The sequence below is a fragment of the Mesorhizobium sp. B2-2-4 genome, from assembly GCF_006442375.1.
Lineage (GTDB): Bacteria > Pseudomonadota > Alphaproteobacteria > Rhizobiales > Rhizobiaceae > Mesorhizobium.
This window is the reverse complement of sequence record NZ_VFWB01000006.1, coordinates 57,672-113,340: the sequence shown is the minus strand read 5'-3', so window position 1 is coordinate 113,340 and position 55,669 is coordinate 57,672. Positions and strand designations below refer to the sequence as shown.

General features: G+C 63.7%; 52 protein-coding genes and 1 other RNA gene (1 of these 53 running past the window's edge). 15 read left to right on the top strand and 38 right to left on the bottom strand.

Translation table 11 applies throughout. The features are described from left to right. Positions 1–112: 112 nt before the first annotated feature. A complete protein-coding gene (locus tag FJ959_RS16570) occupies positions 113–979 on the top strand; it encodes an SDR family NAD(P)-dependent oxidoreductase (RefSeq protein ID WP_140557548.1) in 867 nt (288 codons plus the stop codon). 79 nt (positions 980–1,058) lie between these two features. On the opposite strand, the gene FJ959_RS16565 is transcribed toward FJ959_RS16570, so the two are convergent. The 3 genes from FJ959_RS16565 to FJ959_RS16555 all read right to left on the bottom strand — a co-directional run bounded on the left by FJ959_RS16565 (position 1,059) and on the right by FJ959_RS16555 (position 3,063). Continuing rightward, the gene (locus FJ959_RS16565) at positions 1,059–1,499 is read right to left on the bottom strand and encodes a low affinity iron permease family protein (RefSeq protein ID WP_181165307.1); all 441 of its coding nucleotides are present in this window, start codon (positions 1,497–1,499) and stop codon (positions 1,059–1,061) included. Positions 1,500–1,831: 332 nt separating this feature from the next. Further along, on the bottom strand, positions 1,832–2,473 hold the full coding sequence (locus FJ959_RS16560) for a DapH/DapD/GlmU-related protein (RefSeq protein WP_140630938.1): 642 nt from the start codon (positions 2,471–2,473) through the stop codon (positions 1,832–1,834). A gap of 86 nt (positions 2,474–2,559) precedes the next feature. Further along, positions 2,560–3,063, bottom strand: coding sequence for a CreA family protein (locus FJ959_RS16555; RefSeq protein ID WP_140630936.1), 504 nt, complete (start codon positions 3,061–3,063; stop codon positions 2,560–2,562). Between the two features lie 210 nt (positions 3,064–3,273). Between FJ959_RS16555 and FJ959_RS16550 the strand changes: the two genes are divergently transcribed. The 3 genes from FJ959_RS16550 (at position 3,274) to FJ959_RS16540 (ending at position 6,687) form a co-directional block, all read left to right on the top strand. After that, complete coding sequence (locus tag FJ959_RS16550) at positions 3,274–3,873, top strand: SCO family protein (protein WP_140630933.1); 600 nt, start codon at positions 3,274–3,276, stop codon at positions 3,871–3,873. Positions 3,874–3,883: 10 nt separating this feature from the next. Further along, positions 3,884–4,756 carry a 50S ribosomal protein L11 methyltransferase gene (locus tag FJ959_RS16545; RefSeq protein WP_140630930.1) on the top strand — a complete coding sequence of 291 codons (873 nt, stop codon included), beginning with the start codon at positions 3,884–3,886 and terminating at the stop codon, positions 4,754–4,756. 86 nt (positions 4,757–4,842) lie between these two features. Continuing rightward, positions 4,843–6,687 carry an aminopeptidase P family protein gene (locus FJ959_RS16540; protein WP_140630927.1) on the top strand — a complete coding sequence of 615 codons (1,845 nt, stop codon included), beginning with the start codon at positions 4,843–4,845 and terminating at the stop codon, positions 6,685–6,687. 46 nt (positions 6,688–6,733) lie between these two features. Here FJ959_RS16540 and FJ959_RS16535 read toward each other — a convergent pair whose 3' ends face one another. The 23 genes from FJ959_RS16535 to mraZ form a co-directional block, all read right to left on the bottom strand. Next, positions 6,734–7,030 carry an AzlD family protein gene (locus FJ959_RS16535; protein WP_140521204.1) on the bottom strand — a complete coding sequence of 99 codons (297 nt, stop codon included), beginning with the start codon at positions 7,028–7,030 and terminating at the stop codon, positions 6,734–6,736. After that, on the bottom strand, positions 7,027–7,755 hold the full coding sequence (locus FJ959_RS16530) for an AzlC family ABC transporter permease (RefSeq protein ID WP_140630924.1): 729 nt from the start codon (positions 7,753–7,755) through the stop codon (positions 7,027–7,029). The genes FJ959_RS16535 and FJ959_RS16530 overlap by 4 nt, the downstream gene beginning before the upstream one ends. A 104-nt stretch (positions 7,756–7,859) precedes the next feature. Then, positions 7,860–8,552 (bottom strand): TIGR02453 family protein, encoded by a 693-nt coding sequence (locus FJ959_RS16525; RefSeq protein WP_140631354.1) that lies wholly within the window; start codon positions 8,550–8,552, stop codon positions 7,860–7,862. Further along, a complete protein-coding gene (ligA, locus tag FJ959_RS16520; RefSeq protein WP_140630921.1) occupies positions 8,552–10,756 on the bottom strand; it encodes an NAD-dependent DNA ligase LigA in 2,205 nt (734 codons plus the stop codon). Before ligA ends, FJ959_RS16525 begins: the two co-directional genes overlap by 1 nt. 211 nt (positions 10,757–10,967) lie before the next feature. Next, positions 10,968–12,641 carry a DNA repair protein RecN gene (gene recN / locus FJ959_RS16515; RefSeq protein ID WP_140630918.1) on the bottom strand — a complete coding sequence of 558 codons (1,674 nt, stop codon included), beginning with the start codon at positions 12,639–12,641 and terminating at the stop codon, positions 10,968–10,970. A gap of 13 nt (positions 12,642–12,654) precedes the next feature. Further along, positions 12,655–13,524: an outer membrane protein assembly factor BamD gene (locus FJ959_RS16510; RefSeq protein ID WP_140495233.1), complete on the bottom strand. Its 870-nt coding sequence runs from the start codon at positions 13,522–13,524 to the stop codon at positions 12,655–12,657. Positions 13,525–13,786: 262 nt separating this feature from the next. Next, the gene (lpxC, locus tag FJ959_RS16505; protein WP_140495231.1) at positions 13,787–14,737 is read right to left on the bottom strand and encodes a UDP-3-O-acyl-N-acetylglucosamine deacetylase; all 951 of its coding nucleotides are present in this window, start codon (positions 14,735–14,737) and stop codon (positions 13,787–13,789) included. Positions 14,738–15,019: 282 nt separating this feature from the next. Next, positions 15,020–16,702, bottom strand: a complete 1,683-nt coding sequence (ftsZ, locus tag FJ959_RS16500) for a cell division protein FtsZ (protein ID WP_140495229.1) — start codon at positions 16,700–16,702, stop codon at positions 15,020–15,022. Between the two features lie 66 nt (positions 16,703–16,768). After that, the gene (ftsA, locus tag FJ959_RS16495; protein ID WP_140516589.1) at positions 16,769–18,076 is read right to left on the bottom strand and encodes a cell division protein FtsA; all 1,308 of its coding nucleotides are present in this window, start codon (positions 18,074–18,076) and stop codon (positions 16,769–16,771) included. After that, positions 18,073–19,014 carry a cell division protein FtsQ/DivIB gene (locus FJ959_RS16490; protein WP_140516591.1) on the bottom strand — a complete coding sequence of 314 codons (942 nt, stop codon included), beginning with the start codon at positions 19,012–19,014 and terminating at the stop codon, positions 18,073–18,075. Before FJ959_RS16490 ends, ftsA begins: the two co-directional genes overlap by 4 nt. Then, positions 19,002–19,928, bottom strand: coding sequence for a D-alanine--D-alanine ligase (locus FJ959_RS16485; RefSeq protein ID WP_140495223.1), 927 nt, complete (start codon positions 19,926–19,928; stop codon positions 19,002–19,004). Before FJ959_RS16485 ends, FJ959_RS16490 begins: the two co-directional genes overlap by 13 nt. A gap of 301 nt (positions 19,929–20,229) precedes the next feature. Beyond that, positions 20,230–21,195, bottom strand: coding sequence for a UDP-N-acetylmuramate dehydrogenase (gene murB / locus FJ959_RS16480; RefSeq protein WP_140630915.1), 966 nt, complete (start codon positions 21,193–21,195; stop codon positions 20,230–20,232). Beyond that, on the bottom strand, positions 21,192–22,592 hold the full coding sequence (murC, locus tag FJ959_RS16475) for a UDP-N-acetylmuramate--L-alanine ligase (RefSeq protein ID WP_140495219.1): 1,401 nt from the start codon (positions 22,590–22,592) through the stop codon (positions 21,192–21,194). The genes murB and murC overlap by 4 nt, the downstream gene beginning before the upstream one ends. Next, a complete protein-coding gene (murG, locus tag FJ959_RS16470) occupies positions 22,589–23,716 on the bottom strand; it encodes an undecaprenyldiphospho-muramoylpentapeptide beta-N-acetylglucosaminyltransferase (protein WP_140630913.1) in 1,128 nt (375 codons plus the stop codon). Before murG ends, murC begins: the two co-directional genes overlap by 4 nt. Before the next feature lies 1 nt (position 23,717). Continuing rightward, positions 23,718–24,869 carry a putative lipid II flippase FtsW gene (gene ftsW / locus FJ959_RS16465; protein ID WP_140516599.1) on the bottom strand — a complete coding sequence of 384 codons (1,152 nt, stop codon included), beginning with the start codon at positions 24,867–24,869 and terminating at the stop codon, positions 23,718–23,720. Continuing rightward, entirely contained in the window at positions 24,869–26,269 is a 1,401-nt protein-coding gene (gene murD, locus FJ959_RS16460) for a UDP-N-acetylmuramoyl-L-alanine--D-glutamate ligase (protein WP_140495213.1), read from the bottom strand. Before murD ends, ftsW begins: the two co-directional genes overlap by 1 nt. A gap of 9 nt (positions 26,270–26,278) precedes the next feature. Continuing rightward, entirely contained in the window at positions 26,279–27,361 is a 1,083-nt protein-coding gene (gene mraY, locus FJ959_RS16455) for a phospho-N-acetylmuramoyl-pentapeptide-transferase (protein ID WP_140495211.1), read from the bottom strand. A gap of 24 nt (positions 27,362–27,385) precedes the next feature. Further along, positions 27,386–28,867: a UDP-N-acetylmuramoylalanyl-D-glutamyl-2,6-diaminopimelate--D-alanyl-D-alanine ligase gene (locus tag FJ959_RS16450; RefSeq protein ID WP_140495209.1), complete on the bottom strand. Its 1,482-nt coding sequence runs from the start codon at positions 28,865–28,867 to the stop codon at positions 27,386–27,388. Further along, complete coding sequence (locus tag FJ959_RS16445; RefSeq protein ID WP_140630911.1) at positions 28,864–30,318, bottom strand: UDP-N-acetylmuramoyl-L-alanyl-D-glutamate--2,6-diaminopimelate ligase; 1,455 nt, start codon at positions 30,316–30,318, stop codon at positions 28,864–28,866. Before FJ959_RS16445 ends, FJ959_RS16450 begins: the two co-directional genes overlap by 4 nt. 54 nt (positions 30,319–30,372) lie before the next feature. Continuing rightward, entirely contained in the window at positions 30,373–32,082 is a 1,710-nt protein-coding gene (locus tag FJ959_RS16440) for a penicillin-binding protein 2 (RefSeq protein ID WP_140630908.1), read from the bottom strand. After that, on the bottom strand, positions 32,079–32,474 hold the full coding sequence (locus FJ959_RS16435; RefSeq protein ID WP_140495202.1) for a hypothetical protein: 396 nt from the start codon (positions 32,472–32,474) through the stop codon (positions 32,079–32,081). The genes FJ959_RS16440 and FJ959_RS16435 overlap by 4 nt, the downstream gene beginning before the upstream one ends. Positions 32,475–32,478: 4 nt before the next feature. Next, complete coding sequence (gene rsmH / locus FJ959_RS16430) at positions 32,479–33,510, bottom strand: 16S rRNA (cytosine(1402)-N(4))-methyltransferase RsmH (RefSeq protein ID WP_140567380.1); 1,032 nt, start codon at positions 33,508–33,510, stop codon at positions 32,479–32,481. Beyond that, on the bottom strand, positions 33,507–33,965 hold the full coding sequence (gene mraZ, locus FJ959_RS16425; protein ID WP_140495198.1) for a division/cell wall cluster transcriptional repressor MraZ: 459 nt from the start codon (positions 33,963–33,965) through the stop codon (positions 33,507–33,509). The genes rsmH and mraZ overlap by 4 nt, the downstream gene beginning before the upstream one ends. A gap of 408 nt (positions 33,966–34,373) precedes the next feature. Here mraZ and FJ959_RS16420 point away from each other — a divergent pair, with 408 nt between their 5' ends. Next, entirely contained in the window at positions 34,374–35,489 is a 1,116-nt protein-coding gene (locus FJ959_RS16420) for a cystathionine gamma-lyase (protein ID WP_140557586.1), read from the top strand. Between the two features lie 168 nt (positions 35,490–35,657). Here FJ959_RS16420 and rnpB read toward each other — a convergent pair. From rnpB to FJ959_RS16395, 5 genes are all read right to left on the bottom strand, one after another. After that, an RNA gene (gene rnpB, locus FJ959_RS16415) (RNase P RNA component class A) lies at positions 35,658–36,067 on the bottom strand. 65 nt (positions 36,068–36,132) lie between these two features. Then, the gene (locus tag FJ959_RS16410; RefSeq protein WP_140630905.1) at positions 36,133–36,849 is read right to left on the bottom strand and encodes a lytic transglycosylase domain-containing protein; all 717 of its coding nucleotides are present in this window, start codon (positions 36,847–36,849) and stop codon (positions 36,133–36,135) included. Between the two features lie 210 nt (positions 36,850–37,059). Further along, positions 37,060–37,815 carry an N-acetylmuramoyl-L-alanine amidase gene (locus tag FJ959_RS16405; protein ID WP_140630903.1) on the bottom strand — a complete coding sequence of 252 codons (756 nt, stop codon included), beginning with the start codon at positions 37,813–37,815 and terminating at the stop codon, positions 37,060–37,062. Then, on the bottom strand, positions 37,812–38,531 hold the full coding sequence (locus tag FJ959_RS16400; RefSeq protein WP_140495186.1) for a DnaJ family molecular chaperone: 720 nt from the start codon (positions 38,529–38,531) through the stop codon (positions 37,812–37,814). The genes FJ959_RS16405 and FJ959_RS16400 overlap by 4 nt, the downstream gene beginning before the upstream one ends. A gap of 153 nt (positions 38,532–38,684) precedes the next feature. Further along, positions 38,685–38,894, bottom strand: coding sequence for a hypothetical protein (locus tag FJ959_RS16395; RefSeq protein WP_140495184.1), 210 nt, complete (start codon positions 38,892–38,894; stop codon positions 38,685–38,687). A gap of 235 nt (positions 38,895–39,129) precedes the next feature. Between FJ959_RS16395 and FJ959_RS16390 the strand changes: the two genes are divergently transcribed. After that, entirely contained in the window at positions 39,130–40,377 is a 1,248-nt protein-coding gene (locus FJ959_RS16390; RefSeq protein ID WP_224680971.1) for a DUF3419 family protein, read from the top strand. Next, a complete protein-coding gene (locus tag FJ959_RS16385; protein WP_140630900.1) occupies positions 40,374–41,039 on the top strand; it encodes a class I SAM-dependent methyltransferase in 666 nt (221 codons plus the stop codon). Before FJ959_RS16390 ends, FJ959_RS16385 begins: the two co-directional genes overlap by 4 nt. Before the next feature lie 4 nt (positions 41,040–41,043). Here the strand turns inward: FJ959_RS16385 and FJ959_RS16380 are convergent, their stop codons facing one another. Then, the gene (locus FJ959_RS16380) at positions 41,044–42,423 is read right to left on the bottom strand and encodes a serine hydrolase (RefSeq protein WP_140630897.1); all 1,380 of its coding nucleotides are present in this window, start codon (positions 42,421–42,423) and stop codon (positions 41,044–41,046) included. 316 nt (positions 42,424–42,739) lie between these two features. On the opposite strand from FJ959_RS16380, the gene FJ959_RS16375 reads away from it, so the two are divergent. Further along, on the top strand, positions 42,740–43,534 hold the full coding sequence (locus tag FJ959_RS16375) for a GH25 family lysozyme (RefSeq protein WP_140516622.1): 795 nt from the start codon (positions 42,740–42,742) through the stop codon (positions 43,532–43,534). Positions 43,535–43,719: 185 nt separating this feature from the next. Next, on the top strand, positions 43,720–44,898 hold the full coding sequence (locus tag FJ959_RS16370; protein WP_140516624.1) for a lytic murein transglycosylase: 1,179 nt from the start codon (positions 43,720–43,722) through the stop codon (positions 44,896–44,898). 45 nt (positions 44,899–44,943) lie between these two features. Here the strand turns inward: FJ959_RS16370 and FJ959_RS16365 are convergent, their stop codons facing one another. Then, on the bottom strand, positions 44,944–46,164 hold the full coding sequence (locus tag FJ959_RS16365) for an alanine racemase (protein WP_140630895.1): 1,221 nt from the start codon (positions 46,162–46,164) through the stop codon (positions 44,944–44,946). Positions 46,165–46,371: 207 nt separating this feature from the next. Here FJ959_RS16365 and FJ959_RS16360 point away from each other — a divergent pair, with 207 nt between their 5' ends. Beyond that, on the top strand, positions 46,372–47,301 hold the full coding sequence (locus tag FJ959_RS16360) for a DMT family transporter (RefSeq protein WP_140567395.1): 930 nt from the start codon (positions 46,372–46,374) through the stop codon (positions 47,299–47,301). Between the two features lie 372 nt (positions 47,302–47,673). Here the strand turns inward: FJ959_RS16360 and metF are convergent, their stop codons facing one another. Both metF and FJ959_RS16350 read right to left on the bottom strand, forming a co-directional pair. Continuing rightward, a complete protein-coding gene (gene metF / locus FJ959_RS16355) occupies positions 47,674–48,591 on the bottom strand; it encodes a methylenetetrahydrofolate reductase [NAD(P)H] (RefSeq protein WP_140521221.1) in 918 nt (305 codons plus the stop codon). Then, positions 48,591–49,613, bottom strand: coding sequence for a metalloregulator ArsR/SmtB family transcription factor (locus FJ959_RS16350; RefSeq protein ID WP_140567399.1), 1,023 nt, complete (start codon positions 49,611–49,613; stop codon positions 48,591–48,593). Before FJ959_RS16350 ends, metF begins: the two co-directional genes overlap by 1 nt. Before the next feature lie 179 nt (positions 49,614–49,792). Between FJ959_RS16350 and tsaA the strand changes: the two genes are divergently transcribed. The 4 genes from tsaA (at position 49,793) to FJ959_RS16330 (ending at position 52,691) form a co-directional block, all read left to right on the top strand. Next, positions 49,793–50,314, top strand: a complete 522-nt coding sequence (tsaA, locus tag FJ959_RS16345) for a tRNA (N6-threonylcarbamoyladenosine(37)-N6)-methyltransferase TrmO (protein ID WP_140516630.1) — start codon at positions 49,793–49,795, stop codon at positions 50,312–50,314. Then, positions 50,314–50,628, top strand: a complete 315-nt coding sequence (locus FJ959_RS16340) for a DUF2293 domain-containing protein (RefSeq protein WP_140495859.1) — start codon at positions 50,314–50,316, stop codon at positions 50,626–50,628. Before tsaA ends, FJ959_RS16340 begins: the two co-directional genes overlap by 1 nt. Before the next feature lie 131 nt (positions 50,629–50,759). Further along, complete coding sequence (locus FJ959_RS16335) at positions 50,760–51,716, top strand: aminotransferase class IV (protein ID WP_140559513.1); 957 nt, start codon at positions 50,760–50,762, stop codon at positions 51,714–51,716. A gap of 135 nt (positions 51,717–51,851) precedes the next feature. Continuing rightward, complete coding sequence (locus tag FJ959_RS16330) at positions 51,852–52,691, top strand: SDR family oxidoreductase (protein WP_140559512.1); 840 nt, start codon at positions 51,852–51,854, stop codon at positions 52,689–52,691. 48 nt (positions 52,692–52,739) lie between these two features. Here the strand turns inward: FJ959_RS16330 and FJ959_RS16325 are convergent, their stop codons facing one another. Beyond that, the gene (locus FJ959_RS16325; RefSeq protein WP_140630892.1) at positions 52,740–53,366 is read right to left on the bottom strand and encodes an MOSC domain-containing protein; all 627 of its coding nucleotides are present in this window, start codon (positions 53,364–53,366) and stop codon (positions 52,740–52,742) included. Positions 53,367–53,546: 180 nt separating this feature from the next. On the opposite strand from FJ959_RS16325, the gene FJ959_RS16320 reads away from it, so the two are divergent. Continuing rightward, positions 53,547–54,113: an isoprenylcysteine carboxylmethyltransferase family protein gene (locus tag FJ959_RS16320; protein ID WP_140557515.1), complete on the top strand. Its 567-nt coding sequence runs from the start codon at positions 53,547–53,549 to the stop codon at positions 54,111–54,113. A gap of 15 nt (positions 54,114–54,128) precedes the next feature. Here FJ959_RS16320 and FJ959_RS16315 read toward each other — a convergent pair whose 3' ends face one another. Together FJ959_RS16315 and tam are read right to left on the bottom strand one after the other, a co-directional pair. After that, positions 54,129–55,250, bottom strand: a complete 1,122-nt coding sequence (locus tag FJ959_RS16315; RefSeq protein ID WP_140559509.1) for a beta-ketoacyl-ACP synthase III — start codon at positions 55,248–55,250, stop codon at positions 54,129–54,131. A 221-nt stretch (positions 55,251–55,471) separates the two neighbouring features. Then, positions 55,472–55,669, bottom strand: partial view of a trans-aconitate 2-methyltransferase gene (gene tam, locus FJ959_RS16310; protein WP_246678942.1) — the final stretch only. Its footprint extends 585 nt past the window's final position; 198 of the gene's 783 nt are visible here — the last part of the coding sequence; the start codon falls outside the window, past its right edge; the stop codon is at positions 55,472–55,474.

The following is a 55,669-nucleotide window of genomic DNA, read 5'->3' as shown; positions in this document are numbered from 1 at the left end:
ACCGGTCAACCCGGCCCAGCAGGCTGCTGAAGCGCAGCCAGGCGCGTGGAGGCTTGCGCCAGCCCGCTCCGGCGCTAAGTTCGGCGCCATCGCAAGAAGGAATCCGCCGCCCATGCTGACCGACGCAGAACTCCAGACCGCTTTGCCCGCGCTTGGTTCGGGCAATGCCGCAGTCATTACCGGCGCTGCCAGCGGCATTGGTCTTGCCGCCGCGAAGCGGCTGGCTCTCATGGGCATGAAGATCGTGCTTGCCGATGTCGCCGGCCCGCGTCTTGAGGATGCGGCCCGTATTGTGTCCGCGATCGCCGGCGACGATGCCGTGCTGGCCGTCGCCGCCGATGTTTCGAAGGCACAAGACGTGGATCGTCTCGCCGAAAGAGCCTTTGGCGCCTTCGGCAATGTGTCGCTGCTGATGAACAATGCTGGTGTCGGCAACAACCCGGGTAAGCCGTGGGAGAACCGCGACGCTTGGAAGCAGCTGCTGGACATCAATTTCTGGGGTGTCGTGCATGGCGTCGAAGCCTTCGTGCCCCGCATGCTGGCGGCCCGCCAGCCGGGCCTGATCGTCAACACCGGCTCCAAGCAAGGCATCACCACGCCGCCTGGAAACCTTGCCTACAACGTCTCCAAGGCCGGCGTGAAGACCTTTACCGAGGGACTGGCGCATGCCCTGCGCAACGAACCGGGTGCCCATCTGTCGGCGCATCTGCTGATCCCGGGCTTCACCTATACCGGCCTGACCGAGGGTGCGACCGAGAAGCCGGCCGACGCCTGGACCGGCGAACAGGTCATTGATTTCATGCTGGAATCCCTGACAAAGCGCGACTTCTACATCCTGTGCCCTGACAACGAGGTGACGCGTCCGCTGGATGAGAAACGCATGGCCTGGGCGATCGGCGACATCATCGAAAACCGCCCTGCTCTGTCGCGCTGGCACCCCGACCACAAGGATGCCTTCGCGGCATTCATGAAGCAATGAGCATGTCCGAAAAATGAGAGCCGGTGTTCGGATCGGGTCGCATTCGAGCAACGACGGAACCCTTGGGGGTTAACCGGTTTCAGCCGGTGCTTCGAGCCACCTGCTTTTTCGGTTTGCTCTTTGACGCCACGGCTTTCTTGGCAGCTACGGCCGCGATTTTCTCGTCATGCCGCTTCGCTGCCCGCTCGCATTTGGCACGGATCTCCTGGACCTCGGCTTCGGTCAGATGCTCGATACCGATGAAGGTGTTCTTGGCTTCGCTGACCCGGATCAACTCGTCCAGTTTGGCCTGGATTGCCGCGCCGTCTCGATTCTGGGTGTTTTGGATGAGAAACACCATCAGGAAGGTGATGATCGTCGTCCCGGTGTTGATCACCAGTTGCCAAGTGTCCGAGAAGGCGAAGAGTGGGCCGCTTACTGCCCAGATGATGACGATCAGGCAGCAGAGTGCGAATGTCGGCGACAGCCCCGCAAGGTGGGCTACCCGGTTGGCGATTTTGGTGAAGAGCTTCTCGATCATGGGGTCCCTCAAACAGCACCGCGCCGTGCGGTACGCCGGAAGGAACAACCGGCGGCCATATCGGGTTCCCATCGGAAAGAAATACAACCGCCGCAATCGAATGCACGCATCAAGGGAATCGGAAGGACAACACACTTTATCGGTTTGGTGTCACAGTAACGGTGCAGGCAAAACAGCCTGTTCCTTCCGCTTCACAGCGGTTTACCTCCAGCCCCTTCCGTTGCGCCACCCCCGCATGACGGAAGGGGTTCAGTCCGGAGCGCTCACACAGTGGTTCCCTGAAGCGCGCCTTTGGCGCAAATGCGCGTGCTCTTCAGCCGCGCCGGCGTCACTCACGCGGCGTGATTTTCCCAGCGATCCAGGAAGGTCTCGATGGTCATGGCCTGCATGTCGGGAACGGCGCTGGCGAGCTTTTCGACCGGCCAGTCCCACCAGGCGAGAGCCTCGATCCGCGCCGCGATATCGGCTGTGAAGCGCGGCCGAAGCGGCTTGGCCGGCACACCGGCGACGATCGTATAGGGCGGCACGTCATGCGTGACGACGGCATTGGCGCCGACGACGGCGCCATTGCCGATGGTGAGGCCGGGCATGATCACGGCCCCGTGGCCGATCCACACGTCATGGCCGATGCTCACCGCCTTCGCCTGGCGCCGTTCGCGGAAGACGGCATCGACGCCCAGCCAGCGGAAATATTCGTTGGGCCGGTAGCTGACCTTGTGCTGGGTCAGTCGCTCGATCGGATGATCCAGCGCATTGATGCGGCTGTTGGCGGCAATCGAGCAGAATTTGCCGATGTTCGTGTAGATCGCCTCGGCGTGCCGCTCGAAATAGGAAAAATCGCCGACGCTCACTTCGCGCAGCACCACCCGCTCGCCGATCGAGGCGTAGCGACCGAGCTTGCATGCTTTCAACTCCGCCGTCGGATGGATACGCGGCTCAGGATCTTTCAGCACGAGATTTTCGGAACGGTCCATGCGGGCGGCTTTACGTCAGGGCAATAGCTCCCGCAAGTCGGGAGCAATTGTCGGCCACGTCAATTGCACGAAAGAACCGGATCCATCTATTTCGGTTTGCCCTTGGTCCACACCACGTTCTGGCCATAGAGCGGCACGGTGGTGACCGACATTTTGGCCGAGCCGTTCTGCACCTGGCGCGAATGCGAGAGGTAGATCAGCGTCTCGTTGGCCTTGTCGTAGATGCGGTTCACCACCTGCTTCTTCCAGATCAGGCTGATGCCTTGCTTGAACACCTCCTCGCCGCCTTCGCTCATGTCGATGTCGCCGATGGTAATCGGACCGGTCTGGCGGCACGAAATCGAGGAATCGGAAGGATCCTCGAACCAGTTGCCCTTGTGCAGACGGTCGATGATGCCGCGGTCGAAATAGGACACGTGGCAGGTGACGCCGTCCACCTTTGGGTCCTTGATCGCTTCGACGATGATGTCGTTGCCGAGCCAGTCGACGCCGACCTTGCCGACTTCATCGGCGACTGCGGCACCGGCGCCAAGGACAAGGCACGCGGCCAGAGCGCCGCCGATCAGATTTCGCCCAATCAGTCGTTGCAAGACAGCCTCCTGCGCTTCGAGTTGCCGGTCACAGGTGGGGCGAGCAGTCCGGCTTTGCAAGCAGGTACGTTGACAGGATATACGGTTGCGGCAACGCGGCACTTTGCGCGGGTTTGACCAAGGCACTATGATCATGCTTGGTGAATCTGAAACATCCTGGGTTTGAGCCCGACGTTACAGAGCCCCCAATTTCGTAACTAGCAGGCCAAAATGTATAAAGACGCTTCACCATTAATGCGCTTCATCCTCATTGGCATCCTCGTGCTGATGGCGGTGGGGATAGGCGCGATGACGGTCAAGTCGTATTTGCCCCTCTATGGCGGCGAACCCTACGGTGCCGCCTTTACACTGGTCGACCAGAAAGGCGCGCCGATCACCGAGGCCGCCTTCCGGGGCCACCCCAGCGTCGTCTTCTTCGGCTTCACCCATTGCCCAGAGGTCTGCCCGACCACGCTGTTCGAACTGTCCGGCTGGCTGAAGACGCTTGGCGACGACGGCAAGAACCTGCATGCCTATTTCGTCTCGGTCGATCCGGAGCGCGACACCCCCGCGGTCATGAACGCCTATGTCAGCAATTTCTCTGACCGCATCACCGGCATATCGGGCGACCCGGACAAGGTCCACGCCATGGCGAAGTCCTTCGGCATCTACTGGAAGAAGGTCGACACCGGCGACGGCGACTACACGATGGACCATACCGCCTCGGTGCTGCTGCTCAACGGCAAGGGCGATTTCGCCGGCACGATCGCCTATGGCGAAAGCGCCGACACCGCCGTGGAAAAGCTCAAACGCCTCGCGGCCAAGGGCTGATGCGAAATTCATGACCCAGACGCGGCTCCATTTCACCGCCGGCAAGATCGAATCCACCAGAATTTTCGCCGCCCTCGATGCCGCCTTCGAGGACGAAGGCTTGCCAATCGCCGTGCTGGAGGTCGATGAGGACGCGGACATTCATGAAGTCTCTCTCTATGCCGACGGCGATGTCGATGCGGTCGAGGCGCGGGTGAAGGACGTTCTGGCAGGGCTAGCCCTGTCCAGGCCGGTCGAGCGCGAGACCTTGCCCGATATCGACTGGGTGGCGCGCTCGCTGGAAGGGCTGAAACCGGTGCGTGCCGGCCGTTTCTTCGTGCATGGCGCGCACGACCGCCGCAAACGCCACAGTGGCGAGCTTGCCATCGAGATCGAAGCGGGGCTGGCCTTCGGCACCGGCCATCACGGCACCACCGCCGGTTGCCTGGAAATGCTGGAAAAGGTGACGCGGCGCGAGCGGCCGCGCAACGCGCTCGACCTCGGCACCGGCAGCGCGGTGCTGGCCATCGCTGTGGCCAAGCTCTTCCATATTCCCGTGCTGGCGACCGACATCGATCCGGTGGCGGTAAGCGTTGCCGCCGCCAATGCGCGGCTCAACCACGTAAAGGCGCTGGTGGAGACGGTGACCGCGCCCGGATTCCACCATCCGATCTTTGCCAGGCGTGCGCCTTTCGACCTGATCGTCGCCAACATATTGGCGCGGCCGCTGATGCGGCTTGCGCCGGAAATGGCGCGACACATCAGCCTCGGCGGCTCGCTGGTGCTGTCAGGCATCCTCGACCGGCAGCGCGACGCGGTGATCTCCGCCTATGTCGGCCAGAGCTTTCGCCATGTCAGAACGCTGCACCGCGAAGGCTGGGTGACGATCCATCTCAAACGGTGACGCGGCCCCGTCTGGCCCTGCTGAAATCGATTCCGGTTTCCAGCTCCATGCGCTACGGTCGGGCACTATCCGAGGGAGACGCCACCATGTTCCAGACCTTTGATTCCGCTGGCAATCCGGCCGTCGGCAGACCGCGCGTGGCGCTGCTGCGCCAATGGCTGGCGGAAAACGGCCTGGATGGATTTGTCGTTCCCCGCGCCGACGAGCATCAGGGCGAATATGTCGCCGACCGCTCGGCGCGGCTAAAATGGCTGACCGGCTTCAGCGGCTCCGCCGGCGTTGCCATCATCCTGCGCGACCGCGCCTTCATCTTCGTCGACGGACGCTACACGCTGCAGGTGCGCGGCGAGGTTGATCTCGGTATCTTCTCGATCGAGAGCCTGGTCGACAATCCGCCTGCAAATTGGCTCAAGGATAACCTCGGCAAGGGCGCGCGGCTCGGCTTCGACCCCTGGCTGCACACGATCGGCGAGGTCAAGGCGCTGCGGGCCTCGGCCGAAAAGACCGGCGCCGTGCTGGTGCCGCTCGAGGCGAACCCGATCGACATAATCTGGAAGGATCAGCCGGATGCACCGGTCGCTCCTGTCGAACTCCATCCCATCGGTTTTGCCGGCGAGCTCGCCAAGGACAAGCTGGCGCGGCTGGCGGCGGCGATCGGCCAGGAGGGCGCCACCCATGCGGTGCTGACGGATCCCTCCTCGATTGCCTGGGCCTTCAACATCCGTGGCGGCGACGTACCGCACACGCCGCTGGCGCTCGGCTTCGCTGTCCTCGCTGCCGACGGACGGCACCGGCTATTCATGGACAGCCGAAAATTCTCGCGCCAGGTTGCGGCGTATGTCACCCAGCTTGCCGAGCCCCATGAGCCCGGTGAATTCGAGGCCGCGGTCGTGGCGCTGGCCAAGAGCGGCGCGAAAATCGCGCTAGACCCCGTTTTGGCCGCCTACAGGCTGCGCATGCTGGTCGAGGACAATGGCGGCGAGGTGATTGCCGCTCCCGACCCGGCCCGCATCCCGCGCGCCACCAAGAACCAGGCCGAGATCAACGGCTCGCGCGCCGCGCATCGGCGCGATGGCGCGGCGGTGGCGAAGCTTTTGTGCTGGCTCGACCGCCAGAAGCCCGGCTCGCTCGACGAGATCGCGGTCGTCACCCGGCTGGAAGAGACGCGCCGGCAGACCGGCGAGGAAACGCAAATGCCGCTGCGCGACGTCTCCTTCGACACCATTTCGGGCGCCGGCCCGAATGGCGCCATCATGCACTACCGCGTCTCACGCGCCACCAGCCGCAAGCTCCAGGCCGGCGAGCTGTTCCTGCTCGATTCCGGCGCCCAATATCAGGACGGCACCACCGACATCACCCGCACCATGCCGATCGGCCAGCCGACCGAGGAAATGCGCGAACGCTTCACGCTCGTGCTGAAAGGCATGATCGGCATTTCCACGCTGCGTTTCCCCGCCGGCACGCGCGGCTCGGAAATCGACGCCGTCGCCCGCATGGCGCTGTGGAAGCACGGCTGCGACTTCGCCCACGGCACCGGCCATGGCGTCGGCTCTTATCTGGCGGTGCACGAAGGCCCGCAACGCATCGCCCGCACGGGCACCGAAAAGCTGCTCGAAGGCATGATGCTGTCCAACGAGCCGGGCTATTACAAGGAAGGTTCTTACGGCATCCGCATCGAGAACCTCATCTTGGTGACGCCGGCCGAGCAGATCGACGGCGGCGACATCGCCATGCACGGTTTCGAGACGCTGACCCTGGCGCCGATCGATGTCAGGCTGGTGCGCTCGGATTTGTTGACCCGCGACGAGCTGCATTGGCTCGACACCTACCACGCCCGCGTGCTGGCCGAGATCGGCCCGATGCTCGACGGCGAGACGCTGGCCTGGCTGGAAAAGGCAACGGCGCCGTTACCGCATGGCGCTAAGATTTGAGTGCGTCTAAGGCGGCGCCAGCGTTCGAACGATCGCGCCCGGAACTCTACCCCACGAACTGCCGCGCCAGGATCAGCATCGCCGCACCAGCCAAAAACATCGCCATCAGCCCGCCGCGCAGCGAAACCATGGCGGTGACAACCAATGCCGCCCATTCCGCCGGTCCGGCATTCAACAGTTCCGGCGCCACCAATGTCGTCAGCACCGCCGCCGGCACCGCGTTGAGGCCGGCCTCGACGCGCGGATGGATATTGTCGAAGCGCGAGATGACCAGATGCCCGCCGATCCGCGTAAGATAAGTGGCGATCGCGCCGGCGATGATGATCCAGAACGTCGTGCTCATGGCCGTGCCTTCACGCCTGAGTGGTGGGGCGGCAGGATGACGGCCAGCAGCATGCCGGCGATGGCGCCGATCGAGACGTGCCAGGGCGAACCTACCGTCTTGTAGGCGACGATCGAGGCGCAAGCACTGGCGACGACCACCGGCAGCCACAACGGCCGCTTGCGGAAGCCCATCACCAGGCCAAGGAAATAGATCGGCAGCAGGAAATCGATGCCCAGCGCATGCGTGTCGGGGATGAGCTTGCCGAACACCGCGCCGAGCGCGCTTTCGATCACCCAGAATACATAGACCGGCAGGCCGAGCCCGAGATACCAGGCGAAGCCGACCGTCTCGCCGGATTGCGCCCTCGCCTCGGCGACGGCGAATTGCGGATCGGTGAGGATGAAGAAGCCGAGCGCTTGGCTGACCACGGGCCAGTGCGCTATGCGCCGGCCGATACCGGCCGAATAGAGCACGTGGCGAAAATTGACGGCGAAGATCGACAGCACGATCAGCCACGGCGCGACATGCTGGCCGAACAGCTCGATGCCGACCATCTGGCTGGCGCCGCCGAAGATCATCGCACTCATCAGGAAGGCTTCGAACACCGATAAGCCATTGTCGACGGCCAGCGCCCCGAACAGCACCCCGAACGGCGCCGACGCCACAACGACCGGCATGGAAAGCCGCACGCCTTGCCAGAAATCGCCCTTTGCGCCGTTCTCGGAAATTGCATCCGACACCATGGATAACTCCCAGGAGAATGGCCTGATCTAGGTAGCGTGGCCCGCCTTGTCACACGAATTCGGTTGAGCCCAACAATCAGCGGAAATGATTGCCAGGACCAATCCTAGCCCTGCGCCACCTTGCCCTCGATCGCCCTCCCCCAATCGAGCAGCGGCTTGGCGCGCATGGTGAAATCGACCAGCTCGTCGACCAGCGCCGCCGTGTGGATCCCCGTCGGATCGATGACATGCTGGACGTAGAAATGACGGTTGCGGATGGCCTCGGTCAGATCGGAATCGCCGACATGCTCGAAGCCTCGCGGCGTGCGCTTCATGCGGCCTTCCGTCTCGAATTCCAGACCGTTCTTCTTCAAGGCGCCCACCAGGGCGCGGAACCTGTCCGGCCTTGCCGCGATGGCCTTGCGCATGGCGAGCAACAGTTCCGGGGCGGGCTGCCACCAGGCAATGTCGGCGAAGCAGCGTTCCAGCCCGACATGGACATAGAACACGCCCTGCTCCATCTTGGTGCCGTCGGGCGACAGGATCGCCGACAGATGCCGGTTGTAAGGCCGCTTGTCCTTGGCGAAGCGCACGTCCCGGTTGATCCGGAACAGTGATTTCTTGCGGTCGCCCTTGAGGCCGAGCCCGGCCTCGCCGAAACGGCGTGTGAGCGTCTCCACCAGATCGCCCAGCGGATCGCGCAATTCCTGTTCGAACAGGTCGCGATTCTCTACGAACCACTCGCGGCTCTGGTGGAAATCAAGTGCCTTCAGGAACGGAATAGCCTTCTGGCCGAACCCCTTGAATTCGCCTGACATCATGCCTTGCCGATCCGCTGCAGCCACGCGTCCTCGTCTATGACCTCGATGCCGAGTTCACTGGCAAGCTTGAGTTTCGAGCCGGCGCCGGGCCCCGCCACCACCAGATCGGTCTTGGCCGAAACCGAGCCCGCCACCTTCGCGCCCAGCCGTTCGGCCATCGCCTTGGCTTCGGAGCGCGTCATCTTTTCCAGCGAGCCCGTGAACACGATGGTCTTGCCGGCGACCACGCTGTCGGCCGAGACGGTGACGACATACGGCTTCGGCCTGACCTGCTTAAGCAGCGCCTCAAGCACGTCGTCATTGCGCTCATTGCCGAAGAAATCGGCCAGCGCGTTGATCACCGTGTCGCCGATGCCGTTGATCGACGGGAAGACACTATGCGGATCGTCAGCCGCCGCGGTCTCCTTGCCGACGCGGATCAGTTCCTCGATTGTCGAAAACGTCCGGGCAAGCACGGCCGCCGTCGTTTCGCCGATATGGCGGATCCCAAGCGCAAAGATGAAGCGGTCGAGCTCGGGTTCGCGGCGCGAATCGATCGCCGCAAAGAGCTTGTCCAACCCTTCATAGTTGCGGTCCTCGACGCTGCGCACGTTCTTGCGCGTCTTGCCCGACGCCGCCTCGCGCTGCCTCGCCTGCTCCTCGCGCCGCTCGGCCAGCGCCTTGGTGACGGCGGGACGCCGATCCCTGAGCGTGAAGATGTCGGCGGCCGTCTTGACCAGGCCCGCATTGAAGAACAGGTCGATGTTTTCCGCGCCTAGTCCCTCGATATCCATGGCCCCGCGCGACACGAAGTGGCGCAGCCCTTCCACGGCTTGCGCGGGGCAGATCAGTTCGCCCGTGCAACGCCTGCGGGAATCCTCCTTGCCGGTCTTCTCGTTGATTTCGCGCGTCGCCGGCGAGCCGCAGATCGGGCAAGTATGTGGGAATTCGTAAGGCACGGCATCCGGCGGACGCTTGTCGACGACGACACTGACGATCTGCGGGATGACGTCCCCTGCCCGCTGGATCACCACGGTGTCGCCGATGCGCACGTCGATGCCGTCGCGGATCGGCTGGCCGTTGCTGTCGAAACCCTTGATATAGTCTTCGTTGTGCAGCGTGACGTTCTCGACCACGACGCCCCCGACTGTCACGGGCGCAAGCCTCGCCACCGGCGCCAGCGTGCCGGTGCGCCCGACCTGGATATCGATCTTCTGCACGGTCGTCATCGCCTGTTCGGCCGGAAATTTGTGCGCGATGGCCCAGCGCGGTTCGCCGGTGACGAAGCCCCACCGGCGCTGCAACTCCAGTTGGTCGACCTTGTAGACGACGCCGTCGATGTCGTAGCCCAAGGAAGAACGCTGTTCCTCGATGCGGTGATAATGCGCGATCAGCTCGCCGACCGACCTCGCCCGCACCATCAGCGGGCTGACTTTGAAGCCCCATTCCGCGAATTTCTGCACCGAATCGTATTGTGTCGGAGCGGGGTCGGCTGTCGTGTAGCCCCAGGCATAGGCAAAGAATTTGAGGTTCCGGCTGGCGGTGACCGATGGATCCTTCTGGCGCAGCGACCCAGCCGCCGTATTGCGCGGATTGACATAGTCCTGGCCGCCGGCGGCCGCTGAGCGCTGCTTCAGCGCCTCGAATTCGGCATAGGTCATGTAGACCTCGCCGCGTATCTCGATGATTTCGGGCCAGCCCGAGCCTTTCAGCCTGCCGGGAATATCGGCGATGGTCCTCAGATTGGCGGTGATGTCTTCGCCGACAGCGCCATCGCCGCGCGTTGCGCCCTGCACGAACACGCCGTTCTCGTAACGCAGCGAGGCCGACAGGCCGTCGATCTTCGGTTCGGCCGTGAAGGCGATGTCGAGATCCTTGTCGCGGTCGAAGAAGCGCCGGCCGCGTTCGATGAAATCGGCGACGTCCTCGTCGGTATAGGCCTTGGCGAGGCTGAGCATGGGCACGGCATGGCGCACCTTGGCAAAGCCTTCCGCCGGCGCGGCACCGACCCTGCGCGATGGCGAATCCTCGCGCACCAGGGCGGGAAAGCGCTGCTCGATGGCGAAGTTGCGCCGGGTCAGCGCATCATAGGCGGCGTCGGTGATAACAGGCGCGTCCTCGGTATGGTAGCGGCGGTCGTGCTCCGCGATCTCCTGCGCCAGGCGCTTCAGCTCCGCTTCGGCTTCGCTCTCACTGAGCGAATCGACTGGTCTTTCAGACATCGCACGGCTTCCCTGACCAATGCACGCCGCCCAAAATATGGTGCGATTTTGGGGCAACGACATGCGCAAAACAATAACCAAGGCGCGGCGCACTTTGGTTGGGCGCCACTATAAATCAGGATTTGGCAGGAGGGAGCCGGCCTGCGAAAAAATCATTCCTGAACAGCAGGATGCAGCCATATCCTGACTCGCCTTCACGGGAAACGAGCTTTCAGGCAGCCGCCGTATTCTCCCGCAGCAATCTCTCGGCGGCCGCGCGCGCTTCGTCGGTGATGGTGGCGCCGGCCAGCATGCGCGCGATCTCTTCCTGGCGCGCCGCCCGGTCCATTTCGGCGATGCCGGTCGCGACCTTGTCGGTGCTGCCGGATTTGGAGATCAGGAAGTGCGTCGCCGCGCGGGCCGCCACCTGCGGCGCATGGGTGACCGAGAGCACCTGCACGCGCCTGGACAATCTTGCCAGCCGCTGGCCGATGGCATCCGCGACGGCGCCGCCCACCCCTGTGTCGATTTCATCGAAGACCAGCGTTGGCGCCGAGCCCCGGTCGGCCAGCGCCACCTTCAGCGCCAGCAGGAAGCGCGAAAGCTCGCCGCCGGAAGCAACCTTCATCATCGGCCCGGGCCGGGTGCCGGGATTGGTGCGCACCCAGAACTCGATCTGGTCGATGCCCTCTTCCATGCGGCTCTCGGCCTCGCTCTTCATCTCGACGATGAAGGCGGCGCGTTCGAGCTTAAGCGCCGGCAGTTCGGCCATCACCGTCTTTGTCAGCCCGACCGCCGCGGCATGGCGAAGCGAGGACAACTGCGCGGCGGCGATATCATAGGCTTCGCGCGCTGCGGCCGCCTGCTTTTCCAGCCCATGAAGGCGCTCCTCGCCGGCATCGAGATCGGCAAGATCGGCAACCATCGTGTCGCGCAATTGCGCCAAATCATCGACGGCAACGCTGTGCTTGCGCGATGCCGCGCGCAGCGAAAACAATCGCTCTTCCGCCTTTTCCAGCCGCTGTGGATCATATTCGGTGGCGCGCAAAGCCGCCTCGACACCCGACTGCGCCGCGTCGAGCGACAGCATCGCCTCATCCAGCGACTTGACCACTTCGTCGAGCAGCCCGGGGGCCTCGCCGGCCTTGCGCTGCAACCGCCTGAGCAGGCTGGCCAGTTGCGGCAAGGGCGAGGATGGACCCGAAAGCACGTCCTGCGCGTCGTGGATTTCGGAGGCGATCTTCTCGGCCCGCATCATGTGGGCGCGCAAGTCGGCAAGCTCAGTCTCCTCACCCGGCTGCGGATCGAGCTTGGTCAGCTCCGTGACCGCTGCGCGCAGGTAGTCCGCTTCGCGCGCCGCCGCCGCCACCTTGGCACGATGGCGCGAGAGCTCCTGCTCGCAGGCGCGCCAGTGCCGCCAGGCCTCGGCCGTCGACCGGACGGCGCCGAGATGGCCGCCGAAGGCGTCGAGCACGTCGCGATGCGCGCCGGGATCGACAAGGGCGCGTTCGTCATGCTGGCCGTGGATCTCGACCAGCGCGCGGCCGACGTCGCGCATCAGCGTCACGCTGGACGGCTGATCGTTGACGAAGACGCGAGTGCGGCCGTCCGCCGTCTGCAAGCGGCGCAGGATGATGTCGCCGTCGTCCTCGATGGCATTCTCGGCAAGCAGCGCGCGCACCGGATGGTTGCGCGGCACGTCGAACACGGCAATCACCTGGCCCTGTGCCGCGCCGTGGCGCACCAGGGAAGCGTCACCGCGAGCCCCAAGCGCCAACGACAGGGCGTCGAGCAGGATGGATTTTCCGGCGCCGGTCTCGCCCGTCAGCACCGAGAGACCGGGCTGGAAGTCGATATCCAGCTTCTCGATCAGGACGATATCGCGGATCGACAGCCTGGAAAGCATCGTTACGCCTGCATCAGGCGCCGGTGATCAGTTTCCCGGCCTTGGATATCCACGAGCCGGCATTCTCGCGCGGCGCAAGCCCGTTGCTCTGCAGGAGCTTGTAGGAATCCTTGTACCATGGGCTGTCGGGATAATTGGTGCCGAGAACGGCGGCGGCGGTCTGCGCCTCCGAAGTCAGGCCCATCGCATAATAGCTCTCGGTCAGGCGCGCCAGCGCCTCCTCGACGTGGCGGGTGTTGGAATAATTCTCGACCACATTGCGGAAACGCTTGACCGCGGCGATGTATTCGCGGCGTTCGAGATAATAGCGGCCGATCTGCATCTCCTTGCCGGCGAGCTGGTCGTTGGCGAAGCGGATCTTTTCCTTGGCGTCATCGACATATTCTGAATTAGGCCAGCGCGTCACGAGATCCTGCATGGTCTGCACGGTCTGGCGCGCTTCCTTCTGATCCTGCGTCACGTCCTTGATCTGGCGGTAGTAGCTAAGGCCGATGATGTACTGCGCATAAGCCGCGTCATCCGTTGACGGATACAGCGTCAGATAACGCTTGGCCGACGAGATCGCTTCGTCGTAGCTGCCCTTGCGATAGTCGGCGAACGCGCCCATCACCATCGATTTGCGGGCCCACTCCGAATAAGGATGCTGGCGGTCGACCGCGTCGAACTTCTTGCTCGCCTCGTCGAGGCGTCCGGCATTCAGATTGGCGAGCCCTTGGTTGTAGAGAACGTCGGCCGGCTCGGTCTGGTCGACATAGGTCGACAGGTCGATATCTTTTTCCGACGACATGCAAGCAGACAGGAAGAGCGATGGAACAACCACCGAAAGCGCCAGGAAAACGGACCGCTGCGGCGCTTTCAATTGACCGACTCGCTTGAAGAACATGATTGGATTGCGCCCTTTCGGCGTTATTTCAGTGCCTGTTGCATATCGTTTCCCCAAAACTGGTCCCCACTTCCAGGCGACATGCACTATCGACGGCAGCAGCCATAAACCATAACCGCCTTGCCCGGCAACGCTATGTCTAGGCAATCGAACATTTTTGTGGCGGCCGGGCCGCGCCGGAGCATCCCTGCGATTTCGCCGGCAAATGATGCATTCATGCAACACGAGCGAGCTGCGATGGTATCCGGAAAGTGGCGGCGACTCAGATCATCCAGGGCGCATAGAGAGGCGCGTTGACGGCGCTCATCTCGGCCGCACGGCCGCGCTCGCGGCGGGTCGTTTCGACGATCTCGAACGCGGTACGGTCCGACAGCACGCGCCGCAAGGCGGCCGCATTCAGCCTATGGCCGCCACGATAGGAGCGGAAGCAGCCGATGAAGCGGGCCCCGGCCAGTGCCAGGTCGCCCATGGCGTCCAGCGTCTTATGGCGTACGAACTCGTTGGGGTAGCGCAAGCCGCCCATGTTGATGACGCGGTTGTCGTCACCGATGACCAGCGAATTCTCAAGCGAGGATCCCAGCGCATAGCCGGCGGCCCACAGCCGCTCGACGTCCTTCATGAAGCCGAAGGTGCGGGCGCGCGCGATGTCGCGGCGGAAAATGTCCGCATTGATGTCGGACGCGAACAGCTGCCGGCCGATCGCCGGGCTTTCGAAATCGATCTCGACCTCGAAGCGGGTGCCGTCATAGGGCCTGAACTCAGCCCAGGAGGCGCCGTTCTCGATGCGGACCGGCTTGACGATCCGGATGTAGCGCCGCTTGACCGACAGCGTTTCGATGCCGGCCTGGTCTATGGCCTCGACGAACGCCATGGCGCTGCCGTCGAGGATAGGGACCTCATGGCCGTCGATCTCGATGATGACATTGTCGATGCCGAGCCCGAACAGCGCCGCCATGATGTGCTCGACCGTGGCGATGTGCTCGCCAGAGGGGTCACCGAGCATGGTGCACAGATCGGTTGCGCCGATCTCGGAAAACAGGGCGCGGAACTCGCGACCTTGCCCGTTCTCACTAAAAAGCTGGAAAACGATGCCGGTGTCGGCATCCGCCGGGAGAAAGCTGATGGAAACTTCCTTGCCGCTGTGAACGCCGGTGCCCGTAAGCGACGCGCGCGTCTTCACTGTCGTCTGATAGTCGTGCAAGACAATCCCCATAAGCCCGAAATGCCTAGGTCCGCTTCTCCAGCCCGAGGGCGCGGCTCTCTTGTAAAAATCGGCAGGCCAGGTCACTTCCCCCGAAATCCCGGCAAACCGACGACGGTAGGCAATGAAGATAATGTCCCGTCAGGGATAGTCCAAATCACGGTTTCTTACTCTTTGTAACCGCAACCGACGTATGGATAGCCTCTTAAGTGCTTGAATTTCCATTCTTTTAAACGTTAACAGGCAAGCAATTCCTTGCTTGCCTGTTAACAATTGTTACAGCCCGTTAACCGCTCAGTTGGCCTGGCGACGCAGGAACGCCGGAATTTCCAGCTGGTCGTCCTCCTGAGTCGCCCTGGCCTGCGGCGTCAGGCGGCCTTGGTCGTCGAGCTGGCCGCGACGAGGCGCGTAGAGCTGCGCGTCCTGGCTTGCCAGACGGCGCACTTCCGGTGCGGCCTGACGCAGCTTGGGCTCGCGCGGCTGCGCCGGCTGCAGGCGTGCAGGCTCTTCCTCGCGGCGCGTCAGGCCGTTGGTCAGACGCTTCAAGAGCCCCATCGGTCCGCTGTTCTCATGGTCGGCCGGGCGGCTCTTGGCGTCGACCTCGGCCTTCACGACAGGCGGAAAGTCCTCGACGCGCGGCATGCGCTGGGGAGCCATCGCGACCGGCTGCTGGACTTCGCGCAGGATCTCGCGCGGCTGAGGCGCCGGCTGCATCTGCTGGACCACGGGCTGCACCATCGGTTGCGGCTGCGCCGGCGGAGCCTGGAAGATCTTGCTCTGCGGACGGAAATCATCCGCATGGGCAATTGGCGCCGGACGGGCTTGTGCCATCGCCGCGGCGTTTGCTTCGGCCAGTTGGATCGCTTCCGCGACCGGATCGGCGGCGCGCGGCTCGAACGCAGCCTGCTGGACCGGCGCGGGGCGGCTTTCCGCCGCGGCAACGGCCGGGCGGGCGGCCGGCTTCTGCGGCGCGGTGCGGATCGAGATCGGCGCGGCGGCGATTTCGGCCGCCGACTTGTCGATGCCGGTGGCGACAACCGAGACGCGGATGACGCCTTCGAGCTCCTCGTCGAAAGTGGCGCCCAGGATGATGTTGGCGTCCTGGTCGACCTCCTCGCGGATGCGGGTCGCCGCTTCGTCGACTTCGAACAGCGTCAGGTCGCGGCCGCCGGTGATCGAGATCAGCAGGCCCTTGGCGCCCTTCATCGAGGTCTCGTCGAGCAGCGGGTTGGCGATCGCGGCTTCCGCGGCCGCCATCGCGCGGCCCTCGCCCGATGCCTCGCCGGTGCCCATCATCGCCTTGCCCATCTCGCGCATCACCGAACGAACGTCGGCGAAGTCGAGATTGATCAGGCCTTCCTTGACCATCAGGTCGGTGATGCAGGCTACACCCGAATAGAGAACCTGGTCAGCCATGGCGAACGCGTCGGCGAAGGTGGTCTTGTCATTGGCCAGCCGGAACAGGTTCTGGTTAGGGATGACGATCAGCGTGTCGACGCATTTCTGCAGCTCCTCGATGCCGAAATCCGCCGTCTTCATGCGGCGCTGGCCTTCGAAATGGAACGGCTTGGTGACGACGCCGACAGTGAGGATGCCCTTCTCGCGGGCGGCGCGCGCCACGACCGGCGCCGCTCCCGTGCCCGTGCCGCCGCCCATGCCCGCGGTGACGAAGCACATATGGGTGTTGGACAGGTGATCGATGATCTCGTCGATGCATTCTTCCGCTGCCGCGCGGCCCACTTCAGGCTGGGATCCGGCGCCCAGCCCCTCGGTGACATGCGCGCCGAGCTGGATCAGCCGGTCGGCTTTCGACATGGTCAGCGCCTGCGCGTCGGTGTTGGCGACAACGAACTCGACGCCGCGCAGACCGGCGGTGATCATGTTGTTGACGGCGTTGCCGCCGCCGCCGCCGACGCCGAACACGGTGATGCGTGGCTTAAGCTCGGTGATGTCCGGCTTTTGCAGATTGATGGTCATTGTCTCCGTCCTTTGCCTTTCCTGCCGCTTCGCCGCCGCGGCCACTTATGGGGCTGTCCCCGTCAATTAGAAACTGTCTCTCAACCACTGACTCATGCGATGCAGTTTTCCGCCTGTTCCAGTCATCCTGAGACCGGAAATTCCTTTCGCCGGATGGCTCTCGAAGCTCGCCATCTGCGGATAGATCAACAAACCGACGGCCGCCGAGAAGGCCGGCCCCTTCGCCGCTTCGGGCAGGCCCGCCACGCCGAGCGGGCGGCCGATGCGCACATTGCGCCCCAGGATGCGGCGCGCCGCTTCCGGCAGGCCGGCAAGCTGGCTGGCGCCGCCGGTCAGCACCACGCGCTTGCCCACCGCATTGCCGTAGCCGGACTTGTTCAGCCGGTCGCGCAAAAGCTCGAGCGTCTCGTCGATGCGGGCGCGCACGATACGCGTCATGACGGAGCGCGGAATCTGGAGCGGCACTTCGCCCTCGTCGCCGATCGGCTGGATCGAGACCAGGTCGCGGTCATCGGCGCTGCCGGGCAACGCCGAACCATGCATCACCTTCAGCCGTTCGGCGGCATCGAGCGAGGTGGACAGTCCCTTGGCCATGTCCAGCGTGACGTGGTTGCCGCCGATGGCGATGGCGTCGCCATGGACGAACTTGCCTTCCGAAAACACCGAGATCGTCGTCGTGCCGCCGCCCATATCGATGCAGGCGGCGCCCAGTTCCAGCTCGTCGTCGACCAATGCCGCCAGCCCGCTGGCATAGGGCGTCGCCACCATGCGCTCGACCGAAAGATGCGAGCGGTTGATGGAGAGCTCCAGGTTGCGCATCGGAGCGGCGTCGCCGGTCAGCACATGCATGTCGACGCCAAGCGTGTCGCCGACCATGCCGCGCGGATCGCGCACGCCGCGCTCAGCGTCGAGCGAGAAGCCGACGGGGAGCGAATGGACCACCTCGCGCTCGGTCTTCAGCGCCTGCTTGGCGCCGGCACCGAGCACCCGCTTGATGTCGGCCTCGTCGGCCTCATGGCCGCCGAGATTGATGGTTGCCGAGAAAGCTTCGCTCTTCAGCCGGCCGGCGGTCATGTTCACGATCAGCGAATCGACCGTCAGCCCGGCCATGCGCTCGGCGGCGTCGACGGAGAGACGAATGGCATGTTCGGCACGATCGAGATCGATGACGACGCCCGATTTGACGCCCTGCGACTTCTGATGGCCGATGCCGATCACCTGGATGCGGTGCGAGCGTCCGCGCAGCAGCTTGCCGTCATCGCACGGCTTCAGCTTCGCCACCATGCAGCAGACCTTGCTCGAACCGACATCCAGCACCGTCAAGGTGCCGGAGCGGCGCGACGAGGCATCGCCTGAACCGCCAAGCCAGCTCATATCTTCGTCTCCGGCTTGCGCTTCAGCGTTTTCGGTTTCTCGTTGAGCGCGGCTTCGCGCTGAGTCGCCGCCTCCGGCGTCAGCTGCACGACCAGCCGGTCCGACAGCCGCATATCGACGGCCGCGATATCGCGCGACAACAGCCCCTTGTCATGGTCCATGCCGACGAGTTCGGCGAGTGCCTGATCCTCGCCATCCTCGGGGAGCTTGACGGTGATGCCATTGTCCAGCTTCAGGTCCCAGCGCCGATCGCCGACACGGACATAGCCCCTGATGCGGGTCGCGAGATCCGGGTATTTTTCGATCTTCGCCAGGAATTCCGGCGCCTTGGCCGGCGCGCCGGCTCCGATCAGCAATGGCAGCAGCACCTGCTTGCCACCCGAGAACGGCGCGATAACGGCACCGTCTTTTTCGATGACGGAGAGATCGCTGCCCTGCTGCCAAAGCGCGAACGCCTGACGCTCCTCGACGCGCACCTCCAACGTGTGCGGATAGACCTTGCGCACCGCGGCGACCTCGATCCAGGGCAAGGTGGCGATGCGTTCCCGCGCCGCCTCGGCATCGAAGCCGATCAGCGACGTCCAGCCATCGAGCTCGAGCCTGTCGAGAATATCGATCTCGGACGTCTGGCGATTGCCGACCACCTTGACCTGGTCGACGGCAAAGCCGGTCCGGGCAGTGATGCTCTGGACGATGCCGTCGGCATGACCGCCGAGATAGGCGCCATAGGCGCCGCTCGAAGCAATGAGCACTGCCGACATGATCGCGGCGGAGAAGCGCGGCGCCTGGAATTCGCCCTCGCCCAGACGCGCCAGGATACGCACCGGGCGGCGAAGCACGCGCGGCAGCACGAAATGGTCGAACGACAATGGCAGGCTGAACAGCGCCGGCCCGGCCACGCCCTTCCCCTTGCCCTGCCCCCATTTCAACGCAGACACGAAGCGTCCTCCACCATCCAACTCAACAGATCGCCGAACGAATGCCCTGCCTGGGCGGCGATTTCAGGCACCAGAGACGTCGGCGTCATGCCCGGCTGGGTATTGACCTCGAGCCATACAACCTCGCCATTTTCGGAGTGACGATCGTCATAACGGAAGTCCGACCGGGAAACGCCCCGACAGCCGACAGCTTGGTGAGCCTTGAGCGCCAGTGTCTGTATTTTTTGGTAAATATTCGGTGAAACTTTTGCGGGGCATTCGTGTTTTGATCCGCCCGCGACATATTTTGAATCGTAGTCATAGAACGAATGGCCCGTCGGGATGATCTCGCAGACGCCAAGCGCCACGTCGCCCATGACGGCACAAGTCAGCTCGCGCCCATGGATGTAGCGCTCGACCATGACGGTATCGCCATATTTCCACTCGGACGAGCCGATGACCTGCGGCGGATGCGACTGCCCCTCATGCACGATCACGACGCCGAAGCTCGACCCCTCATTGACCGGCTTCACCACATAAGGCGGCTTCATCGGATGGTTGTTCTGAATGGCGAAGCGATTGGCGACCTTCGATTCGGCGACGGGGACACCGGCCAATTTCACGACTTTCTTCGACTGCTCCTTGTTCATCGCAAGCGCCGAGGCGAGCACGCCGGAATGGGTGTAGGGAATGCCGAGATATTCGAGAATGCCCTGAATGGTGCCGTCCTCGCCAAAAGGACCATGCAGCGCATTGAAGGCGACATCGGGCCTGAGATCGGCAAGCACGGAGCCGACATCGCGCCCGACATCGACGCGCGTGACTTGATAGCCTTCCGTCTCAAGCACATCGGCACAGGCCTTCCCCGAAGACAGGGACACGGGCCGCTCGGACGAGAAACCACCCAGCAGGACGGCCACATGCTTGTTTTTCATTCCCCGTCATCCCCTCTCACGGCGGATCAAAAACCAAGATTTCCGCAACATTGAGTCCGAGTCTCCCGGCAGGTTGCCCCCCAGACGGAAAACGCGGGAAACGCGTCGAACGACTCAAATCAGGAAACGCTTTGGAGCAGAGAATCAGAGAGTTGATTCACTGGCAAGTGCTTATGATTCCGAGAGATTCACTTTCTGAGAAAATGGATGCGAAAACCGTGCTGTTGAGTCTTTGGAGCAACGGTCGCGCGGTCATTCCTGACCGGTTGAAATTCATGCATCACCTGAACTTCAACGATGGCTATAGCAACTGCCCAAGAAACTCCTGCACGGCGTGTCCAGGGCGGAAGTCCCCGATGCGCTTGATCTCCCAGTGCAGTCGGATGCCGGAATGTTCGAGCACCCGCGTGCGCACTGTTTCGCCGAGATATTCGAGTTCGTAGCCGGTCGCTGTCCCGGTGTTGATCATGAAATTGCAGTGCATGGGCGACATCTGCGCGCCGCCGATCAGCAGGCCGCGGCACCCTGCCTTGTCGATCTCTTTCCAGGCTGAGGTGCCTTCAGGATTCTTGAAGGTCGAGCCACCGGTCTTCTCGCGGATCGGCTGCACCGTCTCGCGATGGTTCTGCACCGCGTCCATCGCCGCCTTGATCACTGCCTTGTCCTCGGCAAAGCCCTCGAAAATCGCCGAGGTGAAGATCAGCCCGGACGGTGCCGACGAGTGCCGGTAGGCATAGCCCATATCGGCATTGCTCAGCGTCTGGACGTTGCCTTTGCGGTCGAGCGCACGCACCTCGACGACGCGCTCGCGCGTCTCGACGCCATTGGCGCCGGCGTTCATCCTCAGCGCCCCGCCGATGGCGCCCGGTATGCCGTGGTAGAAATGGAAGCCGCCGATGCCGGCTTCCAGCGCCACCGCGGCGATGCGCTTGTCGGGCGTGGCCGCGCCAGCCTTGATCGATGTCGGCGAAACAATTTCGGTTTCACCGAACCCCTTGGCCGACAGCCTTATGACGAAACCCGGAATACCCCCATCGCGCACAAGCAAGTTCGAGCCCACGCCGACTATGGTCAGCGGTATCTCTTCGGGAACCACTTTCAGGAAAGCAGCGAGATCCGCCTCGTCCGCTGGCTGAAAGAGCGCCTCGGCCAGTCCTCCGGCGCGGAACCAGGTGATCTTGTCCATCTCGGCATTCGGCGTGATGCGGCCGCGCAGGCCGGCAAGCCGGCCGCCAAGTCTGTCGATCAGCACCTGGCCCTGCATCATGAGACGGCCAGCTCCTTGGGCAGCGCATAGGCCCATTGCGTGATGTTGCCGGCGCCGAGGAAGACGACGAAGTCGCCGGGCCTGGCCAGATCACGGACAACAGGCGCTATTGCTTCCGGACCCTCGATGTAGCGCGCGTCGCGATGGCCGCCGGCGCGAATGCGCGACACCAGCGCATCCGAGGTCACGCCTTCGATCGGCTCCTCGCCGGCGGCGTAGACCGGCGCCACCATCACCGTGTCGGCGTCGTTGAAGCAGGCGGAGAACTCATTGAACAGATCATGCAGCCGGGTAAAACGGTGCGGCTGGGCAATGGCGATGACGCGGCCCTTGGTGGCGCTGCGCGCGGCTTTCAGCACCGCAGCGATCTCGACCGGATGGTGGCCGTAATCGTCGAACACTTCGACGCCATTCCAGGAGCCGGTTTGGGTGAAGCGACGCTTGACGCCGGCGAAGGACGACAGGCCTTTCTTGATCGCCTCGGCCGACAGACCGAGCTCATGCGCCACCGCGATCGCCGCCGTCGCATTGGAAACGTTGTGGCGGCCGGGCATCGGCAGGCGCAGATCCGATATCGTCGTCTGGCCGCGTCCCTTGCGGTCGCGGATCACCACGTCGAATTCCGAGGTCGCGCCGGCCATGCGATGGTTGGTGAAGCGCACGTCGGCCTGCGCGTTCTCGCCATAGGTGATGACGCGGCGATCCTCGATTCGGCCGACCAGCGCCTGCACCTCCGGGTGGTCGGTGCACATGACGCCGAAGCCGTAGAACGGCACGTTCTCGACGAACTGGCGGAAGGCTTCGCGCACCTTCTCGAAACTGCCGTAGTGATCGAGATGTTCGGGATCGATATTGGTGACGACGGCGATATCGGCCGGCAGCTTGAGGAAGGTCCCGTCGCTCTCGTCGGCTTCGACCACCATCCACTCGCCGTCCCCCATGCGCGCATTGGTGCCATAGGCGTTGATGATGCCGCCATTGATGACGGTCGGGTCGAGCCCGCCGGCTTCGAGCAGCGTCGCTACCATCGAGGTCGTCGTCGTCTTGCCGTGCGTGCCGCCGATCGCCACTGCCTGGCGGAAGCGCATCAGTTCGGCCAGCATTTCGGCGCGGCGCACGATCGGCAGCAATTTCTCCCGTGCCGCCTTCAGTTCGGGGTTGGATTTCTTGATAGCCGTCGAGACAACCACCACTTCGGCATCGCCGAGGTTTTCTTCCCTGTGGCCGACAAAGCATTCGATCCCCTTGTCGCGCAGCCGCTGCACATTGGCGCTGTCGGCCTGGTCGGATCCCTGCACCTTGTAGCCGAGATTGTGCAGCACTTCGGCGATGCCACTCATGCCGATGCCGCCAATGCCGATGAAATGCACGAGGCCTATGGTCTGCGGCATCTTCATGCGTGCGTTCCCTTCTTAAAATCCGAAACGGTTTTGCGGGACGCAATAGCCTCTGTGAGATCGGCGAGCAACCGTGCGGCGTCCGGTTTGCCGACCGACTTCGCCGCCGCAGCCATTGCCGTGAGCCGTTCGGGCTCGGCCATCAGGGCGCCGATCAGCGCCGCGATGCGCTCGGGCGAAAGTGAGGATTGCGGTTCCACTTCGCCACCGCCGGCGGCCGCAAGAGCGGCTGCGTTCGCGGCCTGGTCGTGATCGAGCGCATAGGGATAGGGCACCAGCAGCGCCGGCCGCCCGATGACCGCGATTTCCGAGACGGTCGACGCGCCGGAGCGCGACATCACCAACTGTGCGGCCGCTATACGCGCCGCCATGTCGCTGAAGAAGGGCGAGACCTCGACACCGACGCCAAGCGCTGCATAGGCCGCCTTCACCCGCCCGACACCATCGGCCCGAGCCTGCTGCGTGATCACCAGCCGCTTGCGGAGTGCGTCGGGGAGCAAGGCGACGGCCGCCGGCACCGCATCGGAGAAGAACTGCGCGCCCTGGCTGCCGCCGAACACCAGCAGGCGGAAGGGATCATCTCCGGCCGAGGCGACGTAGGCGGTCTTTGCGGCTTCGAGCACCTGTGGGCGAACCGGATTGCCTGTCGTCACCGTCTTGGCGCCGACGGCGCTTTCGTCTTGGGGCAGGAAGCCACCGGCAATCGCATCGACGCGGCTGGCCAGCGCCCGGTTGGCGCGTCCCATCACCGCGTTCTGCTCGTGGATCAGCGTCGGCACCTTGCGCCGCGTCGCGGCGTAGAGCGGCGGCAAGGTCGGATAGCCGCCAAAGCCGACCACGGTGTCGGGCTTGATCCTGCCGATGATGGCGGACGCCTGGCGCACGCCGCGCCAGATTTTCCAGAAAGCGCCAAGCAGGGCAACAGGATTTTTGGAGCCCAGCGTCGCGGACTGGATCGGGTGGATGGCGGCGGCCGGGAAGTGGCCGGCAAAGCGCTCAGCGCGGTCGTCGGTCGCCAGATGCACCGTCCAGCCACGCGCGTTCAACTCATGCGCCAGTGCCTCGGCCGGAAACAGATGTCCGCCGGTTCCGCCCGCCGAGAGAAGGATAACGCCTCTGGCCATGTCACTCCGCCGGCATGGCGCGCTGTGGCAAGGCAAAGCCCACCTGCTTGCGCTTTTCCGGTCGCTTGCGCGTCAGCGCCAGCACCATTCCCATCGAGATGGCGATGGCAATCTGCGAAGAGCCGCCATAGGAGATGAACGGCAGCGTCATGCCCTTGGCCGGCACCAGCTGCAGGTTGACGCACATGTTGATGACTGCCTGCAGGCCGAACACGGTGACGAGGCCGCCGACCGCATAGCGGGTGAAATCGTCATGCTCCTTCAGCGCCGTGTTGAGGCCGCGCAGCACGATGAAGGCGAAGATGGACATGATGAAGAAACACATGATCAATCCGAATTCCTCGCCCGCGACCGAAAAGACGAAATCGGCATGGCTGTCGGGGATGACCCGCTTGACGGTGCCCTCGCCCGGCCCGACGCCGAACCAGCCGCCATTGATCAATGCGTCGCGGCCCATATCGACCTGGAACGTGTCGCCTTCGCCAGTGAGGAACTTGTCGATACGCAGGGCGACGTGCGGAAATACCGTATAGGCGGCAAAGACGCCGCCGACGCCGGCCGCTCCGAGCACGACGATCCACAGCCATGGCAGCCCCGCCATGAAGAACATGATGCCCCAGGTGCCGGTCGTCAGCATGGTCTGGCCGAGGTCCGGCTGCGCCACCAGCAGCGATACGACCAGTACCAAGAGCAACATGGCGAAGAGATTGCCCGGAATGTCGGGCTGGCGCTTGTGTTCGGCGAACAGCCAGGCGCACATGATGACAAAGGCGGGTTTCAAAAACTCCGAGGGCTGGATCGACAGGCCGGCAAGCGACACCCAGCGCCGCGCGCCTTTCACCTCGACGCCGATGTAGAGCACCGCCACCATCAGCACCAGCATCAGGCACAGCATGATCAGCGCCATGCGCCGGATTTCTCTGGAATCGAGGAAGGACACCGCCAGCATCACGCCGAGCGCCGGCACGGTGAAGATGATCTGCCTGGTCGCGAAATGGAAACTGTCGAGGCCGATGCGTTCGGCGACCGCGGGACTTGCGGCGAAGGACAAAACTATGCCCAGCCCCATCAGCGACAGGAACGCCGCCAGGAACCAGCGATCGATGGTCCACCACCAGGTCGCAACCGGGCTTTTGTCGAGACGGCTCTGCATTATCGTGCCCCTCCGATGGGTTTGACGCCCTCGATAGCATTCGCAGCTTGCCTGAAGGCTTCGCCGCGGACCTCGAAATTCTTGAATTGGTCGAAACTGGCGCAGGCCGGCGACAACAGCACCACCGCCTCGCCGCCATCGTCCTTGGCCGCATCATGCGCGGCATGCTCGACCGCGGCTGCAAGCGTGCCCGATATCTCATACGGCACCGCCTCGCCCAGCGTCGCCGAAAAGGCCGGCGCTGCCTCGCCGATCAGATAGGCCTTGGCGATACGCGGGAAGAAGCCGCGCAGCGGCTCGATGCCGCCTTCCTTGGGCAGGCCGCCGGCGATCCAGTAGATGCGTGAAAAGCTCGACAGGGCGGGTGCCGCCGCATCGGCGTTGGTCGCCTTGGAATCGTTGACGAACAGCACGTGGTCCTTGCGGCCGACCTGCTCCATGCGATGCGCCAGGCCCGGAAAGCTTTCCAGTCCGGACTGGATCTCGCCGAGGTCGAGCCCGACCTTGAGGCAGGCGGCCACCGCGGCAAGCGCGTTTTGCGCATTGTGCTGCCCGCGCAGCGAGCCGATGCCTTCGAGGAAGGCGACCCGGCTGTAGCGGCCATGCACCGCTTCCATCAAATTGGTGCCATCGGCGAAATAGCCGTCGGTCAGCGGCAGCCGCTTCGAAATGCGGATGACGTGCCGCCCCGCCCGCTCCAGCCGTTCGGCAATCTGCGCACACCAGGAATCGTCGATGCCGACGATCGCGGTCTCGCTGCCGGCAACCAGCCGCTCCTTGATCGAAGCGTAATGCTGCATGGTGCCGTGACGGTCGAGGTGATCCGGCGTCAAATTGAGCAGGATGCCGGCCGTCGGATTGATCGATGGTGCGAGGTCGATCTGGTAGGACGAGCATTCGACGACATAGTGCCGGTCGGGTTGCGGCGGATCGAGTGTCATCACGGCGCGGCCGATATTGCCGCCCATCTGCGTATCGCGGCCGGAAGCCTTCAATATATGCGCCGTCAGCGCCGTGGTCGTCGACTTGCCGTTGGTGCCGGTGATGGCGATGAACGGGGCGGCTGGCGCGCCGAGCGTCCGCTCGCGGCAGAAAAGCTCGACGTCGCCGATGATCTCGACACCCGAACCGCGCGCCAGTTCCACCGTCCAGTGCGGTTTGGGATGCGTCAGCGGCACGCCGGGCGACAGCACGAAAGCGGAGAACGTCGCCCAGTCGGCTGTGTGCAGGTCGCCGGTTGCAATCCCGGCGGCTGCCGCCTTGGCGACACTGTCGGGATTGTCGTCCCAGGCCAGAACCTCAGCCCCGCCCTCGATCAGCGCGTGCGCGGTCGCGATCCCCGAGCCGCCGAGCCCGAAGAGCGAAACACGCTTGCCTGCGAAGGATGCGGCGGGAATCACGGGGCGCGCCTATCTGAGCTTGAGGGTGGAAAGGCCGACCAGCGCCAGGATGACGGCGATGATCCAGAAGCGGATCACCACCTGGCTTTCGGTCCAGCCGAGCTTTTCGAAGTGGTGATGGATCGGCGCCATTAGGAACACACGCTTGCCGGTCATCTTGAAGTAGCCGACCTGGATGATGACGGACAGGATCTCGACCACGAACAGCCCGCCGACGATGACCAGCACGATCTCGTGCTTGGTGGCGACCGCAACGGTGCCGATCAGCCCGCCCATGGCCAGCGAGCCGGTGTCGCCCATGAAGATCGCCGCCGGCGGCGCGTTGAACCAGAGAAAGCCGAGGCCGGCGCCGATGACCGCGCCTAGCACAACAGCCAGTTCGCCGGTGCCGGGCACGAAATGGATCTGCAGATACTCGGCGAACACCGCATTGCCGGAGAGATAGGCAATGACGCCGAAGGACGCCGCCGCGATCATGATCGGTACGATCGCCAGGCCATCCAGGCCGTCGGTGAGGTTCACCGCATTGCCCGCCCCCACGATGACGAAGCAGGAGAACGGGACGAAGAACCAGCCGAGATTAATCAGGAATTCCTTGGCGAAGGGGAATGTCAGCGACGAGGAGAACGGCGCCTGGCCATTATGCATGATCGCCCAGGCGGCGATGCCGGCGATGACGAATTCGAGCGCCAGCCGTGCTTTGCCGGAAAAGCCGAGATGCGACTGTTTCGTCACCTTCAGATAGTCGTCGTAGAAGCCGATCGAGCCGAAGCCCAGCGTCACCAGCAACACCACCCAGACATAGATGCTCGACAGGTTCGCCCATAGCAACGATGAGCCGATGATGCCGGACAGGATCATCAGTCCGCCCATGGTCGGCGTGCCGGCCTTCTTGAAATGGGTCTGTGGCCCGTCGGCGCGGATCGGTTGGCCCTTGCCCTGGCGCAACCTGAGCGAATTGATGATGGTCGGCCCGAAGATGAAGACAATCAGCGCCGAGGTGATCAGCGCCCCGCCGGTACGGAAGGTGATGTAGCGGAAGACATTGAAGACCGAGATCTTGTCCGCGAAATCGACGAGCAGTGTGAACATGCGCTTTTCGTCCCCGACTTGACCCTAGGTCTGTTTGCCGATTGTCGTTTCAGCCGGGAACTTGCCCAGCAACGCATCGACCAGCTTTGCAAAGCCGATGCCCTTCGACGATTTGATCATCACCACGTCGCCTGGCTTCAGTGCGGCAAACAGAACCGGCTTCAATTCCTCGACGTTGGCGCGGTATTCTGTCCTGATCTCGCCCGGCAGCGCTTCCGCCAGCGCCCGCATCTCCGGACCGCCGAGAAAGACGGTCTGCGTGCCGGTGCCGACGATGAGACCGGCAAGTGCAGCATGCAGCTTGGCCGAATACTCGCCGAGCTCCAGCATATCGCCCAGCACGGCGATGCGGCGGCCTTCGCCCGTCACCGGCGTCGCGTTGAGCAGCGCCATGGCGGCCGCCATCGAGGCGGGGTTGGCGTTGTAGCTTTCGTCGATCAGCGTGATCGGTCCACCGGGGTGGCTTGAAGTCGGGCCACCGGGATGGCTCGAAGTCGAGCCACCGGGATGACGCAGCACATAGCGTTTGCCGCGGCCGCGCTCGGCCGAGAGATCGGCCAGCGCCAGGGCAACCTTGTCGAGATCGGCGCCGACCAGACGGGCCGCGCCGAGGACCGCCAGAATGTTCTGCACCATGTGGCGGCCGGGCGCGCCGATGCGAGCCGTCACCTCGTGACCGCCGATCCTGGCGGCAATGTCGGAATGATCGGCATGGACTTCGCATTTGACCAGTCTGAAGGTTGAGCGCGCGTTCTCGCCGAACCCATAGACATGCTCGACGCCGGCGGCGTGCGCCATCTTGTCGAGAAGCTTGAAACGCGCGTCGTCGCGGTTGAGGATCGCCGCGCCGCCGGGTTCCAGCCCTTCGAAAATCTCGGCCTTCGCCTTGGCGATCTCGTCCAGATTGCGGAAGAAGCCGAGATGCGCCGCCGCGATCATGGTGACGATGGCGACATGCGGCCTTACCATCTTGACCAGCGGCCTGATCTCGTCGGGATGGTTCATGCCGATTTCGAACACGGCATAGTCGCAATCGGCCGGCATTCGCGCCAAGGTGAGCGGCACGCCCCAATGGTTGTTGAACGACTGCGCCGAGGCATGCACCTTGCCGACCGCCGACAGCACGTGGCGCAGCGCTTCCTTGGTGGTCGTCTTGCCCGCCGAACCGGTCACCGCGATGATCTTGGCCTGGGAACGGTCACGCGATGCGACACCGAGCTTTTCCAGTGCCACCAGCACGTCCTCGACGACGATCATCGGCGCCGTCAGCCGGCCAAGCGACGGCAGCTTGCCTTCGGCCACGACCAGCACCCCGGCTCCGGCCTTGATGGCGGCGGTCGCGAAATCATGGCCGTCCATCGCCTCGCCCTTGATGGCGAAGAAGGCGTCGCCCGGCTGAAGGCTGCGGCTGTCGATCGAAATGCCCGATATGCCGTCCGGCATCGGCCCGATCGGTCGTCCGTCCATGGCGGCGACCAGCGTCTCGGATGTCCACAGCAAATTCATGCGGCACGCTCCAGCAGCGCGGCACGGACTTCTTCGTGGTCGGAGAAATGCAGGGTCTCGGTGCCGATCGTCTGGCCTTCCTCATGACCCTTACCGGCCACGATCAGCGTGTCCCCGGCATGCAACATGGCGACGGCCTCGTGGATCGCCGCGCGCCGGTCACCGATCTCGATCGCGCCGGGAGCGGCGGCAAGGATCGCGGCCCGGATCGTCTCCGGCACTTCCGAGCGAGGATTGTCGTCGGTGACGATGACGACGTCGGCGAGCCGCGTCGCGATCTCGCCCATGATCGGCCGCTTACCGCGATCGCGGTCGCCGCCGCAGCCGAACACGACGATGACCCGGCCGGTGGTGAACGGGCGCACCGAGGCAAGCACGTTTTCCAGCGCGTCCGGCTTATGCGCATAATCGACATAGACCGGCGCGCCGTTGGCAGTCGTCCCGACAAGGTCGAGCCGGCCGGGTGCGCCCTTGAGTTTCTCCAACGCCTTCAAGGCTTTGGCGACTGGCGTTCCCGTGGAGATGGCAAGCCCGGCCGAAACCAGCGCGTTGGCTATCTGGAAATCGCCGGCCAGCGGCAGGTCGATCTCGTAGAGCATCCCGTCGGCCTCGACCTCGGCACGCTGGCGGTGGCGCTCATGCTCGACCCGTTTCAGCGTCAGGAAATCGCCGTGGCGGCCGACCGTCAGCACGTCGAGCCTTGCGGCCTTCGCCGCCTGGATGGTTGGCGCCGACCACGGATCGTCGGCGAAGATCACGGCCGGCGCGCCCTTCGGCAGCAGCGCATCAAACAGACGCAGCTTGGCCCGGTGATAGTCCTCGACCGTCGGATGGTAGTCCATGTGGTCGCGGCCGAGATTGGTGAAGCCGCCGGCGGCCAGCCTGACGCCGTCGAGACGGCGCTGGTCGAGACCATGGCTGGAGGCCTCCATGGAGGCATGGGTGACGCCGGCGTCCGCCAGTTCAAGCAACAGCTGATGCAAGGCGACGGGATCTGGCGTCGTCAGCGAGCCATAATCGTTGCGGCCCGGCGCCACCACGCCGGTGGTGCCGATCGAGGCCGCGGCAAAGCCGGCCTGCTCCCAGATCTGCCTGACGAAAGCGGCGACCGAGGTCTTGCCACTGGTGCCGGTGACGGCCACCATCGTCTGCGGCTGTTTGCCGAAATAACGGGCCGCGCTCAGGGCCAGCGCCAGGCGCGGGTCATCGACGGTCAACACGGGAACCGGCAATTCCCCAAGGGCGCTGTCCTTGCCCGCGACGATCGCGGCAGCCCCTCGTGCGGCGGCCTCCGCGGCATAGACGGCGCCATCCGCCTTGCTTCCAGCGAGCGCGAAAAAGACGACGCCGGGTTTAACCTGGCGGGAATCCGAAGAGATGCCGGTAACCTCCAGATCGACGGAAGCTGTTCCTTCGACTGGCAGGATACCGGTTAGATTTTTGAGCTTCATCGAGTTCCGTTCACCGCAACAAAATAGCGCGCAGTTGCCGGCGCGCCCTAAGAATCATTGATAGGAAACCAGCGTTGCACCATTTTCATGGCTGAAATCTGGCTTCACGCCAAGCATGGCCGCGGAACGCCTGATGATATTGCCGGCCATGACCCCGGCATTCGCGGCCGCGACGTCCGTCATGCCCGGCTTTTCCGGGTGCGGAGCATCGGCAATCGTAAACACGAGATATTGCGGATCGTCCATCGGGAATGCGGCGACGAACGTATTGAAATTCAACTCCTTCGAGTAGCGGCCATTGATGACCTTCTCGGCTGTTCCGGTCTTGCCGCCAACGCGGTAGCCGGGGACCCTGGCATTTCTGGCCGAGCCCTTCTCGGCGTTGAGCATGTAGAGATAGCGCATGCCCTCGACCGTTTTGTCGGCTACCACTTTCTTGGCCGCCGCCATCGCGTCCTGCTGGCTGCGGACCAGGAATGTCGGCTCCATCAGATATCCGCCATTGATCAGCGCCGCGCAGCCGACAGCCGCCTGCAACGGTGTCGTCGACACGCCATGACCGAAGGCGATGGTGAACGAGTTGACCTGTTTCCAGACCTTCGGTTCAGTCGGACGGGCGACTTCCGGCAGTTCGGTCTGCATCTTGTCCAAGATGCCAAGACGATGCAGGAATTCGCGGTGCGCCTCGATGCCGACCAGTTCGGCCTCCCTGGCCGACCCGATGTTGGATGAATAGAGGAACACCTCCGGCAACGACAGCACGCGGTTCTTGCCGTGGAAATCGTGAATGGCCTGATGGCCGACCCGGATTGGATGCGAAGCGTCGAAGCGGCTCGCCATCGTCGCCTTGCCGGAATCGAGCGCCATGGCCGATGTGAAGCTCTTGAAGGTCGAGCCCATCTCATAGAGCCCCGCCGACATCCGGTTCAGCCGGTCCTTGTCTTGTGCATTGTAGGGATTGTTCGGATCAAAATCCGGCACCGAGGCCATGGCCACCACTTCGCCGGTCTTGACGTTGAGCACGACGGCGCCCGCGCCCATGGCGCGATAGCGCTCCAGGCCGGCGGCAATCTCGTCGCGCACCACATGCTGGACGCGCAGATCGATCGAGAGCTTCACCGGCTTGAGATCCTTCGCCACCGCCAGGCCCGACGCCTGCAGATCGCTCAGGCCCTGCTCGTCGATATATTTCTCCATGCCGGAGATGCCTTGATTGTCGATATTGGTCAGGCCGACAATGTAGGACGAGGTTTCACCACTGGGGTAGAAACGGCGCTTCTCGGTGCGGAAGCCGAAACCGGGAATGCCGAGCTGCATGATGTCGGCCTGCTGCTTGGGCGTCAGCTGCCGCTGCAGCCAGACGAAGCCGGCGCCGCTCTTCAGCTTATGGTAGGTCTGCTCGTAATCGATCTCCGGCAGCACCGTCGACAGCTTTTCGATCGCCTCGTCGGCGTCGACGATGCGGCGCGGCTCTGCAAACAGCGATGCCGTCTTGATGTCCGTCGCCAGCACCTCGCCGTTGCGGTCGACAATGTCGGGTCGCGAGGCCGTCACCCGGCTCTGCGGGCCGCCCGACATGTCGGGGGTCTGGAAGCCGAGATAGACAAGCCGCCCGGAAATGATCGAGAAGATACCGAAGAACACCGCCATCGTCATGACGATGCGCGCCTTGCCCTTGCCTCCGGTCGCCTTGCGGGCGCCATCGACCACGATCGAACCGTCCTCGGTGGCCCTGGGGCGACGTTTCAGCAGTTTGCCGATCATTGGGCGATGCCTCCGGTCACGATGGGATCCTTGCCGTCCGAGGGTGTGTTGCCGGAATTGTCTGCCATGCCGCCTTGGCGCCCGTTCAGGATGTCCTGGATGTCGAGGGTTTTGGCTGGCAGGTCGCCGAGGCCGACGATCTGGTGCGCGCTGACCGGCTCCAGTTCAAGCTGCGACTTGTAGAGCTCGGCGAGCTTCTGTAGCCGCGATGGCTGGGTGAGCAGGCTCCAGTCGGCCTTGAGCAGGTCGATCGTGTCCTCCTCGTAGCGTATCTCAGCATGGATCTTCTGCACTGCAGCCAATTGGTCCTCGGCCTCGCGCTTGGTTTTGTAGGTCAGGGCCGCCGCCGAGACCATGACGGCGATGAGGACGATGTCGCTGGAACGAAACACGTGCTTACCTCTCCCCCGGCCGCTCGATGCCGGGAAGTTTTGGGCCGGGAAGTTTTGGAAGGCCGAAAATCGAAAAATCGACGGCACGCGCCGGCGCATCGGTGCGGATGGCGGCGCGCAGCCTTGCCGAGCGGGCGCGCGGGTTGGCCGCAGTCTCGGCATCACCCGGCGTCACGCCGCCGCCGGACTTGCTGAAGGTGGCACTGCGTGCCCGTGCCTCCGGCATGTGGCGCGAGCCGCTCGCGGCGTCGGAGCGATCGGCAATGAAGCGCTTGACGATGCGGTCCTCCAGCGAATGGAATGTCACCACGGCAAGTCGTCCGCCCGGCTTCAGCGCCCGCTCGGCGGCGAACAGCGCCTTGGCCAACTCACCGAGCTCGTCATTGACGAAGATGCGCAGCGCCTGAAAGACGCGGGTGGCGGGATGGATCTTGTCCTTCGGCGCCCGGCCGATATGCGTCTCGATGGCGTCGGCAAGCTCCAGCGTGCGCTCGAACGGACGCTTTTCGCGACGCGCTTCGATCATGCGCGCGATGCGCCCGGCGTGGCGCTCCTCCCCGAGGAAGCCGAAGATGCGGGCAAGATCGCCCGGCTTGAAGTTGTTGACGACATCTGCGGCGCTGAGGCCCGCCTGCGCCATGCGCATGTCGAGAGGCCCATCGACGCGGAACGAAAACCCGCGCTCCGCCTGGTCGAGCTGCATCGAGGAAACGCCGATGTCGAGCACGACGCCGTCGGCACTTTCGACATGCTGGTCCAGCATCGAGAATGGCGCCTGCACCAATCGCAGGCGGCCGCCTGATTGGGCTTCGAGATTGCGACCAGCCGCTATGGCATCCGGATCGCGATCAATGGCAACCACGGACGCGCCGGCCGCCAGGATGGCCTTGGTGTAGCCGCCGGCGCCGAACGTGCCGTCGACGATGACGTCCCCTTCCGCTGGCGAGAGCGCCTGCAACACTTCGGCAAGGAGGACCGGAATGTGGCGGGCCGGTCCGCCAACGGCGTTGATATCATCGCCGTGGCCCACCGTCATTCCGGTCGCTCCCCAGGCTTCGTCCCCTGCCGAAGCTGCAAAAGCCGGGCCCGCGCCTGCGCTCCGTAGGCCGCAAGCCGTCCCGGCTCCCAGATCTGAAAGAAATTGCCGCGCCCGACAAAGGCTACTTCCGCCGAAAGGCCGGCATGTTCGCGGATGAAGTCGCTGATCGTGATGCGACCATCCTGGTCCAGCTTCAGGAATGTTCCGTCGCCATGGCAGAAGAACGACATGTCGTCCGCCGTCTGCTGGAACGGATCCTCGAGCGCGATGCGCTGCTCGTAGCGGTCGAGCAGGTCGGGCCCGCCGACATCCATGGCCGGCAGATCCAGGCAACGCAGCGCGTAGAGATCCGAATAGCCGCGTTTCTGAACGACGGCGCGAAAATGCGCAGGAACGGACACCCGCCCCTTCGCATCGATCCTGCTCACCGTGTTCGACAGAAACCGGTCCATCACACGTCACGGCCGCTTGCGCCGCCGCACCCCTCTTCGTCGTGTTGCACGCGCCACCGCTACGCGTTCCCTGCCCTGAACCCGCCTCCGTGACAGGGGCGAAAACCGGCAAACGCGCAGCCGCCGCGGCTGCCCGATTGGCGTACGCTTCACTCTGACGCGGAACGAAGGCTTTGGTATCGATATGGGATATCATGGGGTGTTATGGGCGTCAACGGGAACAGGCTTCACAACATGCAGTCGCGACCGATGGAAGCGGCTTTGAAAACACGTCTCGTCTTTATGGATCATTAAGCCTAACGAAGCGTTTAGAGCCGCTTGGCCCAACCGGACGCGCCTTGTCGCGAGCTGTTGCCGGGCATAGCGTCTCACCACACGTCCAGGGTCACCAAGAGGGTTGGAATGTCGATGTCTGAAACAGCACGGTCGCGCGCCGCGGCTCTTGCCCACCTCCGTCGCAACGCACTTGCCGTCGGCGATTCCATCCCCCTGCCACTCACCATGGCTGCCATCTTTCACGCGCCTGGCGACGCCACCGGTTTCAACCAGTATGGCCGTTTCAGCAATCCGACCTGGGATGCGGTAGAACATATGCTGGCGCATCTGGAAGACGCGCCCTGCGTCGCCTTTCCTTCCGGAATGGCGGCGATTTCGGCGGCATTTTTCGCTGTCCTCAAGACCGGCGACCGCATTCTTCTGCCTTCGGATGGCTATCACACGACAAGGGCACTGGCCGAACGCTTCTTGAAACCACTCGGCATCGCCTACGATGTGAGGCCAACCTCGACCTTCCTCGATGGCGGTTTCGAAGGCTATCGTCTCGCTTTCGTAGAGACGCCCGCTAATCCGGGGCTGGACATATGCGATATCGCGGCGGTGGCCGCGGCCGCACACAAAGCGGGCGCACTGCTTGTCGTTGATAATACGACCATGACGCCTTTCGGCCAGCGCCCGCTCGACCATGGCGCGGATATTGTCATCGCCGCGGACACTAAGGCGCCCAACGGCCACTCCGACGTGCTGTTCGGCCATGTCGCGAGCCGCAACGCCGACATCATCGCCGCGGTGACGGATTGGCGCGAAACGTCCGGCGGCATTCCAGGGCCGTTCGAAGCGTGGCTTGTGCATCGTGGCCTCGAAACGCTCGACGTGCGCTTCGACCGCATGTGCTCCTCGGCGGAAGTGATCGCGCGGCGCCTGCAAGGTCACCCGGCGATCACGGGCCTGCGCTATCCCGGCCTGGAAGGCGATCCTTCGCACAATCTTGCCCGTGCCCAGATGGAACGCTTCGGCTTCCTTGTTTCCTTCGAACTCGCTTCGGAGCAGAAGGCCGAGGATTTCATCAACAACTGCGAATTGATGCAGGCCGCGACATCCTTCGGCGGCGTCCACACCTCCGCCGAGCGGCGTTCGAAACGAGGCGATGCGGTATCGCCCGGCTTCGTTCGCCTTTCTGTAGGCTGTGAGCCGGTGGAAGAGCTCTGGAAGGCGATAGAGGCGTCGCTGGACAGGATCGGCGGCTGACCGGATCGGTTATGATCCAAGGTCCTCGGCTTCGATATTGCGATGGCCGTGCAGCACGCGAAGAATTTCGATCGCGTCCACGGGCGACCAATCAAAAGACCTGAATCGACAGGCGCGCCGGAGGGCGCAACCTGCTGATCTCAAAGAACTTTCTCGGGCAGCTTAAAAACTGCCAGCTGGCCTATAAGCCGGGTTCTGTATGGCCCTCGCCCCTTGCGGCGCGAGAACGTGGCGGCCATTCATCTTGGGCGCATATTGCCATGCGCCTCACGCAACCTACCCGGACGGTGAGCCGGAAACAGCCCTCGAGGGTTTCCCCTCGCACCGCCCCTATTCGGTCTTGCTCCCGGTGGGGTTTACCGTGCCGCTCCTGTTGCCAGTCGCGCGGTGGGCTCTTACCCCACCCTTTCACCCTTGCCCCGACCCGGCAAAGCCAAGTCGTGGCGGTTTGCTTTCTGTGGCACTTTCCCTGGGGTCGCCCCCGCCGGCCATTAGCCGGCACCGTGTCTCCATGGAGCCCGGACTTTCCTCACCCGCGGCCTTTCGGCTTTTGCTGGTGCGGCCGCCCGGCCAGCTGGCCAGGCGTATAAAGGGGTTCACGCCACAAAACGCAACTAAAAAAGCCGGTTACGACCGGTTCTTGTCACGCCGGCGACCCGACAGCCGCCAGTTGCACCTTGACCTTGCTGCAATAGGCCGCCGAGACCGGGTTCATTCGGGTGGCGCCGTGGCCGGCATTGTATTTCAGGATCGTGCCGCACGTCGTGCCGCCGCCGAGATCCCGCGCCATGGCAAGATACTTCATGCCGTATTTGATGTTGGTGTCCGGATTGAAGAGCCCATTGGCCGAGCCGCTATAGCCCATCATCCGCGCCGTCGCCGGCTTGATCTGCATCAAGCCGATTTCGCCGGCGCCGCCGACGAGGTTCGGCCGATAGTTGCTCTCGATCTTGATCACGGCGTGAGCGAGCGACGCCGGCACGCCATAGCTTGCGGCGTAACGCGCCACGATGGCCGAATACTGATCGCCACTGGCCACCGCTGCCGTCGAGGCCACTGCTTCCTTGATCCCGATCGATGCCGTCGTCGTTTTGTCGAGGGCCTTGCGGTCTCGTCTGGTCTTCTGTTTTGTGCTCGGCTTCTTGGCCTTGGTCCAGCTCGCCTTCTCCACTTTCGCGGAAGACCGCTTCGCCGCCTTCACATCCTTGCTGCTTTTGGCCGAAATGGCCTTGCCCTTGGCGGTCGCTGCGGCGAGGCCCTGATCGGCCCGTGGGCTCAGCGGCGCGGCGCTCGCCGCCCCGAAGGCAAAAGTCATTACGCCGGCAGCAAGAGCTGCCGTTACAACGGTCAATTTCTGCATGTGATCCTGTTCTGTCTGAACGCGCGAAGATCTCCGCGCGGCATTGCTTGATTAATGTCGGACCATCCGGGGGTTAGACGCCCGACAAACTGTACGGATTGCCCTTTGAGGCCCGAATTGCGCGCAATGAAGGCGGGGCAAGTCACTTTAAGTGACAGTTTGTAACTTAATGTCGGAAAAGCATTACTTGGACGGCATCCTGACCCAGGGTCAAGTTCGGTGGGAAGCGAGCAGCCGTTGAAGCGTGCGCATCGTCGATCCGTCCGCCACTCCATCGATCCGGCGTGGCCGGAAATGACGCTGGAAAGCCTCGACCACGACCCGCGTCTGCTGGTCGAAAACACCCGTTATTTCGACTCCATAGCCGTAGAGCGCCAGCATCGATTGCAGCGCCTCGACATCGGCGCCGGCGTCGCCGGTCTTCAGCACGGCGCCCCGCCTGATCGGTGCTGCCGGCACGAGATGGCCTACGCCGCCCTCGAACAGGGCCCGCCAAGGAAACTTCTCGCCCGGATCGATCTTGCGCCCCGGCGCCACGTCGGAGTGCGCCAGCACCCGCGGGGGGGCAATCGCATGCCGGCGGGCTATTCCGGCGCACAGGCCGATCACCGCATCGATCTGCCGCTTGGGAAAATCGGGATAACCCAGTGAATGTCCCGGATTGACGATCTCGATGCCGACGGAACAGGAGTTGATGTCGGTGCGTCCGAACCACGAACTCTTCCCAGCATGCCAGGCGCGGTCGCTTTCCCGGACCATCTGCACGATATGGCCGTTCTCATGCACCAGATAGTGCGAGGAGACTTCGCTGGCCGGGTCGCACAGCCACGCCTCGGCCCCGGCGCCTGTCGGCATGCCGGTATAGTGCAGCACGATCATCTCGGGCTTCAGCGTCTCGCGCCGTGGCCCGAAATTCGGCGATACCCTGACCTCGGCGCTCGGCTCGTCGGGCAGGAAGCCGCTCATGCGTGCCGCAGGCCCCGCTCGATCATCTCATAGGCGGTGTTGATCGCCGCGAGCCTCGTCGTCGCGATCTTGATGAATTCCTGCGGCAGGCCACGCGCGATCAGCCGGTCCGGATGATTGTCGGAAACCAGCTTGCGGTAGCGTTTCCTGACCTCCTCGAACGGCTTGCCGCGCTCGATGCCGAGCACGACATAGGGGTCGGCCGCACCAAGATTGACGTGCCTGGCAAGGATCGCCTCGTAGTGCACCTCGTCTATGCGGAAGATTTCGGCGATGCGGTGCAGGAACTGGCCTTCACGCTCATGGATCAGCCCGTCGGCCTTGGCAATGTGGAACAGGCCGTCGAGTATATCCTCCAGCATCATGCAGTTCGAATGGCCGGAGCCACAAAGCTGCGCCATGCGCTCGGCATAGGTCTCGAAGCCGGCAACGTCACGTTTGGCCAGATCGTAGAGTCGCGCCACGTTGCGCGTCTCCTTTGGCGGCACCTCGAATATTTCCTGGAAGGCGCGTATCTCGTCCTGGGTGACGACCCCGTCGGCCTTGGCCATCTTGGCCGAGAGCGCAATCATCGCCACCGAGAAAGCGACGCGACGGCGCAAATCCGCATCGCCGGAAAAAACGGTGCGTACAGCCTCGACCACGTCGGCGACGCCCGACGAGGCTGAGGACGAAATCCGCGTGATGAAGTCGCCGAGGCGGTCCCAAATCGACATGGCCGCTTCTTAGAGCCAACCGGTCCCCGCTATCAAGCCAATAACGACCGGCATCATACCTCCGACGACAATCGAACTCGTGTCGGAACCACTACCCGCCTGGGCGAAGGGCCGGCAAGACGCCGGCCCTCGCCAGAACACAGGTACTAATGATTACTGCGCGGGCGCAGGAGCGGGCGTTGCCGGAGCCGGCTCGGCAGGCTTGGTCGAATTATCCGCGGGCGCCGCAGGTTTCATTGGCTGCTCGGCCGGCGGATTGGTGCTCTGGGTGGTGGTGTTATCCGTCCCCGTGCCGCTGTCGCTGCATGCAGCGACGCCGAGCAGCGCAAGCGCGGACACCGACGCAAGAATGAGTTTTTTCATGATATCTCTCCTTCAACACACGCTCACGTTGCAGTGAACGGTCGAGAAGGAAATGCATCACTCAGCCATGGGTTTCGTAACGATGCGTTTCCGCATGTAACATCGCTCGCATCCTCCCCTTGCGCCTCCCCGGGGGTGAAACAGCTTTGCGCTCCCCTGTGCGGATCGCTGTCATCCACCTGTCATAGCCGGGCGTTACCCGCTTGCGGCAAAGCAAATGGGGAATCACCTTGCCATGACGGACGTTTCCGCAGATCTGATCTTTCGCCGTGGCAAGGAAGTTGGAAAAGCCGTCTACCAGAACCGCCCCCTGTCGAAGGCAGGAATTTCCGAACGGCTGTTCGCCTTCCTGTTTTCGGGCCTGGTCTATCCGCAGATCTGGGAAGATCCCGATGTCGACATGGACGCAATGCAGCTTGGCGAAGGCCACCGCGTCGTCACTATTGCCTCCGGCGGTTGCAATATCCTGGCCTATCTCACCCGGTCGCCGGCCAGGATCGACGCCGTCGATCTCAATGCCGCTCACATAGCCCTGAACCGCATGAAGCTGGAGGCGGTGCGCCACCTGCCTTCGCAGGGCGACCTGTTTCGCTTCTTCGGTGCCGCCGGCAACAACCACAATTCTCAGGCTTACGACCGCTTCATCGCGCCGCATCTCGATCCGGTCAGCCGCCACTATTGGGAGCGCCGCAACTGGCGCGGCATCAGGCGCATCGCCGTCTTCGACCGCAATTTCTACCAGACCGGCCTGCTTGGCCTGTTCATCGCTATGGGCCACCGCACGGCTAAATTCTTCGGCGTCGACCCCGCCGGCATCATGCAGGCCAGGAACATTGGCGAGCAGCGCCGCTTCTTCCACCAGGAACTGGCCCCCGTGTTCGAAAAGCCGCTTTTGAAATGGGCGACCTCGCGCAAGGCCTCGCTGTTCGGCCTCGGCATCCCGCCGGCGCAATATGACTCTCTCATCACGTCCGGCGACGGTACCATGGCCAGTGTGCTGAAAGCCCGGCTGGAAAAGCTCGCCTGCGATTTTCCATTGAAAAACAACTATTTCGCTTGGCAAGCCTTTGCCAGGCGCTACCCCCAACCCGGCGAAGCCGCCCTGCCCGCCTATCTTGAAAGGCAGAACTATGAGGCCATTCGCGGCAATGTAGACCGCGTCGCCATTCATCATGCCAATCTGATCGAATTCCTGGCAGGCAAGGACGCGGGTTCCGTCGACCGTTTCATCCTGCTCGACGCGCAGGACTGGATGACCGACGACCAGCTCAATGCGCTGTGGTCGGAAATCACCCGCACCGCCTCCGCCGGCGCGCGTGTCATCTTCCGCACTGCGGCCGAGCCAAGTCTGCTGCCGGGCCGCGTCTCCGCTTCCCTGCTCGACCAGTGGAGCTACGAGAGCGATGCCTCGCGCGAATTCTCCACCCGCGACCGCTCGGCAATCTATGGCGGCTTTCATCTGTACGTGAAGCGCGCCTCATGAGCACTACCGAGCTGCCGACCAATCACGCCGAACTGATGGACGGTGTCTACCGCTGGCAGCGTCACATCTACGACCTGACCCGCAAATATTATCTGCTCGGCCGCGACCGGCTGATATCAGGGCTGGACGTTCCGCCGGGCGGCACGGTGCTGGAGCTCGGCTGCGGCACCGGGCGAAACATCATCCTCGCCGCCCGCAGCTTTCCCGGCGCGCGCTTCTATGGCCTCGACATTTCGGCTGAGATGCTGGAGACCGCGGGCACCGCGATTGCCCGCGAAGGCCTGTCCGATCGCGTCATGCTGGCAAGGGGCGACGCCACGGAGTTCGACGCAAAGGCGCTGTTCGGCCGCGACAGCTTCGACCGTGTCTTCGTGTCCTATTCATTGTCGATGATCGCAGGCTGGGAAAAGACGGTCTCCGCCGCGCTGGCAACGCTCGCTCCGGGCGGTTCCCTGCACATCGTCGACTTCGGCCAGCAGGAAGGCCTGCCGGACTGGTTTCGGACCCTGCTTCGCGGCTGGCTCAGAAAATTCCACGTCACGCCCCGTGAAATGTTGCGCGAGGTGCTGGAATCGGAATCGCGAAAAATCGGCGCAACCTTCCGTTTCCGCACACTTTATCGCGGCTACGCCTGGCTGGCGGTGGTCCGGCCGAGCAGCTGATTGGCTAGCGCAGCACCTTCACCAATGCCCCGACCATGGTCTGCGGCCTGTAGCCCAGCTTGGCCGGCGTCAGGCCGAGCCGCACCACCACTAATTGCTCGGATGGAATGATGGCGACGGTCTGCCCATCATGCCCCTCCATCCAATAGGTGTCCTTGGGCAGGCCCGCCGCCACGCCGGCACCGGGGTTTTCCTCGTCGCCCGGCGCCTCGATCCACAATTGCCCCTTGCTGTAGACTTTCGAGGCCGACGCAGGTTCGCGCATCCAGTCGACGAAACCGGCCGGCAGTATCTGGTTGCCGTTCCAGACCCCGCCCTGCAGCAGGAACTGGCCGAAGCGGGCCCAGTCATGGGCGGTGGCGTAGAGATAGGATGAGCCGACGAACGTGCCCTGTTCGTCGGTCTCGAGCACGGCGCTGTGCATGCCCAGCGGCTCGAACAGCGCGGTGCGCGGCCACGTCAACGCCTTGGCCTTGTCGCCGACCGCATCCTGCCAGAGCCGCGACAGCATCACCGCCGTTCCGCTCGAATAGGAGAACACCTTGCCCACCTCGCCCGTGAGCGGCTTGGCTTCGGCAAAGCCCGCCATGTCGGGTTCGAGATAGAGCATGCGCGTCACGTCGGCGACGTCGCCATAGTCTTCGTTGAATTCCAGCCCGCTCGACATCGCCATCATGTCGGCAAGGCTGATCGCGGCGCGGCCATCGGCCTTCCACGGCGCGAAAAGGCCCTGGTTGGTCATCGCCATCTTGCCGTTCTTGACCAGCGTGCCGACCATGGCGGCATTGACCGTCTTGGTCATCGACCAGCCGAGCAACGGCGTTCGGGCGGAAAAGCCCTCGCCATAGCGTTCCGCCATGACGCGGCCGTTCTTGACCACCACCACGGCGCGCATGCCGGCGCCGGTCATGGCGGCATCGTCGACGATCTTCGCCACCTCCGAGTTCTGCGAGGCTTCGACCCGCTCGCCTTCCGGCCACAGCGCATCCTGTCTTGCCGCCGAGGGTTCGACATGGATCGCCGTGCGCCGCGCCTTGCCGACATCGCCATCCGGAACCGAGGCGCAGCCCAGCCCGTCGCGGAAAACCGCGATGCTCTTGCCGAGGAAGCCAAGCAGGCCGGCGGAGACTGTGCCCCGGTTCTTGTCGACCGAGACCCGCATCAGCTTGAGCAAGGGATGACCGGGCGCCTGCACGTCGATGGCAAGCACCTCGTTGGCGTCGCGCCCCGCGATGAAAACGTTGGAGCAGACGATCTTTGCCGAATAGCCCGAGCCGACCCGGATCAGTTCGGGCGGCGCGAAATAAAGCCACCCAAACAGCGCCACGACCGCCAGCACCACCAGGCCGAGCAGCCGTTTGACGATCTTGGCAATGATCCGCATCTTTCCCGCCCCCGAATCCAGGCTCGATCCATGTCATCGATTTGCCGCCATTGCTTCCGCAAAATCATGGGCCTTGTCGAGCGTCGTCAACCAGATATCAACCATGATCGGCGATCACAGGTGCATGTCGCCCAACAGCGCGCCGCGTTTTTGGGATCACGGCAGGAAACAAAATCAAAGCGCGCCGAAAAAATGCGCGTTTTGGCGATATACCGGGCGATGCTGTGGGGCGATCGTCCGGCGGGGGCCAGACCAAGCGCCGGCCATCAGTGCACAGACCCATCAGCGACCGGCTGCAACCGGCTCGGGAGTTGCGATGCGCCGTCTTGCGGCCCTTTTCATGCTGACGCTGCTCGGCGCATGCTCGACCGTGGAGGATCTGTCGCCACTGTCGCCATCCAGCACCCCTTCGGTTGCGGTGCGCGCGCCCCGCTTCGCCGATTCCAAGCCGCATGAATGGGACAGCGGCGCGCCCTGGAATTACGCAGTTCACGGCACCGACGTCTCAAAATACCAGACCTCGGTCGACTGGCCGACCGCCAAGGCCAGCGGTATTTCCTTCGCTTTCATCAAGGCGACGGAGGGCGGCGACCGTTTCGATGATTATTTCAACGAGCATTGGGCGCGCACCAAAGCCGCCGGCGTTCCTCGTGCCGCCTATCATTTCTTCTATTTCTGCACTCCGGCGGCGGTACAGGCGCGCTGGTTCATCCGCAACGTCCCCGTCGACCGTTCGGCCATGCCGCCGGTGCTGGACATGGAATGGAACCCGAAATCGCCGACCTGCAGGCTGCGCCCCGACCCGGCCACCGTGCGCGCGGAGATGACCACCTTCCTCGAAATCGTCGAGCGGCATTACGGCAAGAAGCCGATCATCTACACGTCGGTAGACTTCTTTGAAGACAACGAGCTGTCGACCTTCCGCGGTTATCCCTACTGGCTACGCTCCGTCGCCGGCCACCCGCGTCAGAAATATGGCAGCCACCCCTTCACCTTCTGGCAGTATACGGGAACCGGCATCGTTCCCGGCATGATCGGCAAGTCCGATATAAACGTCTTCAACGGCAGCCAAGCCGCCTGGGACAAATGGTTGAGGCAGAACACCCGTTGACACCGTGTCAACGGGTGCCAAGCCGCCCGGAGGAAGGGTTGCTGCAGAACACCCGTTGACACCGGGCCTGCCGCCTGCTTTCGACACGGCCGGCGGCCAAGAGTGCAGCCGCCGGTGTTCCGGGGCGACGCGCATCCAGATGGACAGCCAGGCCGCCCGGAATCCTGAATGTCGAAAGGAAGTTTATGCGACTGCGTCCCCAAGCCCTCGCGGTGCTGTTCCTGTGCGCCACGGCCTTGCCGGCAATGGCGCAGGAATGTGGCGGCGACTTCGAAACCTGGAAGCAGGGCGTGGCTGCGGAAGCCAAGGCGGCGGGTGTCGGCCCTGTCGGCCTCGAAGCGCTCGAGGATGCCAGCTTCGACGAGAGGGCCCTGGCGCGCGACCGTGCGCAGGGCGTCTTCACCCAGACCTTCATCGAATTCTCCAACCGGATGATCTCGGCCTACCGGCTGAAGCAGGGCGCGGCGAACATGAAGAAATATGCCGATATCTTCGCCCGCGCCGACCAGCAGTTCGGCGTCCAGGCGCCGGTCATCACCGCCTTCTGGGCCCTGGAGACCGATTTCGGCGCCGTGCAGGGCGATTTCCATACGCTCAGCGCGCTGGTGACGCTTTCCCATGACTGCCGCCGCCCGCAGCTGTTCCGGCAGCAGTTGGTGCCACTGCTGGAATTGATCGACCATGGCGTGCTGCCGGCCGACGTCAACGGCGCCTGGGCTGGAGAGATCGGCCAGACGCAGATCCTGCCTTCGGATTATCTTGCGCGTGGCGTCGACGGCGACGGCGACGGCAAGATCGACCTGCGGGGCAGCGTGCCGGACGTGATCATGACGACGGCCAACAAGGTGCTGTCGCGCGGCTGGAAACGCGACGAGCCCTGGATCCAGGAAGTGCGCGTGCCCGACGAGATGCCATGGGAACAGACCGGGCGCACAAACAAATTGCCGCTGACACAGTGGACGCAGTGGGGTGTTACCAATCCCGACGGCTCGCCGCTGGTCGACAAGGGCCTGAAGGCCGGGCTGGCGCTGCCCATGGGCCGCAAGGGGCCGGCCTTCCTCACTTACGAAAATTTCGACGTCTATCTCGAATGGAACCAGTCCTTCACCTACGCGCTGACCGCGGCCAATCTTGCCGCGCGGCTTGCCGGCGCGCCACCGATCGACCCGCGCAATCCTGAACCAGGCCTCAACAACGAGCAGATGAAGGCTTTGCAGACCAAACTGGAGGCCAAGGGCTATGATGTTGGCACGGTCGACGGGATCCTGGGCACCAACACCCGCGAAGCGATCCGCAAGGAGCAGACGCGGCTGGGATTGCCCGTGGACGGCTGGCCGACGCCGGAGCTTTTAGCGAAGCTGTGAGTAGTAAGTAGTGACGGAGCCATTTCCCTACTCCCTACTCCCTACTTAATCCGCCATCGTCTCCAGACTCGCCAATCCCACCGGCGCGTCGCCTTCGTCGAACGGCGTCGCCACCTCGACGAAAGTGTCGGGATAAAAGCCGTTGAAGCGGGTTCTCAGCGACAGCGAATAGGCACCGATATGGCCGATCTCGATCCAATCGCCGGTGTCGACGGTTTCCGGCAGCCAGAACGGCCGCGACAATATGTCGACGGAATCGCAGGTCGCGCCGCAGACCTTGAACGGCACGATGGTTTTCTCGTCGCCATTGCGCGTGCGGATCGCCGGATCGGGAATGAAGCGTGCCGGCAGCGTGATCTTGCCGGTCCATGAATCCGACAGCGACGCCCAGATGCCGTCATTGATGTAGAGCCGCTTGCCCTTGCGCAACAGCACCCGCACGATCAGCGACAGGCAGCGCGCCACGATCACCCGGCCGGGCTCGGCCACCAGCGGCATCTGGTCGAACTGGTATTCCTTGAGGTCTCCAGAAAGCCGCGACATGATCTGGCCGAGCGACGGCATCGCGACTTGCTTGCGGTTGGGATCATGCCCGTATTCGGCCGGAAAACCGCCGCCGACATCGAGACCGGCCAGGTCGAAGGTCAGCCGGTTGCGCACCCAGTCGGCGGAAGCCAATGCCCTTTCGTAGGTGTCGGGGTCCTCGATCTGGCTGCCGACATGGAAGCACAGGCCGACCTTGTAGCCGGTGCGGTTCAGCCGTTCGGCGAGCTCGACCGCATAGGCCGGGCCGGCGCCGAACTTCTTCGACAGCTCGTAGGCCGCATGGCCCTTGGTCTGCACTCGAACGAACACGCTGATTGCGCCCGGGTCGATGTCGAGCGCCCTGACCACCCGCGTCAGTTTGGTGATCTCGTCCTCGTGGTCGAGCGCAATGACGCGGATGCCGTATTTCTCCAGCGCCAGCCTGATGTCCGACTGCGCCTTGACAGGATGCATGTAGAGCATCTCGGCATCGGCCGAGACCGCGCGCACGGCGGCGAACTCGCCGGGCGAGGCCACGTCGAAAGCGGAGACGCCGGCCTCGACCAGCGTCTTCAGCACGATCTGCTCGCCATTGGTCTTGACCGCATAGGCCGTCTTGCCGGCGAACATGCCCATGAACTGCAAGGCATCGGCCTTCAGCACCTGCGGGCGGAAGCAGTAGACCGGATCGTCCGGGCGAAGCGCCAGTGCCGCCTCGCGGGCATTCTCGAATCGCTGCATGGACGAATCCTTGACCTAGCCTGCGCACAATTAATCCAGCTAGCGGCCAATGAAAACAATTCTGTGTCTCGTGCGCCTGACGGCAGGGCGCTAGGCTTTGTCAGGGGAGACAGGCCATCGGGCAGGTTTCGGGTGGTTCTTGCCTGCGAACCCGATATGGCTTCTGTCTGGCTGCCTGCATTCGGCCGTCCGGGGAGGACGCATCACATGGCAATAGCCGCGACATCAGCACCGCGCGGACCGATGGCGCTCAAGGAGTGGGCGCAGCTTCTGCTGCTCGGCGCGATCTGGGGCGGCTCCTTTTTCTTCGCCCGCATTGCCGTGGCGGAGCTTCACCCGCTGGTGCTGGTATTGTTTCGCGTCGCCATCGCGGCACTCGCTTTACAGCTCTATCTCTTCCTGCGCGGCCCATCCTCCCGCCTTGCCCTTCCTCATGCAGGACTGTTCTTCCTACTGGCCTTCACCAACAACGTCGTGCCTTTTTCGCTGATCTTCGCCGGCCAGACCGAGCTTGGCGCCGGCGTCGCCTCGGTGCTCAATGCGACCACGCCGTTCTGGACGCTGATCCTCGCCAACGCCCTGACATCGGACGAGAAGCTCTCCTGGAACAAGCTGGCCGGCATTGCGCTTGGCGTCGCCGGCACGGCTGTGATGATCGGCCCCGGCCTGGTTGCCGGCCTCGGCGGCCCGGTCTGGGCCAAATTCGCGCTGATCGGAGCATCGTTGTCCTACGGCGTCGCACTGATGGTCGCCCGTCGCTTCAAGGGCGTGCCCTCGCCGGTCATTGCCACCGGGCAGCTGACCGCCTCGACCATCATCATGATCCCGGTCGTGCTGCTTGCGCACGGTCCCGCCGGCCTATTCTCGGCCTCCCCGCCCGTCTGGGCGGCGGTGCTGGCGCTGGCGCTGCTGTCCACCGCCTTCGCCTATATCCTCTATTTCAACCTCGTCGCCTCGGCCGGCGCCACCAACGCCTCCCTGGTGACGCTGATCGTGCCGGTCAGTGCCATGCTGCTCGGTTTCCTGTTCCTCGGCGAGCGGCTGGAATTGTTCGAAATCGGCGGCATGATGCTGATCGGTCTCGGCCTGGTGATCATAGACGGGCGCCTGTTCATCCGCAGGGTAGCGCTGCCATGACATGCCAACGACACGAAGCCGCCATAATTTATTCACAGGTTCGTATCTGGTTTTTGCCTAGAAGTTTCAACGCCTAACGGCGAAAATGAGGTCGCAAACTCCACAATCGCGTCGCAATGCAGCACATTTTCCGCTTGCCTGTGGCACAAATGACCCTAGACTCCGGGCATAGCTCTTTAAGAGGAGGCTATGTCATGGGACTTACGAGGCCAATCAACGCATTGATGATCTGTGCTGCGTTTGCATTCATCGGCGCCCTCATTATAGGCGTTCTTCCCTGAACCCGCCAAAAACGGGGAAGACCAGCACCCAATAATCAACCAGTTTGAAAGGCCGGGTTTTTACCCGGCCTTTCTGCATCTCAAGCCCGGTTCAGGCGGCTGCGGAGCCAGCCACTTCCGCCTCATGCGAGCGGATGCCGATCATGTGGCAGACGGCAAAGACGAGGTCGGCCCGGTTCATCGTATAGAAGTGGAAATCGCCCACGCCCCGCTCGACCAGGTCCAGCACCTGCTCGGCCGCCACCGCCGACGCGACCAACGCATGCGTCTGCGGATCATTCTGCAGGCCGTCGAAACGTTCGGCCAGCCATGCCGGCACCAGCGCGCCGCAACGTGCCGAGAAATTGGCGACCTGGGTGAAATTGTGCACCGGCAGGATGCCCGGCACGATCGGAATGTAGATGCCGGCTCGACGCGCGCGCTCGACATAGCGCTCGTAGAGATCGTTGTCGAAGAAGAACTGGGTGATCGCCCGCGTCGCGCCATTATCGACCTTGCGCTTCAGCATGTCGATGTCGGTGGCGAAGTCGGGGCTTTCCGGATGCTTTTCCGGATAGGCCGAGACCGAGATGTCGAAATCGCCGGCGCTCTTCAGCGCACCGACCAGCTCGGCGCCATTGGCATAGCCGTCCGGGTGCGGACGATAGGCGGTGCCGACGCCCGCGGCCGGATCACCGCGCAGGGCGACGAACCGCTTCACACCCATCTCGGCGAATTCCTGGATCACCGCATCGACCTGAGGGCGCGGGGCGTCGACGCAGGTCATGTGCGCTGCCGGCGTCAGGCTGGTCTCCTTCAGGATGCGGCCTACGGTGCGTGCCGTGCGCTCCCGAGTCGAACCGCCGGCGCCATAGGTCACCGAGACGAATTTCGGCTTCAGCGGTTCCAGTCGGGTGACCGTGTCCCACAGCCTCGCTTCCATCTCGTCGGACTTTGGCGGGAAGAATTCGAAGGAAACCCTGACCTTGTCGCCAATGTCGGGGCGGCGGGAAAAGCGGAACTGGTTCATCAGGCGATTTCCCCTATCGAACTCACTTTGGTCTGCTGGCTGTCATTGGCAGGATCGGCGATCAGCAGGCGCCGGTCGCGGCCAAGCCAGAGCTTGACCGTGAGCCTGGCCTCGGTGCCGCCGCGCGGCTCGAACTCCTGGGCATCTTCGAGATCAAGGCCCGCTTCGGAGAACCACTCGCCGATCTGCCGGTCGGAAAAGCCGAGGCGCATATGCGCGTGCTCGTCGCGCAGGAATTCCAGGGTATGCGGCGCGAAATCGACGATCACCAGCCGTCCGGAAGGGCGCAGCAGCCGCGCCGCCTCATGGACGGCGCGCGCAGGATCGTCGAGATAATGCAGCACCTGATGGATGGTGACGAGATCGAAGGCGTCGCGCTCGACCGGCGGCGAGAAGATGTCGCCCTGCCGCACCTGAGCATTGGAGACGCCGGCCTTGTCGAGGTTGGCGCGCGCGACGGTCAGCATCTCGCGCGACATGTCGATGCCGATGCCGCGCCGGTAGAGCGGCGAGAATATCTCCAAGAGGCGTCCGGTGCCGGTGCCGAGATCGAGCATCGACTGGAACGGCCGCTTGCCGACGAGCTTCATGAGCGCTGCCTCGACCGCACGGTCAGGCACGTGCAGGGAGCGGATATGGTCCCAGCTTGCCGCGTTCTGCGAAAAATACTCCGCCGCGCGGTCCTGCCGCTTGCGCTTGACCGAGGCCAGCCGCTCGAGATCGCGCTCGACCTGCGGATCGGCGCCGCGAATGCCGGCGACCAGCCGCAGCACGAAGTCGCGCGCGGAATCCGTATCCGACAGCCGGAAGAAAGCCCACGACCCCTCCTGGTAACGGCCGATCAGCCCGGCCTCCAGGAGCAGCTTCAGGTGCCGCGACACGCGCGGCTGCGACTGGCCGAGAATCTCGGTAAGATCGGACACGGTGAGATCACCGCGCGACAGCAGCGCCAGTATGCGCAAGCGGCTCGATTCGGCCGCCGCCTTCAATGTGTCCACCATGGTGTCGAGCGCGACATGCATCAGCGTATTCTCTTTGAAAAAGATATAAACATATGTTTATGTCGATTTTCACAGCCTTGCAAGCGCTATGTCGCTTCCGGACAAGAAAATGCCGCAGGCGTGATTTCTCGGTGCATGTCGCGCCTAAAAATGTGTAGCGGTTTCAGGGCAAGACATGCGTCAACAAAAAGATGGATAAAATGACCGGGCGGCGTGAGATGTTTGAGGTGCGGGAGGGTGAAAAAAGGCTCGAGATCGATCCGGCGCTGATGCCGGCGGATGGCGGCGTCGTCTTCATCGGCCGTATCGCCTCACCATGGACGACGCGCGAAACCTGCCCCAAGAACATGCGCGCGGCGCGCGAGACCGGGCAGCCGGCAGCACTGACGATCGACCCGCCCTACCGCGCCGGCCTGCAAGGGCTGGAGCGCACCAGCCATCTCGTCATCCTGTCGTGGCTCCACCACGCGCCGCGGACTCTGATCGTGCAGAAACCGCGCCATGCGGCTGAAGCAAAAGGCGTATTCGGCCTGCGCTCCCCTGCCCGACCGAACCCGATCGGCCTGCATGTGGCGAAACTGGTTGCGCTCGACCTCGCCACCGGGCGCATCGAGATCGACGCCATCGACGTGCTCGACGGCACCCCGGTGGTCGACATAAAACCCTATTTCGCATCGACCGATGCCTTTGCCGAGGCGACCATCGAAGGGCGCGACGAATGATGAAGGCGCCGACCGGCCGTCGGCGCGCCGTCGCCAAGGCGTTGACCGCGCTTCTGCCGCTGGCGCCCTATGCCGATATGGAGAAGATCCGAGCGGATGCCGGCTCCGTCCACATGAAGACCTTGCCGCCGACCATTGCCGTGTGGCTGGCGACGGTTGCCCATATCCGCCACGCCCATACCGACTACGAAAAGCTGCTCGCCGAAGGTTATGACCGCGACTCGGCGCGTTTCTTCGTCATCGAGCAGACCAATGTCGTACTTACCCGCTGGCGCGCCACCCGCCTGCTCGACGCCGACGACGAGGATGATTGAAGCTGTTGCCGGTCCGGCACGGCGCTCGGTAGCATGGCTGGCAGCTTTTCACTTCGAGGACGAACGACGCCGGATGACTGGCTCTATGCCCTCTGCCTGACACCGATAGCCTGTGATGCAAGGAGGTGCCGATGAGCCAGACCGCACAGGATACACGGCCGCTGCCTGTGGTGAGCGACCGCCACGTCGACCCGCATGCTTATCCCGACGGCATCGCCTTCCTCGACGGCCAGTACCTGCCGATGTCGCAGGCCAAGATCTCGGTGCTGGATTGGGGATTCCTGCATTCCGATGCCACTTACGACACGGTGCATGTCTGGAACGGCTGCTTCTTCCGGCTTGACCTGCATCTCGACCGCTTCTTCGGCGGACTGGAGAAATTGCGCATGACGATCCCGTTCGACCGCGATGGCGTGACGGAGATCCTGCACAATTGCGTGGCACTGTCGGGACACAGCGCCGCCTATGTCGAAATGCTGTGCACGCGCGGCGCTTCCCCTACTTTCAGCCGCGATCCGCGCCAGGCGATCAACCGCTTCATGGCGTTTGCCGTGCCGTTCGGCTCGGTCGCCAATCCCGAGCAGTTACAGCGCGGCCTCAATGTCGCCATCAGCGACAAGGTGCGCATTCCGCCGGCCTCGATCGACCCGGCGATCAAGAACTACCACTGGCTCGACCTGGTGCGCGGCCTTTACGATGCCTATGACCGCGGCGCCGAGACAGCGCTCATTCTCGACTTCAACGGCAATGTCGCCGAAGGTCCGGGCTTCAACGTCTTCTGTATCAAGGACAACAAGCTCTCGACGCCGGCGATCGGCGTGCTACCCGGCATAACCCGCCGCACTGTCTTCGATCTCTGTGCGCTGGAAGGCCTCTTCGCCACCCCGGCGGACGTCAGTGTCGCGGCATTGCGCGAGGCCGACGAGGTCTTCATCACCTCTACCGCCGGCGGCATCATGCCGGTCACGATGATCGACGGCAGCCCAGTCGCGGACGGCAGGCCCGGCGCGATTACCGGCCGACTGATGGCGCTCTATTGGGACAAGCATAAGGATCCGGCCTGGTCGAGCGCTGTACGCTACCCCTGACCGGTCGCCGCTCCCGTCCAAATAATTCCGCCACCGCCTCTGGAAAGTCGCGGGACGCACCGTATATGGCACAAAGCGGAGAGGCCTCCACTTATCTCTGAAAAAATTCCAGCTTGCACGGGCAAGGACTTCATCATGACAAACAAGGTTTGGTTCATCACCGGATCGTCGAAAGGTTTTGGCCGCGTCTGGGCCGAGGCCGCGCTCGCCCGCGGCGACCGCGTCGCGGCAACCGCCCGCGATGCCGGCACACTCGCCGCTCTCGTCGAGAAATATGGCGACAACATCGCCGCGATAGAGCTCGACGTCACCGACAAGAAAGCCGTCGATGCCGCAATCACCGGGGCGCACAAGCGCTTTGGCCGGCTCGACGTCGTCGTCAACAATGCCGGCTATGGCCATTTCGGCGCCATCGAGGAGGTCAGCGAGCAGGAAGCCCGCGACCAGATCGAAACCAATGTGTTCGGCGCGCTGTGGGTCACCCAGGCCGCCTTGCCGATCATGCGTGCGCAGCGCTCCGGCCACATCATCCAGATCTCTTCGATCGGCGGCGTCAATGCCTTCGCCTCGCTTGGCCTCTACCACGCCTCGAAATGGGCGCTGGAAGCTTTCAGCCAGTCGCTGAGCCTCGAGGTCGCCGAGTTCGGCATCCATGTCACGCTGGTCGAGCCCGGCGGCTTCTCCACCGACTGGGCCGGTCCGTCTGCAAAGGTCTCGAAAGCGCTTGACGCCTATGCGCCCGTCCGCGCCGCCATGGCGGAGCGCCGCAGCCGCGCGGTGGCCGGCGATCCCGAGGCCACCGGACCGGCGATGCTGGCCATCGTCGACGCGGCCGAGCCGCCTCTCAGGGTATTCTTCGGCGACGGCGGGCTGCCGATGATCAAACAGGAATACGCCAACCGCATCGCCACCTGGGAAAAGTGGGACCATGTCTCCGTCATGGCGCAAGGCGCCAACAAGAACCGCAAGGCCTAGTCAGATCACTCAGCCCACGCCGTTTCGAGCGGCGGCGAGGCTGCCTCGTCAGGCGCGATAAATCCACTGCTCGGGCACCCGCACGGAGATTTCCTCGCCGGACCTGACGATTCCGGGCTTCTCGACCCAGCCTACAAGGCCCCGCAGCCGCTTGGCCACTTTCGGAAAGAGCAGCGCGGTGGCGTCATGGTCCGCCGCCCGGACATGCTCGGCGATCGATTGCCCGGCGACGCGGCATGGCTTGTTCTGGGCATCGATCTTGACCGTCACGCCGCCCTTGAAGAACAGCAGCGAGCCGGATGGCAGCATCGAAAGATGCGGTATCCCTTCGATCAGCACGTTGGCGCCGATCCACTCAGGCTTGATCTCCTTGAGGCCCATGCGTTCGGCGACCAGCGCGAGTTCGTCCGCCGACACCAGCGACAATTGTCTCTCGTTGCGCATCTCGGTGCCGCGCTGATACCAGGGTTCGCGCCCGCCGGAGCGTCGCGTTATCCCGGCATGAAGATCGCCCGCTATGCCGTCGAAGCCCAACTGCAATTCCTCGACCGCCTTGGTTTCGAAATGGTCGAACGGAGCGGCATAGAGCGCCGCCGCTCTTGCCGCCAGCTTGCGGCCCGGCACGATGTCGACCGTCAGGTCCGCCGGAAAAAGGTCGAGGTTGGTTTCCTGCATCAGTCTCGTCTAGAGGCCCTCCGCAATGCGGTCCAGTCGAAAGCGCTGATGATCCGATCACGCCGTTTGATGCCGATCACGACTTTCTTACCGGAAACGCCGTTGCCGTCCTCAGCGCGCCGCATTGCCGCCGCGCCGCGGGCATAGACGATGGCGCCAGATCGGGAGGAGGTTCGGGTCATGCAGGTGGGACACGCCGTTGCCGCGCTCTGGTTGTTCTGGCTGGTATCGTGGATCCTTGCCGCATCATGGGCCGATCCCGTGCGCAAGCGGGCGGATTTCAGGGCGGAGGCGCGATATCGGGTTCTCTGGCTCGCCGGTACCGTCCTGCTGTTCGTTCCGGCGCACGGCTATGTGGGTCGGCTTCGGCTCTGGACGCCGACGCTCACCCAAGCCTGGATTTGCGTCGCCCTGATCGCCATCGGCATCGCCTGTGCATGGTGGGCCCGCCTGCATCTCGGCCGGCTGTGGTCCAGCACGGTAACGGCCAAGGCCGATCATCGCATCATCGACACCGGCCCTTACGCGCTTGTCCGTCATCCGATCTATACCGGCCTGCTGCTTTCGGTCCTCGCCACCATGGCCGTCAAGGGCACGGTATGGGGCGTCGCGGGCGCCGCCCTGCTGCTTGTCGGGATCGTCATCAAGGCGAGGCTGGAGGAAAGTTTCCTGCGCGGCGAGCTTGGGCCCGCCTATGACGATTACGCGCGCCGCGTGCCGATGCTCGTTCCCTTTTCGCCGGCCTGAAGCGGCAAGCGCGTCCTACAGCATCCGCAGCAGCGCGCCGCCGATCGAATACCCCGCGCCGAAAGCGCAGATCAGCCCGAAGTCGCCCGCCTTCATGTCGGCATGGTTCTCCGACAGCGCGACGATGGCGCCGGCGCCCGCCGTGTTGCCGAGACGCTCCAGCACCATGGGCGCGCGGTCATGATCGACCTCGTGGCCGAATGAGAGTTTCAGGATCATGGCGTTCATGCGCGCATTGGCCTGGTGCAGCCAGAAGCGTCGCACCGCCTGCGGCGTCAGGCCGTGCTCGGCCAGGAACTCCACGATGAATTTGTGCCCGGCGACGGTGACTTCCTTGAACACCTTGTTGCCGACCTGCTTGATCAGATTGCCCTCCAGATCGATCCTGTAGGGATCGTCCTGTGCGGTGCGGGTGTGGTAGCCGAGATTGGTGCGGATGTTGTTCGACATCTGCGTCCAGATGCGCGTGTCGAGCACTTCGAAACGTCCCGGCCGTTTCTCGCCGAGTGCCAGCCCTTCGACCACCATCGACACCGAGGCGTCGCCGAAGATGAAATGCGTCTGCCGGTCGCGGAAATTGAGATGGCCGGTGATGATCTCGGGCGTCGTCACTAGGATGCGCTTGTGGGCGCCCGCACGCACGAGATTGACCGCCATGTGCAATGCTGCCGCGGCGGAGGAACAGCCGAGCCCCATGTCGAAGCCCGCCCCCTTGGTGCCCAGGGCCTGCTGCATCTCGATGGCGATCGCCGGATAGGGCCGCTGGTGGTGCGAGGCCGAGCAGATCACTAGGTCGATATCGGAGGGCAGCAACCCGGCATGGTCAAGCGCCTTGCGGGCCGAAGCGATGCCGAACTCGGCCTCCAGCGACAGCGCATCGTCCGGCCGCGCCGGAATGCGCGGTGCCATACGGGTCGGGTCGAGTATGCCTTCGCGCTCGATCACATGACGGCTGCGCACGCCCGAGGCGTGGACGATGAAGTCGCTGTCCGATTTCTGCAGCAGCGGCTGGTCCGTGCCCGACCGGCGCGCGTTTTCCGTGTCGACCCAGCTGTTGAAACTGGCGACCAGTTCCTCATTGCTGATCTCAGGCTCGGGGATTTCGACGCCGATACCGCTGATGATGACGCGATGCATGTCCAGTCCGTCCCATCCGCAGGCGTTCAGGGGCTTTGATGTGGGCGTAAGGGAGGCCCGGCGCAACCCTTGTCGCATTGAGCCGGTTTATGCCAGCTTAAACCGGTTCCCGCGTCCCCTCACCATGCGCACAGTTTGGTGTTAGTCTGTGAGTTGTTCCAGCATGCGCCGCCGTCGCGGCTGCACACGAACTGCCCCGGCTCCTCATCGACGTTGGTCGTTCAAGCCCGCTTGGCGACAATGAAAATGCGCGGGAAACGCAACAGCACCTTGCCATTTGCGGTCTTCTTATAGGCCTTGGCGATCCTGGCCGTGTAGCTTTCGAGGAACAGCATCTTCTCGTCCGCATCGAGCGGGTCGACAAAAGGCTTCAAGCCCGTCGACTTCACCCATTCCACGATCGCCCCGGCGTCGGCCAG

What these genes read in the sequence shown, in the direction of transcription:
- rsmH (WP_140567380.1), bottom strand. Translation starts at nt 33,510, where the DNA reads ATGACGGTGGGCCACGGCGATGATATCAACGCCGTTGGCGGACCGGCC.
- FJ959_RS16370 (WP_140516624.1), top strand. Translation starts at nt 43,720, where the DNA reads ATGCGACTGCGTCCCCAAGCCCTCGCGGTGCTGTTCCTGTGCGCCACG.
- FJ959_RS16565 (WP_181165307.1), bottom strand. Translation starts at nt 1,499, where the DNA reads ATGATCGAGAAGCTCTTCACCAAAATCGCCAACCGGGTAGCCCACCTT.
- FJ959_RS16400 (WP_140495186.1), bottom strand. Translation starts at nt 38,531, where the DNA reads ATGTCGATTTGGGACCGCCTCGGCGACTTCATCACGCGGATTTCGTCC.
- FJ959_RS16540 (WP_140630927.1), top strand. Translation starts at nt 4,843, where the DNA reads ATGTTCCAGACCTTTGATTCCGCTGGCAATCCGGCCGTCGGCAGACCG.
- FJ959_RS16330 (WP_140559512.1), top strand. Translation starts at nt 51,852, where the DNA reads ATGACAAACAAGGTTTGGTTCATCACCGGATCGTCGAAAGGTTTTGGC.
- FJ959_RS16560 (WP_140630938.1), bottom strand. Translation starts at nt 2,473, where the DNA reads ATGGACCGTTCCGAAAATCTCGTGCTGAAAGATCCTGAGCCGCGTATC.
- metF (WP_140521221.1), bottom strand. Translation starts at nt 48,591, where the DNA reads ATGAACCAGTTCCGCTTTTCCCGCCGCCCCGACATTGGCGACAAGGTC.
- FJ959_RS16510 (WP_140495233.1), bottom strand. Translation starts at nt 13,524, where the DNA reads ATGTTCTTCAAGCGAGTCGGTCAATTGAAAGCGCCGCAGCGGTCCGTT.
- FJ959_RS16375 (WP_140516622.1), top strand. Translation starts at nt 42,740, where the DNA reads ATGCGCCGTCTTGCGGCCCTTTTCATGCTGACGCTGCTCGGCGCATGC.
- FJ959_RS16325 (WP_140630892.1), bottom strand. Translation starts at nt 53,366, where the DNA reads ATGCAGGAAACCAACCTCGACCTTTTTCCGGCGGACCTGACGGTCGAC.
- ftsW (WP_140516599.1), bottom strand. Translation starts at nt 24,869, where the DNA reads ATGCAGAGCCGTCTCGACAAAAGCCCGGTTGCGACCTGGTGGTGGACC.
- FJ959_RS16315 (WP_140559509.1), bottom strand. Translation starts at nt 55,250, where the DNA reads ATGCATCGCGTCATCATCAGCGGTATCGGCGTCGAAATCCCCGAGCCT.
- FJ959_RS16405 (WP_140630903.1), bottom strand. Translation starts at nt 37,815, where the DNA reads ATGAGCGGCTTCCTGCCCGACGAGCCGAGCGCCGAGGTCAGGGTATCG.
- FJ959_RS16380 (WP_140630897.1), bottom strand. Translation starts at nt 42,423, where the DNA reads ATGCGGATCATTGCCAAGATCGTCAAACGGCTGCTCGGCCTGGTGGTG.
- FJ959_RS16320 (WP_140557515.1), top strand. Translation starts at nt 53,547, where the DNA reads ATGCAGGTGGGACACGCCGTTGCCGCGCTCTGGTTGTTCTGGCTGGTA.
- FJ959_RS16525 (WP_140631354.1), bottom strand. Translation starts at nt 8,552, where the DNA reads ATGTCAGGCGAATTCAAGGGGTTCGGCCAGAAGGCTATTCCGTTCCTG.
- murB (WP_140630915.1), bottom strand. Translation starts at nt 21,195, where the DNA reads ATGATGCAGGGCCAGGTGCTGATCGACAGACTTGGCGGCCGGCTTGCC.
- FJ959_RS16450 (WP_140495209.1), bottom strand. Translation starts at nt 28,867, where the DNA reads ATGAATTTGCTGTGGACATCCGAGACGCTGGTCGCCGCCATGGACGGA.
- ligA (WP_140630921.1), bottom strand. Translation starts at nt 10,756, where the DNA reads ATGTCTGAAAGACCAGTCGATTCGCTCAGTGAGAGCGAAGCCGAAGCG.
- FJ959_RS16385 (WP_140630900.1), top strand. Translation starts at nt 40,374, where the DNA reads ATGAGCACTACCGAGCTGCCGACCAATCACGCCGAACTGATGGACGGT.
- tsaA (WP_140516630.1), top strand. Translation starts at nt 49,793, where the DNA reads ATGACCGGGCGGCGTGAGATGTTTGAGGTGCGGGAGGGTGAAAAAAGG.
- FJ959_RS16360 (WP_140567395.1), top strand. Translation starts at nt 46,372, where the DNA reads ATGGCAATAGCCGCGACATCAGCACCGCGCGGACCGATGGCGCTCAAG.
- FJ959_RS16440 (WP_140630908.1), bottom strand. Translation starts at nt 32,082, where the DNA reads ATGATCGGCAAACTGCTGAAACGTCGCCCCAGGGCCACCGAGGACGGT.
- recN (WP_140630918.1), bottom strand. Translation starts at nt 12,641, where the DNA reads ATGCTTTCCAGGCTGTCGATCCGCGATATCGTCCTGATCGAGAAGCTG.
- lpxC (WP_140495231.1), bottom strand. Translation starts at nt 14,737, where the DNA reads ATGGGGATTGTCTTGCACGACTATCAGACGACAGTGAAGACGCGCGCG.
- FJ959_RS16550 (WP_140630933.1), top strand. Translation starts at nt 3,274, where the DNA reads ATGTATAAAGACGCTTCACCATTAATGCGCTTCATCCTCATTGGCATC.
- FJ959_RS16545 (WP_140630930.1), top strand. Translation starts at nt 3,884, where the DNA reads ATGACCCAGACGCGGCTCCATTTCACCGCCGGCAAGATCGAATCCACC.
- ftsA (WP_140516589.1), bottom strand. Translation starts at nt 18,076, where the DNA reads ATGAGCTGGCTTGGCGGTTCAGGCGATGCCTCGTCGCGCCGCTCCGGC.
- FJ959_RS16410 (WP_140630905.1), bottom strand. Translation starts at nt 36,849, where the DNA reads ATGCAGAAATTGACCGTTGTAACGGCAGCTCTTGCTGCCGGCGTAATG.
- FJ959_RS16390 (WP_224680971.1), top strand. Translation starts at nt 39,130, where the DNA reads ATGACGGACGTTTCCGCAGATCTGATCTTTCGCCGTGGCAAGGAAGTT.
- FJ959_RS16485 (WP_140495223.1), bottom strand. Translation starts at nt 19,928, where the DNA reads ATGAAAAACAAGCATGTGGCCGTCCTGCTGGGTGGTTTCTCGTCCGAG.
- ftsZ (WP_140495229.1), bottom strand. Translation starts at nt 16,702, where the DNA reads ATGACCATCAATCTGCAAAAGCCGGACATCACCGAGCTTAAGCCACGC.
- FJ959_RS16350 (WP_140567399.1), bottom strand. Translation starts at nt 49,613, where the DNA reads ATGCATGTCGCGCTCGACACCATGGTGGACACATTGAAGGCGGCGGCC.
- FJ959_RS16420 (WP_140557586.1), top strand. Translation starts at nt 34,374, where the DNA reads ATGTCTGAAACAGCACGGTCGCGCGCCGCGGCTCTTGCCCACCTCCGT.
- mraZ (WP_140495198.1), bottom strand. Translation starts at nt 33,965, where the DNA reads ATGGACCGGTTTCTGTCGAACACGGTGAGCAGGATCGATGCGAAGGGG.
- murC (WP_140495219.1), bottom strand. Translation starts at nt 22,592, where the DNA reads ATGAAGATGCCGCAGACCATAGGCCTCGTGCATTTCATCGGCATTGGC.
- FJ959_RS16535 (WP_140521204.1), bottom strand. Translation starts at nt 7,030, where the DNA reads ATGAGCACGACGTTCTGGATCATCATCGCCGGCGCGATCGCCACTTAT.
- FJ959_RS16365 (WP_140630895.1), bottom strand. Translation starts at nt 46,164, where the DNA reads ATGCAGCGATTCGAGAATGCCCGCGAGGCGGCACTGGCGCTTCGCCCG.
- mraY (WP_140495211.1), bottom strand. Translation starts at nt 27,361, where the DNA reads ATGTTCACACTGCTCGTCGATTTCGCGGACAAGATCTCGGTCTTCAAT.
- FJ959_RS16395 (WP_140495184.1), bottom strand. Translation starts at nt 38,894, where the DNA reads ATGAAAAAACTCATTCTTGCGTCGGTGTCCGCGCTTGCGCTGCTCGGC.
- FJ959_RS16445 (WP_140630911.1), bottom strand. Translation starts at nt 30,318, where the DNA reads ATGAAGCTCAAAAATCTAACCGGTATCCTGCCAGTCGAAGGAACAGCT.
- FJ959_RS16570 (WP_140557548.1), top strand. Translation starts at nt 113, where the DNA reads ATGCTGACCGACGCAGAACTCCAGACCGCTTTGCCCGCGCTTGGTTCG.
- murG (WP_140630913.1), bottom strand. Translation starts at nt 23,716, where the DNA reads ATGGCCAGAGGCGTTATCCTTCTCTCGGCGGGCGGAACCGGCGGACAT.
- FJ959_RS16335 (WP_140559513.1), top strand. Translation starts at nt 50,760, where the DNA reads ATGAGCCAGACCGCACAGGATACACGGCCGCTGCCTGTGGTGAGCGAC.
- FJ959_RS16340 (WP_140495859.1), top strand. Translation starts at nt 50,314, where the DNA reads ATGAAGGCGCCGACCGGCCGTCGGCGCGCCGTCGCCAAGGCGTTGACC.
- FJ959_RS16530 (WP_140630924.1), bottom strand. Translation starts at nt 7,755, where the DNA reads ATGGTGTCGGATGCAATTTCCGAGAACGGCGCAAAGGGCGATTTCTGG.